The following is a 57,290-nucleotide window of genomic DNA, read 5'->3' as shown; positions in this document are numbered from 1 at the left end:
GCCGGGGACGCATGCGCCGGTTCGTCGACGCGGGGGCCGACCTCGTGGTGGGCCACCACCCCCACGTCGCGCAGGGGTGGGAGCGGTACGGGGGCGCGCTCGTCTGCCACAGCCTCGGGAACTTCTGTTTCGACCGGCAGGCCGACGGGGACAACACTGGGTGGGGGTTGGCCGTCGAGGTGGGGTTCGACGGTGCGACGCCCGTCGGCGCCGACCTCCACCCGGTCGAATCCGTCGACGGCGTCGTTCGCCCGCTGGGTGCGGAGCGCTCGCGCGCCGACCACCTCGCTCACCTCCGCCGCCTCGCGGAACTGACCGGCGACGACCGGTACCGGGGCCTCTGGCAGACGGTGGCGGTCCGCGCGTTCCACGAGCGCTACTCGAACTGGCTGCTGACCGGCGTCGGCGAGAACCTGTCTCGGGCGCGGGCGAACCCGGCCGACCTCGACGCCCAGCGTGCGCTGTGGGACCCTGAGCGGCGGCGGGCGGAACTGCTCACCCTCCTCAACGTGGTGCGCAACGAGTCGCACCGGGCGACGATGACGAGCGCGCTCGCGGTGCTGTCAGGCGACCGACGCGACGAACGCACACCGGCCATTGAGGAGACGGTCGAGGACCTGCTCGCGTGGACGCGGCGGTGACGAGCGACGGGGGTGAGGATTTATGTGTGGCGTGCGCGATTCCAGGACACGAACATGATAGACATCGGTCTCGCGGGACTCGACACCAGCCACGCCGGGGCGTTCGCCGACGCCCTCGCCGGCTTCGACGACATGCGGCTTCGGGCCGTCTGGGACGGCGGCGCCGTCCGGACCCCGGCGTACGTGGACGACTTCTGCGAGGCGTACGACGCGCGCCGCTACGACAGCCTCGACCGCATGGTCGACCGGGTCGACGCCGCGATGGTGCTGACGGTCAACTGGGAGACGCACCGCCCGCTCGCCACCCGGTTTCTGGAGGCGGGCGTCCCGACGCTCGTCGACAAGCCGCTCGCGGGGCGGTGCGACGGCGTCGACGCCATCGCCGAGGCCGCCGACCGGGCGTCGCTGTTCGGCGGGTCGGCGGTGCCGTTCCACCCGGACTTCGACGGCCTGCCGCGGGGTGAGAGCGGCCGGACGGTGTTCGCCGCGGGCTACAACGACTTCTTCTACTACCGCGTCCACCTCACCGACACGCTCCGCCTGCTCGCCGACGCCGACTGGGCCGAGGTTGCGCCGACGGAGAAGCCCGGAACGACGATAGACGTTCGCTTCGAGGGCGACGCGCACGCGACGCTCCGCTTCGACGGTTCGCCCGACCCCGGTACGTTCAGCGTCCTCGACGTCGGTGCGCGGACTCGGACCGTCGACGTCCCGGCCGACGAGGAGGTGCTCGCGGAGATGTACGGCCCGTACCTCGGCGCGTTCCGAGCCGTAATCCGCGGGGAACGGGACGACACCCACCGCCTGCTCGACTCGGGGCGCCTGCTGTTGGCCGTCGAAGCCGCCCTCGCCGAGGGGCGGCCTATCCGGTCCGACGACGACGCGATAGCCGACGTCCACGTCGACGGGGCGGCGTTCCTCGACCAGTACGAGCCGTACTACTGATGCGCTACTGGGGTACCGTTGACTAGCGCGCAGCCGGATTTGCGCCCGTCGAACGCGCCGGCGAGACTCCGGGCCGCGGCGTTTCCGGCGGAGTCGACGGACGCGCGCCCCGTTCCACACACTCTCGCACGTCCCGTACCCCCCGGGCCGTCCGACCGCCTCTCGCGTCGCCATCGCGTTTGGAACACGGAAACACCCGAGCCGACCGCCGGTGGCAGTTACAGTGATATGGCTGTAATTCCCGGGCCGCCCCCGTCTCGCTGCCGGTTCTCCGCGTCCGAGAACGCAGGCTGCGGCCGCTTCGAGCGGCTACGGGCCGGCTGAAGTGAGAGTCAGGCGTTTGGAAAAACCAAACGGTCGTGCGGTCCGTCGTCGAGTTCCGGACGTCCGGACACCTGAGACGGCAGGGAACCGACGGAACCGAAAACTCGTTATGGCGGCCCCCGGAGGTGGTGTGTATGCGACGCGTTCGCTTCCGCGACGAGACTGGTTTAGCCCGCACCGGTGAGTGGACCGACGACGGCGTCGAGACGCCCGACCGGACGTACGACCCGGCCGCGGTCGAGGTGTTGCCGCCGTGTCACCCGACGAAGGTCGTCTGTCAGGCCGGCGGATACATGGACCACCGCGAGGAGTCGGGCTTCGAAGACCGCCCCGAGCGCCCGGAACTGTTCCTGAAGGCACCGAACGCGGTCGTCGGGCACGGCGACGCCATCGAACTGCCGCCCGGGCGCGACGTCGTCGAGTTCGAGGCGGAGTTCGGCGTCGTCATCGGCGAACAGTGCCGCGCGGTCGACGAGGCGGACGCGATGGCGTACGTCGAGGGCTACACCTGCGTCAACGACGTCTCGAACCGCGACGACCAGAACGAGGAGCGTAACTGGGTCCGCGGCAAGGCGTTCGACGGGTCGCTCCCGATGGGACCGGTGGTCGCCACCCCCGACGAGGTGCCCGACGACGCCACACTCACCCTGCGGCACAACGGCGAGGTGAAACAGGAGACCACCACGGACCACATGATATTCTCCGTGCCGGAACTCGTCGCGGACGTCTCCGAACTCATCACGCTCGAACCCGGCGACGTCGTCGCCACTGGCACCCCGTACGGCCCGGACGCGTTGAGCGAGGGGGACACTGTCGAGGTGGAGTTCGAGGGCGTCGGCACGCTGGAGAACCACGTGACGACGCGGTAATCACCCCTCCAGTCCGAGTCGGGCGTACTGGTTCTCGGCCACCTCGTACTCCCGGAGCGTCTCGACCATCGACTCGCGGAGGCGCTCCTCGACGTCGCGGCCCGCGCCGGCGAGGTTCCGCTCCCGTTCGGGTTCGCCTCGGTGTCCATGCCCGTCCGTGCCCCGACCGTCGCCGAGATAGTTTGTCCCGCCGCCTCTCTCGGACCCGTGGGTCGTCCGGCCGCGTCGGTCCGTTCGCGCGACCGTACTACTCGGAGATGGAGTCGACCGACCACTCCGCGACCGGTGTCGCCTCCGCGGGGTCGACGTCCACCGCGTGGCCGAACGGCGCTTCGAGCACGGAGTCGAGCGTCACGCGCCCGTCGCGCACGTCGAGGGTGACGAACCCGTCCTCGTGGCGCGCGAACAGGTCGGGGTGGGCGTCGAGCGTCGCCGCCTGGGTCGCCTCCGAGAACGCGCTCAGGCCGCGGTAGTAGTGGTGGCCGTTCCGCTCGACGTTGTCCACGCCGATGGTCGCGGCGACGGCGAAGTCCTCGGGGAGTTCGACCGGGCCGAGTGTCGTGAGGTCCTCGCCGGTCATCAGGTACTCGCGGTCGCCCGACTCCCGTCGCCGTCGTTCGACGAGACAGCGGTTGGCGATGCCCTTGAAGACGCCCTTGCAGTTCTTGTGGCTCGTGCCGGCGTACCCGCAGTCGAGCGCCCGGCGCGCGCTGTCGAGGGTGTCGTCCGACTCGTCGATGATGACCGGCGGGCGGTCGGTCCACTCGGCGAACGTCTCGGCGGTGGCGTCGCTGAACGCCTCGTCGCGCGGGAGGGGCTGTTCGACGTACAGCAGGTGGTCGAGGAACGCCGCGAGCACGGGGTCCTCGCGCATCGCCTCCCACTGCGTCCGGAAGTCCTCGACGTCGTCGTACTGCTCGTTGGCGTCGAGCGAGAGCGCGTAGTCGTCGAGGCCGCTCCCCTCGACGACGTCGCGGACGGCGCGCAGGCGGTCCGCGTCCCCGCCGTCGGCGGCGAGTTTGATTTTGAAGTGGTTCACCCCCTGCTCGTCGACGTACTCCGAGAGGGTCTGGGGGAGGCCGTCGTCGAGTCGCTCGCCGGCCGGCACGTCCGCGGGGACGAGCGGGTCGCTCAGCCCGACCGTGTGTCGGACCGCCATCTCGCGGGTCGGCTCCGCCGGCAGCAGGTCGGCCGGGTCCGCGTCCGATAGCTCCGGGTGAATCGCGCCCAGGTCGAGACCGAGTTCGCCCGTCCGGACGGCTTCGGGGAACGGGGTCCCGGTCGCTCGGCAGTGGGCGTCGAGAAGCGCCTGTTCGACGAGGCTCACCCCGTAGCTCCACAGCAGGGCCGGGTGCGGCGTGTCCGCGGCCCACTCGCCCACGGCGTCGTGGAGGTCCCGCCAGAGGGCGAACGGCGAGGGCCGCTCGCCGAGCGACTCGGCCCGGTCGCACGCCGCCTCGAACGTCTCGACCATCGCCGCAACGCCCTCCGCCATCCCCATGTCGGGGTCCTTGTAGAACCACATCGGCGCGAGCGCGCCCATGCTCTGCCCGGTCGTCGCCTCGCCGTCGACCGTCGCGTCGAGCGTCAAGAGCACCTGTGGTCCGGCGGTGACGTGGACGTTGCCGAAGTGAAACGACATCCGCCGACGCAGGTTCACGACGCCGAGCGCCGTCCCCGTGACAGTGATCGCCATACCGACTCCTCCGTGGGGGAGGTGATAAACGTCCGCCTCCCGCGGTCGGCTCCCCTCCACCGGCGACACACCGAGTTGAGCCGGGGGAGCCGGAGGGGGATGGTAGCGATTGCCCGCCTCGACTACGGCGACGTCGAGGACCCCCTCCGCCTCTCGACGCAGGCCGGCTGGAACCAGACCGCGGCGGACCGGGAGCGCGTCCTCTCGCCCGGGGGCTGTTTCGGCGGCTACGTCGACGGGGCCCTCGACGCCACCGAGTACGGCGCTCCCCTCTACCGCGACCACGGGCTCGCTCGCCAGCGCGAACTGTCGCGCATGGTCTCGGACGCGACCCCCTGCCTGCTGACCGGCGAGGGCGTTCGCGCCACCGCCAGGTTCGCGTGAGGGTGACCGGCCGCCGCCGAGGGGGGATAGCTTTAATCTCCGCGTCGGCGTGCCCTCGAAGCATGGACGCCTTCGACCGGAACGTCGACGGGTACTACGACGCGTCGGCCCAGCTCCCGCGGTACCTCCGCCGGACGGCCGAGCAGCAGTTCGACGCCGCCGAGAGAGAGCGGGCCGCCCGCGACTCGCGCGCGGCGGTCCGCCGCCGTCGCGACACCGCGCGCGACCTGTTCTTCGGCGCGGTCGGCGGCCTGCCGAACGGCGGCGAGCGCACCCCGCTGAACGCGGAGGCCGTCGGCGGGTTCGACCGCGAGGGGTACGCCGTCGAGCGAGTCGTCTTCGAGAGCCTCCCCGACTTCCACGTCACCGCGAACTGCTACCTCCCGGCCGACAGGGAGGGGACGGCCCCGGGCGTCCTCCTGTTCTGCGGCCACTTGGACGCCGGGAAGGCCGGGGACATCTACCAGCAGGTCTGTATCGACCTCGTGCGGAACGGCTTCGTGGTGCTCGCGGTCGACCCGCTCGGACAGGGGGAGCGCCACCAGTTCTTCGACCCGGCGACCGGGGAGACGCCTCGGCGGAACACGGCCGAACACACCTACCTCGGCCACCAGTGCCAGTACGCGGGGACGAACCCGGCCCGCTACTTCGTCTGGGACTGCGTCCGCGCGTTCGACTACCTCGCGGGTCGCCCGGAGGTCGACCCCGAGCGCGTCGCCGCCACCGGCAACTCGGGGGGCGGGATGCAGACCGGCTACCTGATGCTCGCCGACGACCGCCTCGCCGCCGCCGCGCCCTGCTGTTTCGTCACCACGAAGGAGGACTACATGAAGACCGGGCAGGCGCAGGACGGCGAGCAGATTCTCGCGGGCGCCATCGAGCGGGGACCGCGGTACGACGACTTCGTCGCCACCTTCGCGCCGAGACCCCTGCTCGTCGGCGAGGCGCAGTCGGACTTCCTCTGCGTCGAGGGGGCGACCCGGTCGTACGAGCGAGCGCTCGCGGCGTACGAGCGGTTCGACGCGGCCGACGCCCTCGAACTGACGGTCGCGCCGACCACGCACGGCTTCTCCCCGACGCTCCGTGAGGCGGTGGTCAACTGGTTCCGGGTCCACCTCCGCGACGCCGACCCGACCTTCGAGACGGGCGACCCTGAGACGGAGTCCGCCGAGACGCTCCGTTGTCTCCCCGACGGCGAGGTGAACGCCGCCTACCCCGACGAGCGTCACGTCGTCGACCTCACCCGGGAGTACGTCGCCGCCTACGCGCCCGACCCGCGTCCCGACCCCCACGCGGTCGACCCCGCGTCTCTGCGCCGCGCCGTCCGCGACCGCTTCGACCTCGACCGGGAGGCGCCCCGGCGGTTCCCCCGCGTCATCGCCGGGGAACGGGAGGACGGTCTCGTCCGGGAGAAGGTGTTCTTCCGGAGCGAGGCGGACGTCGTCGTCACCGGCGTCCTCGTCCGCGACTCGGAGGCCGACCCCGACGATCCGGCGGTCGTCCTGCTCCCGCGGGGCACCGCCGACTACCCCGACCGCGCCGACGAGGTCGACACCCTCGCGCGCGAACGGGGTGCGGCGCTCGTCTTCGACCCGCGCGGCGTCGGCGGCGTGCGCGCCCGCGACGTGAACACGCCCCTGGCGAACGGCGGCGAGTACTACGACGTCCACGGAACCGAGTACAAACTCGCCTGCGACGCGCTGATGCTCGGTACGTCACTACTCGCCCTGCGCACGTTCGACGTGACGCGGGCCGCGGGCTACCTGCGCGACCGGTTCGACGCCGCGGGCGTCGCCCTCGTCGGAACCGGACCCGGCGCGGTCCACGCCCTGTTCGCGGCGGTCGCCGACCGCGCCGTCCGGTCGGTCCGCGTCGCGGACGTCCCCTCGTTCCGCGAGCGCGCGACGACCGAGGAGACCCGCATCGACCCCGGTCTGCTCGTCCACGACGTCCTGGACCTCGACCTCCCGCGTCTCGCCGCCGCCCTCGAGGCGCGCGGGACCGACGTCTACCGGTTCGACCCGCCCGTGGACGGACTCGCCTGAACCCACGGGGCGCCCGAGGAGTCGCCGCCACCGTCGACAACAGCGAGGAGGGCCAGTCGCTCGAACAGGCCGGTCACGACGGCGACGCCATCGTCCAGTGGCGGACGGACGTCGTCGAGAACGTCCGGGCGTACAACGACATCTGCTCGGGGGCGCTCCCTCACGACGTCGGACTCGACGGGACCCGGTGGGGCGACGAACTCAGGCAGGGACACGGGGTGACTGACCCTCCGCCCGCGGGCCCTAGCGCGGTCGACGCAACGTTAAAGTCGCGTCTGAGAGGTGGTATCAGCATGCGAGTAGCCTTTATCGGCGCCGGGAAGATGGCGAGCGACCTGATGGCGTGCGTCGACGACTACGACGGCGCGACCATCACGGCGGTCTGTGACGTGGACGAGGACGCGGCCGCCGCCGCGGTCGACCCGCGCGATGCCACGGTGTTCACCGACCACGAGACGCTGTTCGACGAGCACGAGTTCGACGTGGCGTTCCTCGCTATCCCGCCGTTCGCCTACTCGAACCAAGCGACGCTGGCCGCCGAACGAGGGATTCACACGTTCGTCGAGAAACCGGTCGCGCTCCACCCCGACGACGTCCCCGAGGTACGTGCCGCCCTCGACGAGGCGGGCGTCGTCACGGGGTCGGGCTACGTCTTCCGCTACGACCGTATCACCGAACGCGCCCGCGACCTGATAAGCGACCGTGACGTCGCACTCCTCGACGGGCAGTACTGGGGTGGCCTTCCCGGTAGCGAGTGGGGCTACCGGATGGAGTCGTCCGGCGGCGACGTGAACATCCGGACGACGCACGTCCTCGACACGATGCGGTACCTCGCCGGCGACGTGGAGCGCGTCTCCGCGGCGGGGTCGAGCAGCGTCGGCACGCCGGAGGTGGACTACCCGAACGCCGTCGCCGCGACGCTCGAACACGAGACGGGCGTCGTCGGTACCGTCTCGTCGACGGTGGCCGGGTCGTCGTGGACGGTCGAACTCGACGTCGTCGGCGAGGACCTGCAACTCCACCTCGACTACGCCGCGCAGGCACTCTCGGGCGTGGTCGACGGCGAGGCGGTCGAGTTCGACGGGACGTGCGACCGCTACGCCCGGGAGGTGCACGCATTTCTCGACGCGTGCGCGGCCGATGACCCGAGCGCGTATCGGTCCCCCTACGCGGACGCCGCGCGGACGCTCGAGTTGAACTGGGCGGTCATCGACGCCGCGAGCGGCGACGGACGGGTCGAACTCGACTGAGTCGGAGTCGGTCCTCCGTTCAGACGAACCCGACGGCCTCGTTCAGGGAGTTGACGACGATGCCGATGATGGTTAGGTAAGAGCGCGACGCCGACGTCTCGACCATCCCCGTCACCGCCCTCGACCGCTTCCCCGACGACACGGTCGGCGCGGAACGGTAGACGTCGCCGTCGACCGCGGACCGCGCCGGAGCGCACACGTTTATACCTCGTCGCGTCCACCATCCGCGCGATGACAGGAGACGACGGAGCGGCGACGGTGCGGGTCGGCCTGCTCTCGGCCGCGCACGTCCACACCGCCGGGTTCGCGACCATGCTCTCCGGTCGGTCGGACGTCGAGTTCGTCGGCGTCGCGGACGACGACGCGGACCGGGGGCGAACGGTGGCCGACCGACACGGCGTCCCGTATCTCGACACCGACGGCCTGCTGGCGGCCGTGAACGCGGCGCTCGTGTTCTCGACGAACACGACGCACGGCAGGTGGGTCCGGTCGGCCGCCGCCGCGGGCGTCGACGTGCTGTGTGAGAAGCCGCTGGCGACCGAACCCGCGGAGGCGCGCGACCTGACGGAGACGTGCGCGGACGCCGGCGTCCGCCTCGGGATGATGATGCCGCTGCCGTTCAGCGAACCCGCTCGCCGGGCGAAACGCGAGTACGAGGCCGGCGCCCTCGGGGAGTTGCGCGCGGCGACGGGGACGAACCGGGCGAAACTGCGGAACCGCCACGAGACGGGGTGGTCGGCGGACCCCGAACACGCCGGCGGCGGCGCAGTGATGGACCACACCGTCCACGTCGTCGGCCTCGTGCGCTGGATTACCGGGCGGGAGGTCACTTCGGTCCACGCCGAACTCGCGACGATGCACGACGGTCCGGAGACGGAAGACGTGAACGTGCTCTCGATGGAACTCGACGACGGAACTCCGTTCACGCTCGACGGGTCGTGGGACCGCCCCGAGAACTGGGACTACTGGGGGGACGCGACGCTGAACCTCGTCGGCACCGAGGGCGAACTCGACGTCGACTGCTTCGACTACACGCTCACCGGAACGCGTGATGCGGGGGGGGAGCCCGGCATCCACTCCGTCTACTACGGCGAGGCGCCGAACGACCACCTGCTCGACGACTTCCTGTCGGCGGTACGCGAGGGCCGGCCCCCCGAGATTGACGGCGAGGACGGACTCCGCGAGGCCGCCGTCTGCGCCGCGGCCTACGAGTCGGCCGAACGGGGCGAACCGGTCGACGTGACGTTCTGACGGTCGTCCGCTCGCAGATACGTCAGTACCGGACTTCGGTCCGAGCGGGACGGCCCGGCAGCGATGTTTAGGAGCACGCAACGGACGCCGGCCGACGGCCGAGACCGACCGTGGCGCTGTGTCAACTTTCCCCCGTGCGGTCGTCACACCCCGCGGTCAGACCGTACGGCGTGCCGGGTTACACTACCCGGGCGCGGAGGTCGGCGACGCGCCCCCCGTACGCCACCGGGTGGTTCGGCCCCCGGCCACGCCCGCCTCGGTCGGTTCGACGCTCACAGCGACGTCGCGTTTATCTCGATGACGTTCACCGCCCGGCGGAGCATCTCCCCGATCTCGTCGAGTCGGTCCTCGTCCATCCGACTCGTCGGTCCGATGACGCTGATGGCGCCGTACACGCCTCCCGTCTGGTCCTGAATCGGCGCGCCGATGCCGACCAGCCCCCGAATCGACTCCTCGCGATTGTACGCGAACCCCGTCTCCCGTATCTCGTCGAGTTCCGTCCGCAACTCGGCGGGCGCCGTGACCGTGTTCGCCGTCATCGACTTCAGGTCGGTGTGTTCGACGATCTCCTCGATCTCCGAGGCGGGCATGTGCGCGAGGATGGCCTTGCCGACGGCGGTGTGGTGGAGGTCGTTCCGGTAGCCGACGTGGAGTTTCGTCTCGACCGCGTCCTCACCGCGAGCGTTGTACAGACAGACGCCCTGGTGCTGTTCCTCGACGGTGTAGAGCACGAGTTCGCCGGTCTCCTCGGCGAGTTCGTCCACCTCGGTCGCGGCGAGTTCGTATATCTCGTTCTGGCCGCGCACGTGGTGTGCGATGTCGACGAACCGGAGGCCGAGGCGGTACTCGCCGTCGTCCTTCACGACGTAACCGTTCTGCCGGAGCGTCGAGAGGTGACAGTGGACGCTCCCCTTCGTCACCCCGAGTTCGGCGGCGAGTTCCGTCACGCCGACCGAGCCCCGCTCACGCATGACCGCGATGACGTCGAGCGACGTCTGGACCGCTTGGACGGGGTTTCGCGCTTCGTTCGTGCTCACGTTCGGGGTATGGAAAATAACCACATAAACGTTTGGGACGAGTGAACGAGTGGCACTACTCGACGGTGTGCCGGTCGGCGCAACCTATTTGCTCTCTCCTCCAGAAGTAGCGCGAAATGCTCGCGCTGACCAGCGGACGGAAGCGACTGTCGGTCCGGCCGGAGACGAGTGGAGGCGGGGCGGCGTGAAGTTCGGTGTCTTCCTGAACCAGTACTACACGCCGGGTGGGTCGTTCGACGAGTCGGACCTCTTCGAACAGGCCGCGCTGATGGAGTCGGTCGGATTCGACTCGGCGACGCTCGGCGAACGACACGTCCACGAGGAGGGGTTCGTCGACCCGCTCACCACGCTCGCGGCGCTCGCCGTACGGACGGAGTCGCTCGAACTCGGCACCGCCGCGATGCTTCCGGCGCTGTACGACCCCCTCCACCTCGCCGAACAGTTCGCGATGATCGACCGTCTCTCGGACGGACGGGCGGCGTTCGGGGCCGCACTCGGGTACAGAGAGCGCGAACTCGCGGCGTTCGGCGTCGACATGGACGACCGGGTCGGGCCGATGCTCGAGTCGCTGTCGCTGCTCCGCCGCTTCTGGGACGGCCGTCGCGTCACCCACGACGGCGACCACTGGTCGTACGACGACGCGTTCGTGAGTCCGCCGCCCGAGGGTGACCTCCCCGTCTGGATCGGCGGCCACGCCGACATCGCGATCAAGCGCGCGGCCTACCGCGGCGACGCCTGGATCGCGAGCGCCTCCTCGACCACCGCCGACCTCGACCGACAGATAGGCCACTACGAGGACTGCCTCGACGAGTTCGGAATGGACCGCGGGGACAACGACGTCGTCCTCATGCGGGACTGCTTCGTCGCCGACGACGCCGCCGAGGCCCGCGAGACCATCGAACCGCACCTCCTCACCCTGTACGAGTGGTACGCGCGGTGGGGCCAGACGTACGTCGACGAGCACGACGTGGAAGTCGACTACGACGAACTCGACGAGAAGTTCGTCATCGGGTCGCCCGAGGCGTGCATCGAGCAACTCCGGGAGTACGAGGAGCTGGGCGTCGACCACGTCCTGATTCGGTGTCAGTTCCCCGGTCAGCCGCAGGAACCCACCCTCCGGACGCTGGAACGCTTCGGAGAGGAAGTCGTGCCGGCGTTCCAATGACTCGGCGCGTCGGCTACGTCGGTCTCGACCACCACCACCGGGCGCCGTACCTCGCGAGCATCGCCGAACTCCCGGCGGAGGTGACCGCCGCCGCCGCGCCGGGGTCCGCGCCGACCGACGAGGGACCGCTGGCGGACGTGCCCGTCTACGACGACCCCGTCGAGATGCTCGACGAGACTGACGTCGACCTGGCGTGGGTCACGCTCTCGAACCGCGAGACGCCGGCGGTGGTCGAGGCGGCCGTCGAGCGTGGAGTGGACGTGCTCACCGAGAAACCCGTGGGGCGGACCGCCGCCGCCCTCGAACCGGTCGTCGACGCCGCCCGTGGGGCGGACGCCACCGTCGGGGTCGCGTACGCGTGGCGCGGCCACCCCATCTCGAGGCGGTTGCGCGAGTTGGCGGCGTCGGACTTCTTCGGCGACGTCCGCGGGTTCGACCTCCGGTTCGTCGCCTCGACCCTCGCTACGCGCGACACGGACCACTACCTGTTCGACCGCGCCGCGAGCCGCGGCGGCATCGTCCAGTGGCTGGGCGTCCACTGGCTCGACCTGCTCCCGTGGGTCCTCGACGACCCCATCGTCCGCGTGAACGCACGGCTCCGCTCGGAGTCACCGGCGGTCGACGTCGAGGACGGCGCGACGCTCCAGGTGGAGACGGCGTCGGGCGCGACCGGAACCCACACGTGCGGCTACTACCTTCGGGAGGGACGGTACGATACCGCCTTCCACGTGTACGGCGCGGAGGGACGAAGCCGGTGGGACCCCATGGGCGAGACGTTCGGGTTCGAGGGGGAGACGACGCTCGAACTCGACTCCTCGGCCGAGGAGTGGGGGAGTACTCCACACCGAGAGGTCACCCACGAGTACGCTCCCGCGCCGGGGTACGGCGGCCGCTGGGGACTCGACTTCTTCGCGGCGTTCCTCGACGCCTGCGAGGCCGGGACCGCCCCGCCGGCCGGCCTCGACGACGCGCTGACCGTCCTCCGCGTGCTCGACGCCGTGTACGAGTCCGCTGAGTCGGGCGAGTGGGTCCGAGTCGCCGGCCGGTAGCACGGACGCCGTCGAAACGGTCGACGCGCCGGTCTCGGGCGCTCGCGTTCGACGCGAGCCGAGCCACGAACGGAGGTGTTTTCTCCGTGGGGTGAACTCGTCCGCGCATGCAGTTCGGACTGTGCACGATATCGGACCGCGAGGCCGACGTCGAGACCGTCGTCGACCGTGCGGCGGCGGTCGGGTACGACGGCGTCGAGGTGTGGGGCGGAGGTCACGCCGGCGACGAAGAGACGTGCGCGGGAATCCGCGAGTACGCCGCCGACCGCGGGCTCACGGTCCCCGTCTACGGGTCGTACCTCCGCGCCGGGACGGGAGTCGACGCGCCGACGCGCGAGGCGGAACTCGACACCGCCGCTGCACTCGGAGCCGACCTGATTCGCGTCTGGGCGGGCGAACAGGAGTACGGCGACCACGACCCGGCCCACTGGGAGCGCGCCGTCGACGACCTCCGAGCCGTCGCCGACGACGCGGCGGCCCGCGGTCTCGGCGTGACCGTCGAGAAGCACGACGGGTCGCTGACCGTCTCGGAGGCCGGGGCGCGTCGGCTGCTCGACGCGGTCGACCGACCGAACTGCGGTCTCAACTGGCAGCCGCTGTTCGGTATGGCTCCCGACGCCATCGTCGAGGAGGCGCGGCGTCTGGCGCCGCTGTCGAACAACGTCCACGTGCAGGCGGTCGCAGAGCGAGGAGGGGAGACCCGGTGTCCGCTCGCGGACGCGTTCTTCGACGTGGGGGCGGCGCTCGCCCCGTTCGTCGAGCGAGGGTTCGACGGCTTCGTCAACGTCGAGTTCGTCGCCGCCGACCGGCCGTACGAGGAGGCCATCGCCGCCGACCGCCGCCTGCTCCGAGACGAGACGGACCGTCGCTGAGGCGGTTCGGACTACCGGTGAGCGGTGACCGACTCGTCCGGTTCGGACACCAGGGGCGCGTCCTCCGTTTACTATCAATACCCCGTCTGATATCTACTGATAACATATTTATTACTTATCTGCTCCGTCGGACACGAGCGACTCCCACCGAGAACCCCGCTCGAAAGACGACGAGTGGACACCGCTACTCACCCTGCCACTTCTCGTCGTATCCGGCTGGTAGAGACCGGAGCCGACCTCTGATTGACCGCCTCCTCGTTTCCCACTCCCCTGCCCCACGCGCGAATTGGTCTCGGCCGCGGCCGAGGTCGGCTGGACGGTGAGGATACGACTCGGATACCAATCTGATTTCGACCACTTCATCTATTCCGATACGTTGTGAGATGACTCGTCGCTACTTGGCCGTCGAGTCGGGGGGCCGCGTACCGTCACTCGACCGGCTCGAATCGGCTCGCGAGCAGTTCGGCCCACCGCTCGTTCGCGTGCCGCGTTCGACCGGCGATGTGGGGGGTGTGGACGACGTTGTGCCGGCCGAGCAGGGGGTCGTCGAGCGGAACCGGCTCGCCCGGGTTCTCGTCCCAGACGTCGGCCGCGAGCGCGAGTTCGTCCGCCAGGACGCGCTCGCGGAGCGCGGCGGTGTCGACCACACGCGCCCGCGTGGCCAGCACCACGAGACACCCCTCGGGAAGGGCGTCGACCAGTTCGCGGGTTACCATGCCGGTCGTCTCCTCGGTCGGCGGCACGAGCGGGGCGAACACCTCCGCGTCCGCCACGAGCCGGTCGAGGTGGCGTTCGCGGGTCGCTCCGGCGCGGTGGAAGCAGGGCTCGTCCGCGTACGGGTCGTACGCGGCGACGTCCCCGCCGAGTTCGGTCACGAAACTGGCGTACCGGCTGCCGATGTTGCCGGCGCCCACCTGTCGGACGCGCTTTCCGCTGAGCGTGCCGGAGGTGAACCGGGGGTCGTCCCCGAACTGCTCGCCGCGCGCGCCCGGACCGGGCGGTCCGTCCGGCTCGTAGTCCCACGGCGACTGGTCCTCGGTGATTCGAGCGTGGAGCTGTGGAATCCGTCTGAGACCGTCGAGCGTGAGCGCGAGCGCGCACTCGGCGACCGACTGTCCCCAGAACCCCTCGCTCTCGTGGCGGTGGACGGTGACGCCCCGCTTCGCCAGCGCGGTTACGGCGGGTTCGTCGACCCGGTAACCGTCGGTGTAGACGGCGGCCTCCGCGAGCGACTCGAACCGGTCGAGTCGGGAGTCCTCAATCGCGATGCCCAGCGAAACCAGCCGAGTGACGGTCTCCGGGTCGGGGACCACCTCCGAGAGTGGACGGCTGTCGTCCACCGCGACACGGGTGAACTCGACGCCGGACTCGTCCTCCCACAGTTCACGGAGCCGTTCCGCCGCGTACGGCCAGACGCGCTCGAACTCGGGGTGAACGACGATGACGCTTCGCATACTCGCGTACCGCAGACGGGACGCATAAGTCCGACGAGTTCACAAGTCGGTCCTTACGGACGAGACGTGTCCTCCGCTTCCCTCCGCAGGGCACAGCCCGCGTCGAGTGACCACTGGTCCGTTGTCCCACCGTCTCACACACCACGCTCAGGCGGTGGGGAACGACGAGGAGTACCCGACCGGCGCCCTGTCTCGACGAGACACCGAAGCTCGGACTCACCGGATGAGCCGCCGGTCGGCTCTACGGACCGGGACGGAACTGCACGACACCAGTGCGTCGCTGCCACCGTCGACGGGGGGTCGCGGGCTGAAACGGTGAGTGAAACGGGAGCACGCGACCGCGCTGTGACGGCACTGCGGTCGGTGCCGAGACGGCTGAACCAGCGGTGGTGTTCACCGCTCGTGTCCTCTCGGAACCGGCTTGAATCCTCGCTCACCGACGGAGTGACGCCCGTCTCGCGTCGTGTCGGCTATTCCGACGGACCACCATCCACGTTCAGCGTCCGGCACTCACCGCTCTCAACCCCACCTACCCCCGCGTCGTCCCGTACGTCGCAGTACTCGCGGCGCTGATATCGACGGGCGTTCACCTCTCGCTATCACCGGCGGCCGGACGGTTCGACCAGCGTCGGGACGCCCGTCCGTTCTCACGACTCGACTGGGGACGCGGTTGCGGGCTGTTTTTCGGACATAGCGTGCTTCGACGATGGAGACGACCGACGAACCACCGTCGGAGTAGTGGGACGGGAGACGAGTCCGACGCCGCTCCCGCCTCCGAACCGATTCGCGTGACGAGAACGGAGCGCTCCCGGCGGTGCGACCGACGCGGGGACCGGTCGGGCAATTTATTAGCGATGGTGCGAACGGTACACTCGGTTTCAATGGGCGAGCTAACGATAGACAACCTCACCAAAGTGTTCGGCGACGGCGACGAGCAAGTGACGGCGGTCGACAACCTGAACATCGACATTCAGGACGGGGAGTTCCTCGTCCTCGTCGGCCCGTCCGGATGCGGAAAGTCGACGACGCTGCGGTGCGTGGCGGGGCTGGAGACGGTCTCGCGTGGCGACATCGTCCTCGACGGGGAGACGGTGACCGACAAGAAACCCAAGAACCGGAACATGGCGATGGTGTTCCAGAACTACGCGCTCTACCCCCACATGACCGCCGGGGAGAACATGGGGTTCGGACTGAAGATGACCACCGACTTCTCGGAAGCGGAGATAGACGAGCGAGTCACCGACGCGGCCGAGATGATGGGAATCACGAGCCTGCTCGACGACCGTCCGGGCGAACTCTCGGGCGGGCAACAGCAGCGGGTGGCGCTCGGGCGCGCCATCGTCCGTGAGCCGGAGGTGTTCCTGATGGACGAACCGCTGTCGAACCTCGACGCCAAACTCCGGACGACGATGCGCACGGAGCTTCAGGAGTTGCAACAGCGACTCAACATCACCACCATCTACGTCACGCACGACCAGACGGAGGCGATGACCATGGGCGACCGCATCGCCGTCCTGAACGGCGGACGACTCCAGCAGATCGGTACGCCGCTCGAGTGCTACCACGAGCCGTCCAACCGGTTCGTCGCCGGGTTCATCGGGTCGCCGTCGATGAACTTCCTGGAGGTGAGCCGGTCGGGCGCGACGCTCCAGCACGACGCGTTCGACTACCAGCTCTCCCCCGGCACGGCCGAGCAACTTCCGGGCGGGGACGGCGACGTCGTCACGCTGGGCATCCGGCCCGAGGACATCCGGGCCGCGGAACCCGGCGAACAGAACGCCATCGAGGTGACCGTCAACGTCATCGAACCGCTCGGCGACACGAGCTACATCTACTTCGACATCGGCGAGACGGACTGTACCGCCAGCATCCCCGGCGACCTGCTCGTCTCCGAGGGCGACCAGTTCTCCATCGTCTTCCCCGAGAACCGCATCCACCTCTTCGACACCGGCACGGGCGAGGCCATCAAGAACCGCGAGATGGAAGCCGTCTCGCAGGCGGACTACTCGTACACCGGCGAGTCGGCCTGAACCCGGTTCTCGTCGCGGACCGGCCCGTTTCGGCGGCTCTCGACGACTCGCAGACGACGGACGGCGCTGACCGCGTGATCTCTCGTCCGGCTCCCGTCGTCGACCCGAACGACCCGTTCGATACCGGCATCGGTACTGTTTTTCCTCCCCCCGGAGTTCGGCACGTCGACCCCATGCTCGAACTCTGGCTCGCCGTCGCGCTCTCCGCCGCACTCTTGAAGACCGCGTACTCCGTCCTCCAGAAACGGCTCACCTTCGAGTACGACGGGGTCGAACTCAGCTACGTCACGTCGATGCTGGGGTTCGCGTTCATGGCACCGGTCGGGGTGTGGTACCTCCACACCGTCGAGATGGAGTTCACGCCGCCGGTCGTCGGGGCCATCCTCGTCTCCGGGGTCGCCAACATCGGCGCCATCGGGGCGTTCCTCACCGCCCTCGAGTTCGAGGACCTCTCCGTCGTGACGCCGCTGATGCAGTCGACTCCGGTCGCCGTCGCGCTCGCGGAGCCGTTCGTCTTCGCCGTCAGCTTCGAGTACGGCGTCGTCCTCGGGGCCGTCGCGGCGGTCGTCGGGGCGGCCGTCCTCGTGAGCGAGTCGGGGGACCTCTCCGCGCCACTCGACCGCCTCACGGCGCGGCCCGCGCTGCTCGCGCTGAGCGCCGCCCTCCTGTTCGCGGTGACGTCGCTCGCCAACCGATACGCCGTGACGCACGTCCCGCCGCTGTTCTACGCCGCGTCCGTCTACACGCTCATGGCCGTCGGGTTCGGCGTCGTCGGACTCGTCCGCGGACGGCGGGTCCCGACGTCCGAACTGCTCCGCGGTCGCCTCGTCCTGCTGGGGGGGCTGACCGCCGTCCGGACGAGCGTCACCTACGTCGCCTTCTCGCTCGCCATCGCGTCGCGCGTCTCCATCGTCCTGCAGGTCTCCGTCCTCCTCGACGTCCTCGCGGGCGGCCTCCTCTTCGCCGAAGAGGACGTCTCCCGGAAACTCCTCGGTGCGCTGTTCATCGTCGCCGGGGTCGTCCTCACCCTCTGACATCGAGCGTGAGCCGGGACGGTTCGTTCACGTGTGGCGTCCGGACCCGTCGACCGCATCCCTCGAGTGTCGCGGTCTGCCGAGTGCCGAGAACCCGAGCGATACGGTGCCTGTTACCGAATCTCTTCGTTTACAGTCGTATCTGTGTAAATAGATGGACGTGAATCCGGTGAACGGTCACGAGTGGCGGCCATCGAACACGATTCCAGTCGCGGCCGATGGCGACGGAGTCGGGGAGTTACAGCCGAACCCGGCGGACTGTCCGTCCGTTCACGCGCGCTCGGAATCGGGTCTCGAGCGTCGACGTCTGTGGTCACGAGGAGTGAACGAGTCGGGGAGACGCGGAGCGTCGACGACCTGTCGGGACCTGTCGGTCGCGTCGAGAGCAGAGCGAGAAGGGGGGAGTCGAGAGTCTCAGTAGCTCAGTGTGGCCAGGGACGCCACGGCCACGCCAGCGAGAGGACCGTGAGTGCGAGCATCACGAACGGGGCCGTCCGGAGGATGATTCCCGGGTTCATCTCGGTGCGGACGTAGCCGATGTAGTACAGCGCGACCGTGGTGGCTCCGAAGATGATCGCCCCGCCCAGTATCGGCTCGTTGAGTTCCGACATTCCGAGTTGGAGGGCGACGACGGTGAGGAGTCCGAGGGCCGTCACGTGCCTTTCGCCCCCGTGAGCGCGAGGCCTTCGATGAAGGTGCGCTGGGCGAGCAGGTACGCGACGACGACCGGCAACGCCGCCAGAATCGTCGCGGCGAGCACCTGGCCGTAGGCGTTCTGGGTGTAGCGCCCCGTCAGGAACGCCAGTCCGACCTGGAGGACGAACATCGAGTCCTTCCCGGTGGCCACGAGCGGCCAGAGGAACGCGCCCCACGAGAAGATGAACTGGAAGACCGCCAGCGAGGAGAGCGCGGGCTTCGACATGGGGAGCATGATCCTCGTGAATATCTGCAGGTTGCTACACCCGTCCATCCGGGCCGACTCCAGCAGCGAGTCGGGGATGGTGAGGAAGTGCTGGCGCATGTAGAACGCCCCGAACGGGCTAGCGAGGAAAGGAGCGATGATTCCCCAGTACGTGTTCACCCACCCCAGCGCGGATATCTCCACGTACAGCGGCACCATCGTCACCTGAAACGGGATGATGAGGAGCCCGATTATCGACAGGTAGAGCACGCGTTTCCCGACAAACTCGCCCTTCGCCAGCGCGAAGCCGACGAACGAGTCGAGCAGCAGCGTGAGGCCGACGGTGCCGACGGCGACGATGAGCGTGTTGAAGAACCACCGGTCGAGCGGTTGCTCCATCCACACCTGGTAGTAGTTGAGCAGCGTCGGGACCTCCGGGAAGAGGTCCGCGACCGACGAGACGACTGCGATGACGTTGCCCGGCTGTTTGAGCGACGTGACGAGCGCGAACGCGAACGGGAACAGCGCGACGATGCTCGCGGTGATGAGCAGCAGGTGCGCGACCGTTCGCGCGAACCGGTCCTGCTCGCTCCCGGCGCGTCTCGTCGTCTCGTCGCCCATCAGGTCGAGGTCGTCCGATTGGGATTGTTGTGTTGCCATAGGTACTCAGTAGTCGACGTCGTCCTCCAGGTAGTGGTTCTGGATGAGGCTCAGCGCGAACACGACGACGAAGAGGACGACGCCAACCGCGCTGGCGAGCCCCATCCGGAAGTTGCTGAAGCCCATCTGGTAGAAGTAGAACATGATAGAGTACGACGAGCGAACCGGACCGCCGCCGGTCATCACGAACACCTGCGTGAAGAAGCGGAACGAGAAGATCATGGTGATGATGATGATGAGGAACGACGTCGGTCGGAGCAGCGGCAGGGTGATGTACCGGAACTGCTGCCACCTGCTCGCGCCGTCCATCACTGCCGCCTCGTAGAACGTGGCGGGGATGCCCTTCAGCCCGGCGAGGAATATCACCATGTTGAACCCGACGTGCTTCCAGATGCTCATCGCGATGATGGCGGCCAGCGCTGTGGAGCTGTCCTGGAGCCAGTCGGGCGTCGGGAGCCCGACCCACCCCAGGAAGAGGTTCAGCGCGCCGAAGTCGGGGTTGTATATCCACGTCCAGATGAGCGAGACGACGACCCACGAGGTGACGAACGGGAGGAAGATGGCCGTCGAGTAGAATCGTGTCCCCCTGAGGTTCATGTTGAGCAGCAGCGCGAGTCCGAGCGCGATGGGGACGTCGATTAGCAGCAGCGACGACGAGTAGGTCACCGTGTTGATGACCGAGTTGTGGAACGCGGGGTCGCTGGCCAACTCGACGTAGTTGTCGATACCGACGAACGGGTGCGTCGTCGCGAGCGGGCTCCACTCGAAGAAGCTGATTCCGATGGCGGCGACGAACGGGAACAGCAGGAACGCCAGCAGGATGACCACCTTCGGAACGACGATCAGGTACCACCAGCCGCTCTCGTCGTCGGCCTGCTCCCGGTCGAAGAGCGACCTGAACCTGGTCGAGAGCCGGTTGACCGCCCCGTCGTAGTCCCTGGCGGTCATGATACTCCTCTCGCTCGCGCGGGTGTGGACTGTCGCGTCTGTGGGGTGGTCGTCGTCATTACTGGAGCATTCCGTTTATCTCGTCCGCGATGCCGTCGAGGACGGACTGCGGGTCACCTCCGCCCTGCCAGACGCGTTCGATCTCCGTGTGGACCAGCGTGTACATCTCGCCCGCACTCGGGTGGTTCGGGAACGCGACGGTGTTGCCGATCTCCTGGTCGATGGTCGTCGCGTTGGGAGTGTCCTCCAGGAACTGCTGGAAGAAGTCCTTCTCCGTGACGCTCGTCAGCGCGGGCCACCCGCCCGTCCCGACTAGGTACTCCTGCACCCGGTCCGACTGGACGAACTCCAGCCACTTTATCGCCCACTCGGTGTTCCCCTGCTGGGTCGCCAGGAGGAAGTTGCCCGCGGACCACGAGTGACTGGTGTCGGCGCTCGGTCCCTTGGGCATCGGGAGGTACCGCCAGTTGTCCAGCGACTCGTTGATGGTACTGAGCTCCCACGACCCGATGTGTGCGCCCATCGCGACGGTCTCGCTCCGGAAGTCGTCGACCGCGCCCTGGTCGGTGTTCGCCAGACGCATCCGGACGATGTCGTCGTCGATGAGGCCCTTGATGTACTCGGCCGTCTCGACGCCGTTGCTGTTGTTGATGACGGCCTCGCTCGGGTCTGTCGGGTCGTCGACCCAGTTGCCGCCGTTCGCGAGGACGAAGTTGTCGAACCCCTCCCCGCCGTCGACGGAGGCGCCGTACTCGAACTCCTCGTTGAGCGTCGTCGCCCACGACCTGAACTCCTCCCACGTCGGGACGTGCGTCCGTTCGGGGACCTCCAGCCCCGCCTGTTCGAACATGGCGTCGTTGATAGCTACCATCCGGCAGTCGATGTACGTCGGAACCGCGTGGAGCGTCCCGTCGTAGCTCGAGTTCTGCGCTCCGGCGCCGACGTAGTCGTCGGGGCTGAACCCGTGGTCCTCGAGGGGGACCGAGACGCCCTGGCTGGCGAACCGCGGCACCCACAGCACCGACGAGTTCATCACGTCCGGCAGGTCGCCGGCCGACGCCGAGGAGATGACCTTCGAGACGTAATCCTCGAAGGGGAACTGCTGGTAGTCGATGGAGACTCCGTGCTCCTCCTGGAACCACTTGACCGGCTCCGTGTACCGGTCGCCCCAGTCCCAGTAGGTGATGGAGTTGGGCTTGTCGCCGCTTCCGCTTGCGGTTCCACCCGTAGTTCCTCCGCTACCACCACCGTCGCCACCGTCTCCGCCACCGCCGCCGTCTCCGCCACCGCCGCTACTGCAGCCTGCCAGCCCGGCAGTGAGGGCGAGTCCGCTCGATTTCAGGATACTCCGTCGGGATGCAAGGTCGGGTCTGTCCATGGTCGTTGGTACCATTGAGTGAGGCAGGGTGTATCAGTATAGGTGTTTCGCTCGGTCGAACGTTCGGATACGTACTCGAGTGTACAATACTGACGAAGATTGTTCCAGATTACAGCCAAAATTGATGCATCTTTCCGCCCAGTATCGGTTAGACGGCAGGACTCGCGGCTGACGCCGCTCTCCCCGGACCGGAGCAGTCGCCGGCGTGACGGCCGACGGGACGGCCGGAACCCCCTCGTTTTTATCCGCCCGTTTCAACTCGGTGGGTATGGGACTGGAGATACACTACAACGTGTACGGCTGCTTCCGCGACCCGCGGGCGGACATCGACCTCGCGGCGAGGGCCGTGGAAGCGGGGTTCGAGGGCGTCTGGATCGGCGACCACTTCCTCCCCTGGATCGACTCCCGGCCGTACACGCACCACGTCTTCCCGTGGTTCGGTGCGCTGATGAACGAGATTCCGGACGTGCCGGTCGGCACCTCGATCACCTGTCCCATGCTCCGGTACCGGCCTCCCCTGCTGGCGCAGGCGGTCGCCACGCTCGACAACATGTACCCGGGCCGGTTCAACCTGGGCGTCGGCGTCGGGGAGGCGCTCAACGAGGCGCACTTCCTCGAGGAGTACCCCGGCTGGGACGAGCGGGCGGAGATGCTGATAGAGTCGCTGAAGCTGATGGACCGGCTCTGGAACTCGGAGTCGTACGTCCGACACCGAGGACGGCACTTCGAGTACGACCGGCTGAAACTGTACACGCCGCCGAAGGGGGACATCCCGGTCCACTGGGCCGCGTGGGGGCCGAAGTCCTGCCGTTACGCCGGCAAGCACGCGGACCACCTGATAACCGCGGCACCGGCGGACATCATCGCCGACCGCATCGTCCCCAACTACGAGGCGGGTCTGGAGGACGCCGGTCGGTCCCTCTCGGACGTCGACATCACGACGGAGGCGAGCATCAACGTGGGCGACCCCGCCGAACTCGTCGCTCGCGCCCGCGAGGTGGGCGAACACATCCCGACCGAGGAGCGGTACAATCCGGACCCGCGGTCCATCCAGCGCGTCGCGACCACCCAACTCGCCTCGATGTCCGACGAGGAGGTCGCCGACGAGCACTCCATCACCGACGACCCGAACGACGTCATCGACGAACTCCAGGGACTCGAGGACGCCGGCGTCACGCGCGTCCTCGTCGGGACGAACGTCGGCGACCCGGAGGAGACCATCCGGGCGTTCGAGGAGGACGTCTTCCCCTCGTTCGAGTGAGCCGACGATAGCTTTATTCTCCCCCCGGGCAACGCCGGCCCATGCAGATTACTGACGTGGAGGCGTACCCCGTCAACGTCCCGGTCGTCCCGCTGGAGGAAGGGGGGCTCGCCCCGTACGTGACGAACCACGGAGAGGTGACCGACGTGGACCGGATGCTCGTCCGCGTGGAGACCGACGAGGACGTCGTCGGGTGGGGGGAGATGCGGATGTTCCTCTCGCCCGCCGCCACCAAGTCCGTCCTTGAGGACGGCATCGCGCCGTGGGTCGTCGGCCGCTCCCCCTTCGAGGTCGAGGGACTCAGACGACAGATATTCATCGAGTACACGAACGTCGACATGTTCTTCGCGCCCGTCGAGATTGCGTGCTGGGACATCGTCGGCAAGTCGCTCGGGAAGCCGGTGTACGAACTGCTGGGCGGGGCGACCGCGCCGAGTTCGAACGAACGAACGAACACGCCGAGCGACGCGGGGGTCGACCCGGTCGAGGTCGCCTACTGTCTGGGTATCCTCTCGCCCGAGGAGTCCCGGTCGCACGCCGCGAAGGCGCTCGACGAGGGGTTCCCGGTGTTGAAGACGAAAGCCGGTCGGGACTGGCGGACCGACGTCGAGCGCATCAAGGCGATGCACGACGAGGTCGACGGGCAGTTGGACTTCCGGCTGGACCCGAATCAGGGCTGGCGGTTCGACGAGGCGGTCCGGGTCGCCGCCTCGCTGGCCGACGCCGGCGTCTACCTCCAGTACCTCGAACAGCCGATCCGCGTCGACGCCCACGGGACGCTCGCCAAACTCCGCGAGCGGACCCCTCAGCCCGTCGGGCCCAACGAGGACACCTACATCGCGCACAACCTGACGCAGATGATCGCCGAGGACGCACTCGACGTCGCCGTCCTCGACATGACGCCCGCCGGCGGTATCGCCGCCGTGCGGCAACTGGCGGCCGTCGCGGAGGACGCGGGCGTTCCGGCGACGCACCACTGCGCGTTCGACCTGGGAGTTCGGACCGCCGCCATCCTCCACACGGTCAGCGGCGTCCCCGGGTTCGACCTCCCGCCCGACTCCGTCTACTACGCCTGGGAGGACGACGTCCTCGTCGACCCGCTCACCGTCGAGGACGGCGCCATCGGCGTGCCGACCGACCCCGGTCTCGGAATCGAAGTCGACGAGTCCAAGGTGGCCGAGTACGCGGTCGACCTGGACTGAGCCCCGCTCCGTCCCGTCTCTCGACCGGTCGAGCGAGTCGCCGCTCGACCCGGTGACCCAATGGTTCATTACGGGTGCCCCGGTCGTGGGGGTATGGTGTACGACACACTCGGCGAACAGCCGTACTCGTGGGCCGGTCGAACGTACGAGGAAGTCCGAACCGTCGCGGAACAGGACGGGTCCATCCTCATCGTCCCGGTCGGGAGCGTCGAACAGCACGGGCACCACCTCCCCGTGGCGACGGACACCATCCTCGTCGACGCCGTCGCCGACCTCGCCGCGGAGCGCGTCGTCGACTCGGTCCCGCTCCTCGTCACGCCGCCCGTCTGGTCGGGACACTCGCCCCACCACATGTCGTTCGGGGGCACCATCACGCTCGAACCCGACGCGTTCCTCGACGTACTCGCTCAGACCGCGGACTCCGCGCTCGAGAACGGGTTCGACGCCGTCCTCCTGCTCAACGGCCACGGCGGGAACGGCTCGCTCATCAGCAGCGTCACCAGCCGCATCGGGAGAGAGCACCCGGACGTGGAGGTACTCGGGCTGACGTACTTCACGCTCGCCGCGTCGTTCATCGACGAGGTCCGCGAGAGCGACGTCGGCGGGATGGCCCACGGCGGGGAGTTCGAGACGTCGCTCATGCTCCACCTCCGCGAGGAACTGGTCCGGGAGGACCGCCTCGAGGGCACGCCCATGGACGAGCCGTACGAGTGGGGGGGACAGGACTTACTCGACAGCGGCCCGCTCTCCGTCTACCGCCCGTTCGAGGAGTACTCGGAGTCGGGCGCCATCGGCGACCCCGGACTCGCGAGCGCCGAGAAGGGAGCGGAGATATACCGACGGCTCGGCGACGAACTCGAACGACTGCTGACGCAGTGTCACGAGCGGAACCGCTGAGACGGTCGGGGCGCGACCACCGGATGGTATTTATCCCCCGCCGCGAGTGTACCGGTCGTGACTCGACGCGAACTGAGTCCCCCGTCCTCGCCGACTGGCGGTCGAGTAGCGGTGGATAGACGGGCGTTTCTCGCCGGCGTGGGGGCGGTCGCAGGGGTCGGAACGGCCGGTTGCGTGTCCGAGGTGCCCGGACTGGGCAATCCGACCCGCTACCCGCCGCCCGCCGCCGTCGACGCCGTGCCGGCGCTCCGCCCACATCCAGACGTCGAGAACCCCGTCCTGACCGCCGCCGACGTCTCCGACCGGATGTTCGTCGAGTACGTCGCGGACCCGTTCCTGGTCTTCGAGGACGGGACGTACCACCTCTTCTTCGAGGTGTTCTACACGGACAGCCCCCAGCCGCCAGCCACCGCCGACATCGGCCACGCGGTGAGCGACGACGGACTCGACTGGGAGTACGACCGGGTGGTGCTCGACGACCCGTTCCACCTCGCGTACCCGCACGTCTTCCAGTGGGACGGCGAGTGGTACATGACGCCGGACAAGGCGACGTACCAGTACGGCGGGAACCCGGAGTTCCGCATCTACCGCGGGGATCCGTTCCCGACGGACTGGACGCTCGAGACGCGGGCGGTGATAAACGAGCACTTCGGCGACCCGACCCCCGTTCGCACCGACGACGGCTGGTACCTCTTCTCCATCGAGCAGGAGGGAGTCAACGGGACGCGACTCCACTACGCGGACACGCTGCTCGGGGACGAGTGGACCGAACACCCGGCGAGTCCGGTGTTCGAGGAGGCGCGGAACTACCGCCCCGCCGGCCGGCCGGTGCTCCTCGACGGGGACCTCTACCTGTTCGTCCAGGACGTCGAGCGGACCTACGGGGACAAGGTGCGGAGTTTCCGCGTGGAGACGCTGACGCGCGAGGAGTACGCGCACGTCGAGACGGAGCAGTCGCCGGTGGTCGAGGCGACCGGGAGCGGCGGGTGGAACGACGACGGCATGCACCACGTCGACGCCCTGGTGGCGTACAGCGACCGGACGAACGTCGTCGCCGTCGACGGGAAAGACCCCGATGGCCGGTGGAGCATCGGTCTGTACGAACTCGCCACCTCGGAGTCGTAACGCGCTGTCGCCCGACCGCTGACCTATCGTCCCGAGGGACCGAGTGACACGGGGAGCTATATACGATGGGGTCGTCGCCCGTCACGATGAGCGTTGACATCCGACTGGGACTGGTCGGCGCCGGCCAGCGAGGACGGCGGCACGTAGAGGAGTGTTACGACGTCCGCGACTCGACGTACCTCTCCAGCGACGCGGACGACTACCCGGACCGACTGTACGACCGGTACGCGGACTCATTGCCGCCGTGGGTCGAGGACGTCTCCGACCTCCGGCCGGAAGTCGTCGCGGTGATGGACCCCGACGAGACGGAGCGGGAACGGACCGCGGCCATCTGCGAGCGGCACGGGGACGACCCGGACGCGGTGGGGACGCTCGACGAGTTCCTCGCGCGCGAACTCGACGCCGTCGTCGTCGCGTCGCCGCCAGCCCTCCACAAGGAGGCGCTGCTCCCCCTGCTGGACCGCGGGGTCGACGTGCTCTGCGAGAAGGGCATCGTCACGACGCTCGCCGACTACGACGCGGTCATCGACGCCCACGAACGGTCCGAGAGCGTCTTCTACCCGGGATTCAACCTCCGGTCGTCGCCGTACTTCGCCCGACTCAAGGAGTTACTCTCGCGGGGCGTCGTCGGTGACCTCGGGATGATCTCGTGTCAGGAGGCACGGGGGCCGTTCTTCGCGCGGTACGCCTACTCGCAGGAGATGGGGGGCGGCGCGCTGCTCGACAAGAACTCCCACGACTTCGACCTGTTCAACTGGTACGTCGACGCCGACCCGGTCGGCGTGTTCGCCTACGGCGGACAGCACGTCCTCGGGAAGGACAACGACGTGAAGGACCACGCCAGCGTCACCGTCGAGTACGCCGACGGGACCGTCGGGACGCTCGAACTGTGTCTGTTCGCGCCGTTCGGCGAGCGGACCCGGCTCTACGAACTCCGCGGGGACGAGGGGGTGTTGCGGTCGCCCGAGGGGGAGTCGGACACCATCCGACTGTTCGGGCGCGACAGGCGCGACGAGTACGCCGTCACGTCGCCGAAACAGTCCGGTCACGGCGGCGCGGACTACATCCAGATGAAGCGGTTCCTCCGGTGCGTCGAGGGAACCGAGGAACCGCCCGCGACGCTGGTGGACGCGAAGAAGTCCGCGGCCGTCGCGCTCGGGGCCGAGCGCTCCATCGACGACGGGGTGGAGGTCCGCATCACGGACGAGTACGACATCGAACCGGCGTAGTCAGTCCGCCTCTGGACGACCGAGACGGACCGGGACCGACCAACAGGATGATACCGGGATGCGTCGTATCGGTGCTCCGTGCAATTCGGCTGTAACGCCTACTGTTTCCCCTACGACGACATCGACGAGAACGCCGCCGCCGTGGCCGACGCGGGGTACGACGGCATCGAACCGAAACTCGGCCCGGACGCGTTGGCCGACCCGGAGGCGGTCGAACGCGTCCGTGACGCGGCCGACGCCCACGGGCTCGCCGTCCCGAGCGTGACGGGTGCCGACTTCTGGGAGTCGCCGCTGTCGAGCACCGACGAGTCCGTCCGGGACGAGGGGCTCCGACTGGGACGGCGACTCGTGGAGGCCGCCGCGACGCTCGGCGCCGCGACGGTGCTCGTCGTCCCCGGCGTCGTCGACGACGGGACGCCCCCGGACCGCGCCTACGAGAACGCGCTCGACGGCGTCCGCGACCTGGCCGCGACGGCGGCGGACCACGGCGTCACCCTCGGCGTCGAGAACGTGTGGAACGGGATGCTCTACTCGCCGCTCGAACTGCGCGAGTTCGTCGACAGCGCGGCGGAGGCCGGCCCGGTCGGCGCGTACTTCGACGCGGGGAACGTCGCCCGGTTCGGCTCGCCCGCCCAGTGGGCCCGCGTCCTCGGCGACCGCATCGAGGCCGTCCACGTCAAGGGGTACGACGAGGCGGTCGACACGATAGACGGGTTCACCTACCCGCTGGCCGGGACGATAGACTGGCCGGCGGTCGCGGCGGCGCTCGACGACGTGGGGTACGAGGGGTGGGTCTCCCCCGAGGTGCCCCCGTACGACTCCTACCCCGAGCGCACGCTGTCGAACGTCCGCGCCGACCTCGACGTCGTGTTCGGGTCGGGGTGAGCACGGCGACCACGACCCCACCGTCGTGTGAGTCCCGCGGCGGGCCCGAGGCCGCCGTCTCCCGACGAGGGGAACGCTTACTACCTCCCCGTCGGTGCGTCCTCCCGTGCGAATCGGGATTCAGCTCTACACCCTGCGGAACCTGGACGAATCGCTCCCGGAGACGATAGCGCGGGTCGGAGAGACGCCCTTCGAGGGGGTCCAGCTCTCGGGCTTCCAGGGGGAAGCCCCCGAGACGGTCGCCGAGGCGCTCGACGACGCCGGCCTCGACCTGGCCGGCGCCCACGTCGGTCTCGACGCCATCGAAGACGACTACGAGGCGACGCTCTCGACGTACGCCACGGTCGGCTGTGAGGAGTTCGTCGTCCCCTCCTACGACGAGGCGGCGTTCGAGTCCGAGTCGACCGCGCGCGAGGCCGGCCGGCACCTCGCCTCGGTGGCCGACAGACTCGACGACGACGGAGTGTCGCTCCACTACCACAACCACACCTTCGAGTTCACCGACCTCGGCGACGAGACGGCGTTCGACGCCTTCGCCGACGCCGCGGACGGCGTGGGGCTGGAGATAGACACCGGACTCGCCAACCACGGCGGCGCCGACCCCGTCGCCCTCCTCGACCGGTACGGCGACCGGGTGCGGCTCGTCCACATGACCGACAGCCTGGCGGGAGAGACCGACGGGGACACGCGCCACATGGACCTCGGAACCGGCGAGGTCGACCTGCAGGCCTGCGTCGACGCCTGCCCGGACACGGTCGAGTGGGTCCTCTTCGAGCACGGCCTCACGGACGACCCCGTGCGGTCGATGGAGACGGCCGCCGACACGCTCGTCGACCTGCGCGACTCCCGCGCGTAGACGGGCCGACGGGTCTCTGCCTCTATACGGGGTCGAGGTCGCCCGCCTCGATCATCGAAATCAGCGGGTTGTCGTCGACGTCGAGCGGCAGGTCGACGCGCCCGCGCCGGCGCACCGACTCGTAGACGCCGAACAGGAGTTCCGTCCCGACGAGCGCCCGCCGGGCCGACAGGAGCGGCTCCTCTCCCGAGTCGAGACAGTCGACGACGTGCGCGACCCCGTCCTCGAGCGGAGTCCCGTACTCGCAGTCGACGGTCTCCCACCCGCTCCCGTCCGAGCGCACGCGGAGCGGGGCGTCGCCCCAGAAGTCGAGTTCGAGCGCTCCTTCGGTGCCGACGACGCGGTTGAGGACGCCGACGGCGTCCGCGCCGTGCCCGGTCGAGATGAAGCCGTGGACGCCGTTCTCGTACTCCCAGAGCCCGAACGACTGGCCCTCGATGTGGACGCCGTTCCGGTGTCGCTCCTCGCGGTAGTCGACCGCCCCGAGCACCCACTCCGCGGGTTCGTCGCCGGCGAAGTGCGCACAGAGGTCGACCTGGTGCGTCCCCGCCTCGAACAGGTCGCTCCGCGACGCCTCGACGCGCCGCACCTCGCCGATGGCGCCCTCGTCGACCAGCGCCGTCGCCCGCCGCACCGGCTCCGAGAACCGGAGTTGGTGGTCGAACGTGAGTTGGACGCCCCGTTCCTCGCTCTCTCTGGCCATCCGTCTCGCGTCTCCCCACCGGTCCGCCATCGGTTTCTCGCAGTGAACCGCCAGCAGGTCCCCCTCGGTCAGACAGTCGAGGACGATGTCGGCGTGCGTCGGAATCGGGGTCGTGACGCTCACGACGTCCAGGTCCACCTCCCGGAGCATCTCGCGGTGGTCCGCGTAGGCGTTCGCCGACTCGACCCCGAACGCGTCGGCGAACCGCTCCGCGTTCTCGGCCACGATGTCGGCGCACGCGACCAGTTCGCAGTCGTCGAGCGCCGCGTACGCCTCGCCGTGACGGTACCCCATCGCCATGCCGGTCTCGTCGTCTCCTCCGCGCTGTGCGCCCGTGCCGATGACTCCGACGGCGTACTCGGACATGCGTCGCGTTGTCACACCGAGCAGGGGCACCTAAGTATAGTGGAAGAGGCGTCCTCGACCGCTCGCCCGGGGGGGAGACCCGCCCCGACCATCCGAAACGCTTTGAGGCACCACGTCGACCACCCGGGCACATGCTACAGATGGGTCTCATCGGAGCGGGCGGCATGGCCGGCGTCTACGCGGACCGAGTGAGCGACCTGGAGGGCGTCGCAGTGACCGGCGTCGCCTCGCCCACCACGGCGGAGACGTTCGTCGAGGAGCACGTCCCGTCGGCGACGGCGTACGCCGACGCGGACGCGCTCTGTGCGGCGGACGACACGGACGCGGTCGCCGTCCTGACGCCGACGGACACCCACCCCGAACTCGTCGAGACCGCGGCCGACCACGGCGTCGACGTCCTGTGCGAGAAGCCGCTCGCGCGGACGCTCGACGGCGCGCGCGCCATCGCCGACGCCGTCGACGAGGCCGGCATCACGTTCATGACGGCCCACGTCGTCCGCTTCTTCCCGGAGTACGCGACGGCGAAAGAGCGGGTCGACGCCGGCGACGTCGGCGACCCCGGCGTGGTCCGCACCCGGCGGGCGTTCGGCTTCGCCGGCGACCGGGGCTGGTTCGACGACGTCGACCGGAGCGGGGGGGCGCTGCTCGACCTCGCGGTCCACGACTTCGACTACCTGCGCTGGGTGTTCGGCGAGGTCGAACGGGTCTTCACGCGCAGTACTGACTGGGAGGGTGAGGGACGCAGCGAGGTCTCGCTCACCACGCTCCGGTTCGAGAGCGGCGTCGTCGGCCACGTGGAGGTGTACACGGTCGAGGTGCCGAGCGTCCCGTTCACGACGAGCTTCGAGATATCCGGCACGGAGGGCCTGCTCGAGTTCGACCTCGACGACGTCCGTCCGATCACGCGGTACGACGCCGACGAGGTCCACGTCCCGCGGGACCCGGTCGCGCACGACATGCCGCTCCGGCGCGACGGTTACCACCGGCAGATTCGGCGGTTCGTCGACCGTGTCGAGTCCGGCGAGGAGCCCTCCATCGGTGTCGACGAGGGGACCGCCTCGATGCGGCTGTCGCTCGCGGCACTCGAGTCGGCCGAGCGCGGGGTGCCCGTCGCGCCCGAGGAGGTGGGTCGATGACCGTCTCGCTGGGGCTCCTGTCGGTCGCACACAGCCACGCCGACTCGTACGCGTCCGTCGCCGGAAACGTCGCCGACGCCGAGGTGGTCGCGGTGGCCGACTCCGACGACGAGCGGGGTCGCGCGTTCGCCGACCGCCACGGCGTCGACTACGGGTCGGCCGAGGCGGTACTCGACCGGGTCGACGCCGCGGTCGTCTGTGCCGAGAACGCGAGGCACGACGAGTGGGTCGAGCGGGCGGCCGAGGCGGGCGTCGACGTGCTCTGCGAGAAGCCGCTGACCACGACGCCCGACCGGGCGGACGCGCTCGTCGAGACCTGCGCGGACGCCGGCGTCACGCTCGGCGTCGCCATGCCCGTCCGGTTCGCCGAACCCGTCCGACAGGCGAAGGCCGCGGTGGACGCCGGCGAGGTCGGCGAGGTGAAGGCGTTCGTCGGGACCAACCTCCTCAAGCGGATGGCCGACAGCTGGTTCACGGACCCGGAGCTGAGCGGCGGCGGCGCGATGATGGACCACTCGGTCCACGTCGTCGACCTCGTCCGGTGGTTCGCCGACCGGGAGGTGACGGAGGTGTACGCCGAACCCGGCATCGACTACACGGACTCCCCGGTCGAGGACGTCGACGTGCTCTCGCTGTCGCTGGAGGACGACATCCCCGTCACGCACGACGGGTCGTGGCGACAGCCGGAGGAGTGGGACTTCTGGGGCGACGTCACGCTCCGGGTCATCGGCACCGAGGGCGTCGTCGAAGTCGACTGCTTCGACCAGACGCTCGAGTACACCCACGACGGGGGGGACGACCCGGGCGTCGACTCGCTCTACTGGGGGTCGAACATGGACGAGGGGCTGATACGCGACTTCGTCGCCGCCGTCCGGGACGACCGGGAACCGGCCGTCCCGGGCTGGGAGGGCGCCAACGAGGTCCGCGTGGTCGCGGCCGCCTACGAGTCGGTCGAGACCGGCCGACCGGTTCCCGTCGACTACTGAGCATCGGGGGGTCGGACCGACGGCTCCCTACCCTCGTTCCACGAACCGGCCGGCTGCTTACCGGGTGCGTCCGTGTGAGAAAGGTACATAGCCGAGAGATGGCTGTACGACGTATGGACGAACCGGAGCGAACGGACGGCGTCGCCGCGGGACGCGGGGACCGACTCGAAGGCGCGCCGGACGGGGAGGGGACGCGATGAAGGGTCGGGAAGCGTTCGAGGCGCGCGTCGCCTACCCGCGACTCGGCAAGTGGATACTGGTCGGGGTCGCGCTCTTCCTCCTCAGCGGCCTGGGCGCTTCCGTGGCGGGGGGCAACCCGGCGCTCACCCTGCTGGCGCTCCTGTGTCGGTACCTCGGCGCGTCGCTCGCCGTCGTTGGGCTGTTCTTCTACCTCCTCTACTGGTCGGTGGACTACGCACCCGACCACGTCCGGCGCTTGCGCACCTGACCGGACCGCGTCGTCTCCCCACCGGTCGTGACTCGACGCGAAGGACGTGGAGCCGGAGCCGCCCGACCGATATAAGGTCCCCGCCGGCGGACCGGTACCGTGAACGAGTACCGAATCGAACGCGTCGACGGTCCGGTCCCGCTCGACGGCGACCCGACGGCGGGGCCGTGGGCGGAGGCTGCCGCGGTACGAATCGACCACCACCCGTGGGAGGGGCAGGAGTCCGCCGACGGGTCGACCGTCGTCGACGCGCACCCCATCGAGGCGACGGCGCGCGTGCTGTCCGACGGACGCGCCCTCCACCTCCAGTACGAGGTCACCGACGGCCACCAGCAGGCGACCACGACCGACCTGAACGGCGCGGTCTGGACCGACAGCTGTGTGGAACTGTTCGTCGACCCCGCACCCGACGCCCAGAGCGGGTACCTCAACCTGGAGACGAACTGCGTCGGCCAGTTCCTCATGGGGTTCGGTCCCGACCGCGAGACGCGTCGTCTCGTCCCGCCGGAACTCGCGGCCGACGTCCGGGTGGTGACATCCGTCCCTGGCCCGCGGAAGGCCCCCGACCCCGGAACCGACGAGCGGTGGTGGCTGGCCGCCGCGCTCCCGTTCGAGACCCTCGAGACGTTCGCCGGCGTCGCCTTCGACCGCTCGCCGGGGACTGACTGGCGGGGGAACCTCCACTGCTGCCGCGAGGGCGCGGCCCCCTCGTACGCGATGTGGGAACCGGTCGACGCGCCGAGGCCCGACTTCCACCGCCCGGAGCAGTTCGGTCTGCTGCGCTTCGCGTGACTCCTCGCCCGCACCGCCAGCGAGCGTGTTCGTGAACAGTTAACTCCCCCCGTGGTGACGGCCAGCCATGGCGTCGACCCGACTCGCCGTTATCGGAGCAGGACACAGAGCCACGCACCTCGTCGAGCAGATATACGCCGTTCGCGACCGGGAGTACCAGTTCGCCGCCGACGACGGCTGGTCCATCGTCGGCGAGGCGGCGTACGAGGCGCACGCGCCCGACCCGCCGTCGTGGGCCGACGGAATCGGCGACCTCACGCCGGCGGTGACGGCCGTCTTCGACCCGGACGAGACGGCCCGCGAGGCGATGGGTCGGCGCTGCGCCGACGCGGGCGACGACCCGGCGCTCTACGCCTCGTTCGACGCGCTTCTCGACGAGGGGTCGTTCGACGCGGCGGTCGTCGGGTCGCCAAACTTCGCCCACTTCGAGCAGGCCACCGCGCTCCTCGAACGCGGGGTCGACACGTTCTGTGAGAAACCCATCGGGCTCACGCTGGCGGAACACGACGACCTCGTCGAGGCGGACGAGGCGTCGGACGCGCTGTTCTACGTCGGGTTCAACCTGCGCGCACACCCGCTGTACGCGAAGATCGCCGAACTCGTCCACGGGGGAGCCATCGGCGAGGTGGGGATGGTCACGAGCCACAACGTCCGCGTCCCGTTCCCCCCCGGGTTCCGGTACGAGGCGGAACGCTCCGGCGGGACGCTCCTCGAGAAGAACTGTCACGACTTCGACCTCTACAACTGGTACGTCGACGCCGACCCGGTTCGGGTCGCCGCACTCGGCGGGCAACGGGTCCTCTCGGATGGGACCGACATCCTCGACCACGCCACCGTCATCGTCGGGTACGACAACGGCGTCAAGGCGACGCTCGAACTCTCGCTGTTCTCGCCGTTCACGCAGGAGCGACACCGGACCTACTTCGTGCGCGGAGACGACGGCGTCATCCAGACGCCGGCGGAACAGGACGCCATCGACGTGTTCAACCGAACCACGGCGAACCGGATTCGGACGCGGGCGCACATTCCCGACGCCGACGAGAGCGGCCACGGTGGCGCCGACTACCGCCAGATGATTCGGTTCCTCCGCTACCTCGACGGAGACGCCACCAGACCGGCCTCGCCGACCGACGCGAAGAAGGCCGCCGCGGTGGCCATCGCGGCACAGGAGTCCATCGAACACGGCCCGTTCTACCGCATCGACGAGCGGTACGACGTCGCCCCTGAGTTCCCGGAGTGAGCGCCGCGTTCGGGTCTCTCCCTCTCCGCCTCGCCCCGTCCGAGCGCCTCCCGCCTCACGAGCGGGCGAGATACAGCACCTCGAGAACCAGCGGCGGGACGACCGTGACCCCGACGTACCAGAGGGCGCTCCCGAGGAGCGTGACGTCCGTCATGAACCCCGGCCGCTTCCAGTCGTACCCCCGGAGGGGGAGGACGACGCCTGCGACCGCCATCCAGAGCAGGGCGACGGCGACCCCGCTGTAGAGGACCATCTCCGAGGACGTGACCCCGAACAGGGCGAGGCCGACGGCGTAGACCACCGAGTGAACGGTCCCGACCGCGAGGGCGGCGAGGGCGTAGTTGAGCCACCACTCGTCCACCGGGCCGAGCCTGAACAGCGGCGTGAGTCTGTCGAGGAGCAGGAACGGTGCCCACACCACCGCGACGTACCCGCCTGCTAGCACACCCAGAACGAGCACCGAAACCACGGAGACGACGACGTCGAGCGCTGCCATTCGGCGAGGGTTACCCGAGTCGGCTGAAATAGCTGGTGGTCCGCGGGACCGGGAGACCCGGAGTCCGGTGTCTAGTCGAGGTGGTCGACGAGGTCCGTGTCGAGCGCTCCGAACGTCGGCTCGTCGGTCATCCACCCCCGCTGGTGAAGTCCGGGAACGCGACCGACTCGCTCCCCAGTTCGACCGACTGCTCGGAGAGCGGCGAGATGGCCATCCACGTCGCCGCGTCGTACACGTCGATGGGGGGTCGCTCCCCCCGACGCACGCTCAGCACGTAGTCGCGCATCACGAGGTGGTCGAGACCCCCGTGGCCGGCTCTCAGTCCCGACTCCGTGTACGCGTCCCAGACGGGGTGTTCGTACGCCTCCTGGTACGCGTCGAACGGCTCCCAGTCGTGTGCGGGGCTCTCCCCCTCGACGTGGACGGACGACTCCACCTCGATTCCGCCGTCTTCGTGGTCGATTCGCTCGGCGGTCCGCCGCCAGAGTCCGTTCGTCCCCTGCACGTGGTACATGTTGGTGTACGGTCGCGGGAGGCTAACGTCGTGGTCGACGACCACCGTCTCCCCGTTCGCACACTTCACCACCGTGGTGACCACGTCCCCGATGGCCCAGTCGACGTCGCGGCTCGGGTGGTCCGGGTCGAGGTTCTTCTCGGCCCAGTCGCCGAGTCCGCGCGACTTCGACGCGGTGGACGTGAGGCTCACGAACCGATTTCCGCGGTTGACGTCCAAGCACATCGCCATGGGCCCGACGCCGTGGGTCGGGTAGAGGTCGCCGTTGCGCTTCTCGTTGTGCACGCCCCGGTAGTTCCGCTCGTCGTCCCGGTCGAGCGCCGTCCCGTTGCCGACGTTTATCTGCTTACGGAGGTCGTGGCCGTACCCGCACCGGCAGTGGACGAGTTCGCCGAAGACCCCCTGCCGGACCATGTTCAGGACGGCCATGCAGTCGCGGTAGTAACAGCAGTTCTCTAACAGCATGCAGTGGCCCTCCGACTCCTCGGCGGCCCGCACGAGGTCCCAGCACTCCTCGACGCTGCTGGCCGGGCCGACTTCGAGACCGACGAACTTCCCGGACTCCAGCGCCGAAATCGCCATCGGGATGTGGTGCTCCCACGGGGTGGCGATGACGACGCCGTCGAGGTCCTCCCTGTCTACGAGTCGGTCGTGGTCGCGGTAGCCGTCCGGTTCGGGGCGACCCGACTCGACGACGTCTTCCCGCGCCCGCTGCCGGTGGCGCTCCTGGGCGTCACAGACGGCCGGCACGTCCACGTCGCTCATCTCTAGACACAGGTCGAGGAGGTGCGCCCCGCGGCCGCCGACGCCTGTGAACCCGATTCGGACCGTCCGACCCTCCGGACTCTCGGTCATGATCTTCGCTCCGTCTCCGACTCACGGCGGGCGGGCATCAAGATTTGGTAAGCGGTGACGGGCGTCGAGACCGAGGAGCGCGCCGCGGTGGAGCGTGCGTGACGCGCGTCCCCGCGTCTCTCCTCCCCGCTCTCAGGGAGCGACCGACCCGCCGGCCGCGTCCGAGCGGTAGACGGCGTCCATCACCCGCTGGACGGCGAGCGCCTGGTCCAGCCGTCCCACCTCGGGGGGGCGGCCGGCCGCGACGGCGGCGGCGAACGCCTCGTCCTCGGGGGCGAGCCAGTCCTCCTCGGCGGTCGACACCGGTTCCGGCCCCCCGCCCCCGTCGGGGTACACGGCGAGTTCCTGCGTCCCGATGTCGAGGACGGCTCCGCCCTCAGTGCCGCGGACGACGAGTTCGCGGGTCGCCGGCCCGTTCGACACCCAGGCGGCTTCCAGTTCGACGGTCGCATCGTCGGTACACCGGAGCAACGCCGAGGCGGAGTCCTCGACGCGTTCGCCCGCGACCCGACCCCCCTCCGCGCCGCGGGTGCAGCCGAGGACGGCCTCGACGTCGCGGAACTCGAGCGCGGCCAGCGCGAGGTCGAGGACGTGCACCCCGATGTCGACGAGTGCCCCGCCCCCGGCCAGGTCGGGGTCGAGGAACCAGCCGCTCCCCGGTCGGTCGTGTCGGCGGACGTACCGGGCTTCCACCTGTGTGACCTCGCCGAGCGCGCCGCGGTCGCGGAGGTCGAACAGTTCGCGCACCGCGTCGTAGTACCGCATCACGAACCCGGCGGTGCAGAAGGCGTCGCTCTCGGCCGCGGCCACCGCGATGCGTTCGGCGCTCTCGACGCTGTGCGCCAGCGGTTTCTCGACGAGCGCGTGTACGCCCTCCTCCAGCGCCGTCACGGCGACCTGTTCGTGGAGCGCGTTCGGCACCGTCAGGACGACGCCGTCGAGGTCGGTCTCGTACATCGCCGCGTGGTCGGCGTAGGTCGGGGCGTCGAACCGGTCCGCGAACTCGGTCCGGGCCTCGTCGACGACGTCCGCACCGGCCGCTATCTCCGCGCCGGCCGCCGCGAGGCGTTCGGCGTGGTTCACTCCCATCGTCCCGAGTCCGACGACTCCGATGCGTGCTCCCATTCACTCGGTCGACGGTCCTCCGTTCGAAAACGGTTTCGCTGAGCGAAACACGTGCCGGGAAGCGGAGTGTCTCTGTGCCACCGCACGCGTGGCGGTCGTCGCCTCCCCGGGTCGAGTCGGCGGAACGAATCCCGGTTACCGACCGTCGCTCGCTCGAGACGGCCCACGGCGAGTCGTCGGTCGCTGGCGAGTTTGGTACGGACTCCCATGAGTTAAGAGCGCGCCGGGCGGTAACACTCCCACCCATGCGAATCGCAGTCGCGACGGTCAGCCACGAGACGAACACGTTCGCCGACGGACGCACGACCCTCGACGACTTCGCGTTCGCCGCGGGCGACGACCTGCTGGACTCGTTCGGGGCCGCCCGGTCGCTCGACGGAATCGTGGAGGTGCTCCGAACGGCACCCGAAGACGTGTCCGCCGTTCCGCTCGTCGGTGCGGCCACCATCCCCGGCCCGACCGTCACCGACGACGCGTTCGCGACGATTCGCCGCGAACTGCTCGACCACCTCGACGGGGAGCGCGTCGACGGCCTCTGTCTCGACCTCCACGGCTCGATGTACGTCGAGAACCAGCCGGACCCCGAGGGCGCGTTGCTCGCGTCGATTCGGGACGTGGTCGGCCCCACCGTACCTATCACCGCGGCGCTCGACATGCACGCGACGGTCACCGAGACGATGGTCGACCACCTCGACGGCGTCGCCGGGTACCGGACCGCGCCGCACACGGACACCGTCGAGACCGGCGAGCGGGCCGCCCACCTCCTGCTTTCGAGTCTCCGCGGGGAGGTCGACCTCGCACTCGGGTGGCGGCGACTCCCACTCCTGCTCGCGGGGGAGCGCTCGGAGACCGACGCCGAGCCGATGCGCTCGCTCGTCGAACGGCTAGAGGACGCCGACGAACGGGAGGACGTCCTCGACGCGAACTACTTCCTCGGGTTCCCGTGGGCCGACTCGCCCCACGGCGGCTGTCACGCGCTCGTGACCGGGGACGCGTCGGCCGGAGAGGACGTCTCGGGAGTGGCGACCGACCTCGCGGGCGCCTTCTGGGACGCACGCGAGACGTTCGACTTCACGACCGAGGCACACCGGCCGAGCGACGCGCTCGACGCGGCCGCCGCGGAGACGGACCGGCCGGTCGTCGTGGCAGACACGGGCGACATCCCCGGCGCGGGCGGGAGCGAGGACGTGACCGACCTGCTCTCGCTCGTCCTCGAGCGAGACGACCTCGGAACGCCCGTGGTGGCCGTGTTCGCCGACCCCGAAGCGCTGGCGGCGTGCGAGCGGGCGGGCGACGGCGGGTCGGTCGAGGTGGCCCTCGGTCGGTCGGCGTCCGCCGGCGACCCCCTCCCGGTCGAGGGCGTGGTCGGCGCGCTCCACGAGGCAGAGGGCGTGAAGACGGCGCGAATCGACGCCGCCGGCGCCGCCGTCGTCGTCTCGGACGCGCGGACGAACCTCCACCGCGACCCGTCGTTCCTCGAGGAACTCGGCGCCGACCCGGCCGCTCGGAGGCTCGTCGTCCTGAAGAGCGGCTACCTGAGCCCCGCGTGGAAGGCGGTCGCCGCGCGCCGGTTGTTCGCGCTCACGCCGGGCGACACGAACCAACTCCTCTCGGAACTCCCGTACGAGAACGTCCCACGTCCGATACACCCGCTCGACGAGACGGCGGAGTGGTCGCCGTGAGCGTAGTGTAGTTCCCGCGTACCGACTCACTCGTCGACGGAACGCGGACCGGCGCGAAATAGATTAAATATATATAGTGGTAAGTAACTGTAATACAAACTTCTCAGATTCGACGGCGATTACGGTGGTATTTCGGCCGGACGACTGGCCAGAGGGGCTTTTCACATCGCGGAGCACACCGAATTTCGGTGAAGTGACACCCGAGATACGCCGAATCCGGACGACTGAGGCGACCAGTCGTGCCCTAATATTCGGTCCTGTCTACGGGCAGGAAGTCTCTTCACCATCACATTGCAACTAGCTGTCGGGTGGGTCCGGTCTGCCGAGCGGTTGACTGACGAGCGAAATGAACGACTACCGAGAGAGTTGAACTTCACCGATAATACTCGGGTGAGTGTTACTATCGAACCGACGCCTCGACCCGCTCGGTGGATGCCGGTGGCGACGGCGGGGTGACGACACCCGTCCGACGTACCGTGGATGCGGCGACCGGTGTTCCTGTCCGCGAGGAGCGACCGACTCCGAACCGCTGGACGGACCGGTCGGACCGGACTCGCCGGATTCCGCTCGCGGGCGAGCGAATGAACTAACTCGCGTGCCTCTCGTCGTCCCAGTATGGTGCGGAATCCGATTGGTGCGAACGAGGGGCCGGGCGTCGAGGAGGTGCTCTCGAGTCTGGACGATCGGACCTGTCGCCAACTCGTCCGGACGCTGGACGAGCCCATGACGGTGAGTGAACTCGCCGAGAAGGCGGGCGTCCCGCTCTCGACGACGTACCGGAAACTCGACCTGCTCGACGAGGCGTCGCTCCTCGAGACGCAGACGAGGCTCCGGGAGGACGGTCACCACCAGATGCTCTACCGGGTGGCGTTCGAGGAGGTCTCGTTGCGCCTGACCCCCAGCCGCGAGTTCGACGTCTCGATCGTACGCGTGCCGGAAGACCCCGACGAACGACTCGCCAGTATGTGGTCGGAACTCCGCCGAGAGACATGAGTACGAGCTCGTACCTTCCGACGGTGGTGGTGGCGCTCAAGACTATCACACTCGCGCTCGGCGGGTTGATCACGTGGTTCGCGTACAGGGCGTACCGACGAACCGCCGCGAACCCGCTCCGTCTGCTCGCGGTCGGGTTCGCGACCGTGACGCTCGGTTCGCTGCTCGCGGGCGCGGCCCACCAGGCGTTCGGGCTCGATTCGGGGCTCGTCTTGTCCATCGAGAGCGCGCTCACGGCGGTGGGATTCGGGGTCATCCTCTACTCCCTGTACGCCGACTGATATCGGTACAGAATCGGGAGAGCGCTGTCCGTTCTCGGGACGGGAGAACCATCGTCGGTTATATACTTCCCTCTCTCCTCTATCTATCTGAAGGTGAGTAAAATGGCTACCAACGCTCCCAACACGTTCGAGAGCCGCGTCGGCAACCTGACCATCGGCGGTCGGGCACACAGTCTCAGCGCGTGGTTCGTCCTCTCGCTCCGTCTCGTCATCGGCTTCGCGTTCCTCTACTCGGGGCTCGACAAGGTCCTCGGCGGCTTCGGCGCCGCGGGCTACCTGACCAACGTCGCGGCGGCGAACGGCAACCCGCTCGCGGGGATGTTCCTCTGGATGGGTCAGACACCCTGGTTCGTCGCGTTCGTCGACGTCGCCGTCCCGTGGGGTGAACTCGCCATCGGACTCGGCCTCATGGTCGGTCTCCTGACCCGCCTGGCCGCGTTCTTCGGGGCGTTCATGATGCTGTTGTTCTACTTCGGCAACTGGGACCTCGCGCACGGGGTCATCAACAGCGACTTCATGTACATGCTGGTGTTCCTCTCCGTGGCGGCGTTCGGCGCCGGCCGCATCCTCGGCCTCGACGCGTACGTCGAGAGCTACGAAGTCGACGGCGTCCCGCTCGTGGAGAAGTACCCGATCCTCGACTACGTCCTCGGGTAAGTCGGCACCCTTTTTCGGTTCACGATTTCACAGCCAGGTGAGCGACCTGGCTGGTGTACGGCAGACGAAAGAGAGCACGGCACGGTCCCGACTTCTGTTCTCGTAGCGGCCGTCCTCGTTGCGAGCGGCGGCTGTCCTACCCTCGTGTGCCGAGGGACAGTCACCGGCGAAGGGGACCGGGAGTCCACGCGACGGACCACTTCGCGCCTATCTTCCGACCGGCGAGCGAAGACGGGGGACGAGTCGCCGAGCGCACTGCTCACGTGGACTGGCGGTGCTCATCGTCGCCGACTTCGTCCGTCGACGGCCGGGGTCCCCCCGCCATCGAGCGGAGGTAGGTCGCGGCCAACAGTGCGGACACGACGATCGGAACGAAGGTGAAGGCGGCGGCGACAGGACTGACGGTGACGCTCTCACCAGCCATGTACACGAGTGTCATAGCCCCGATCGGGGCTGCGAGCGTCGCACCGAGCACCAGGACGACGCCGGCGAAGACGTACCCCCAGGTGCGTTCTCGGAACAGCCACGCCGCGGCGAGGAAGATCGACGGCACGACGACGCCGAGGTCGACGACGTGGCTCGCCATCGCCTGCGGTCCGGACTCTTCGACGAGGGTGGGCGTGGTCCCGCTGAGCAGAGGCGGGACGACGTCCGACAGCCAGAGCACCGCCAGCCCGACGCCGACGACCGCCAGCGCCCCGGCGTACAGCGAGGTGTCGAGACGCCCCTCGAGCGACCGACGGACGGCGTCGGCGTCGGTCGTCACCGTCCCGCCGACGAACGTGAACAGCGAGAGACCGAACAGCGCGACGTACACGAGGAACAGTTCGTTGAACGGGACCTGGACGGCGACCGAGACCCAGATGTAGGTCATGTACGCCAGGCCGCCGAGCCAGACGACTCGGCCGCGTAGCGAACCCCGTATCGCGGACCGGAGACCGAGCGACAGGACGGGAACTCCGACCGCGAGAATCGTGAGGTCCTGTACCCGATACGCCTCGACCAGTCCGGGAGCCGCCCGGTAGTGACCCGGGCGGACAAGTCCGACGAGCGACGAAACGGCTGTCAGAACGAGGACGGCGACGGTCGCCGCGACGTGCCATCGGCGGAGGTGGCCGACCATCGTGTTCATCGGGCGGAAGTACGCTCGCCGTGACGTTAACTACCGGTGGTGGTTTCGCCCGCCCGTGGAGCGTCTGGTTCGTCGCTCTCTGTTCGTCGTCACCCGCGGCCGACTCGAATACGAGGGAGCCACCGGTGGATGTCGGACTAGGCGGCGGGAGTCAGTCGGGACCGGAGTGGCTGGACGACGAGGGTTCGTCTGTCGGTTCCGTCGAGGCGTGTCGAGGTGTCGTCCCACGTCGGAGGGAGGTCGGTCGATAGCGACCTACGGTCGACCACCGACGTCCGACGCGTCCGGAATCTCTCCGCGAGCGAGTTTCTCACGGCCGTAGACGGCGACGATTGCGAGGACGACGAGGACGTACACGCCGACGTGGACGGCGGTGACGACGCCGACGGCCCCCTCGTCGATGACGCCTTCGACGAGGATTCTGTCGGCGGCCAGCGGGATGACCACGTCCGCGGTGTTCGCCATCGCGTGGAGAGCCATCGCGAGCAGGACGCTCCCCGTGCTGTTGTACAGCCACGCGAGGATGACCGAGAGCGTCATGATACCGCCGAACCACCCGATCTGGTTGACGAGCGGGAAGCCCGAATGGGGCGCGACCGGGATGACGAAGTAGGGCAGGTGCCAGAGCGCCCAGACGACGCCGATGACGAGACTGGCCCCTAACGCGCCGTAGCGCTCGTTGAGCCGGGGCTGTGCGAACCCCCGCCACCCCGGTTCCTCGTTCAACCCGCCGCTGAGAACCAGCGCGAACAGGAACAGTCCGACGAGCAACAGCGGCGAGGGGGGTGCCCGACCGATGTCGACCGGCCCACCCACGGCGAGAATGCCGAGCGTAATCAGCACGGCGGCAGCCAGCGGCAGTCCGAGCGCGACGACCCACCACCGCCAGCCGACGCGCCAGTCGGTGATCTGTGCCGCCCACGCACCGACGTCGTCCCCGCGCAACCACGTGACTGCGGCGGCGCTCACTGGCGGTCCGAAACTCCCGAGATACATCAGCACCGCGGCGCTCCAACTCGGCTCCATGAACACGGTGGGCGCCGAGATCGTCCACGTGTAGACGAACGCGCCTACGAAGAACGCCGCGACCGGGTAGTCGTCGACGAGAGGCAGACGGCTCGCAGCCATGCGCGGCAGTACTCGAACGAGTGACAAAAAACGTCGGTTCATCGGACACCGTTCCCGTGGCCAGCCGACTCGCTGCGGAGTTCGGGAACGTGGAAGCCGACGCCATCGCCGCGCCGGTCACCTCTGTCACCTGCAGGCGTCGGACCGGTACGCCGACCGAGTGCGGGCGTTCGTGAGGGGTCGCCGGGACGCTCGGTCGGGAAGCGACCCCTGAACTCCGAACCCCCCGTTATCGCTCGGTCGGCTCCTTCTCCTCTGTCGGTGGTACGGGTTTCCCGTCTCCGGTCAGGTGCATGACCACCGGGATTCCGAGCGGCGACAGCAGGAGCAGGAGTCCGCTGGCCGCACCCGCGAGCAGACCCGGGTCGGTCCCGCCGAACATGTCGTCCGGTTCACCGTCGTCGACGACGACGACGCCCCGCATTCCCAGCGAGGCGTGTGGTTCACAGCCGTACTTCACCACTCCCTCTCTGGTGAACGTCCGAGCGAACTCGGTACCCCGTTCGCTCGTCAGTTCGCTCCGGAACGACCCGTCGAGCGCGGCGACGTTGTGGGTACCACCCGTCCCTCTCCACTTCCAGACGACCGTCGTACCGGGGTCGACACGGACCGCCGCTGGTCCGAATCCGAACGCGCCGCCGTTGCCGTCGACGCCGACGTCGACGACGACTTCCGACTCGCCTCGCTCGTCTACGACCTCGGTGTAGTTGTCCGTCCGCGTGAGCCACCCGTCGAAGGTTCGGCCCCGAGTCTCCGTCTCTTCCTCGGTTCCGAGCGAGGCGGCGACGTCACCCACGAGCAGCGCGCCCTTCATCCCCATCGGCTTGTGGGGGGCACACGCGTACCGGACGATTCCCGACTCGCTCGGAGCGTGCGTGAACGTCGCCCCGGCGTCGCTGTGGTACTCGGACTCGAACGCCCCGCTCTCGGCGACGACGTTGTGTGACCCGCCGTCGCCGGTCCACGCCCAGGTCACCGTCGTCCCGGGGTCGACCCGAACGGCCGCGGGGCTGAAGCCGAACGACCCGCCGTTCCCCTCCGCGCCGACGGCGACCGTCACTTCGGTCCGACCGCGTTCGTCGACTATCTCCGAGGCGTTGTCGGTGTTCGAGAACCACGACGAGAGGTCGACCGTCGTGTCGTCGCCGGCCGTCTCCTGAGCGGCGACACGCGGCGCGAGTACACCAGCGCCGACCGCCGCACCCGCAGTCGCCTTCACGAACGTCCGCCGGGATGTAGATGTCGTCTCCATGCTCTCTCCTCCGAATCAGGCCTCGTACCCCGCGTAGCCCATGACCTTATGGAAGATGTCCGTCTGCATCGCCTCCGTGTAGACGATTCCGGTGAGCATCCCACCGGGGTAGGAGGTTCCGTTACGGACGTGGTTGACCTTGTGGCAGTGCATCAGGTAGATGCCCGGATCCGCGTCGGCCTGCATCTCGAGCGTGTACCGCTCGGCGGGGGCGACGTTGATCACGTCCTCCTCGTGCCGCGCCGCCTCGGGAATCACGCCGCCGTCCTTCTCGACCACCGTGAAGCGGTGGTTGTGGAAGTGGAGCGGGTGGCTCATGAACCCGGCATTCACGAAGTGGACTCGCATCGTGTCGCCCGACTCGACTATCATCGGCGACCCCTCTTCGGGGTGAAGGGTGTACGGCGCCGAGCGGCCGTTGACGGTGAACACGTCAGGTCGACGGTCGGTGATGTCGTAGGTGGCGTCTTCGCCGCCGTACTGCCGCGAGAGGCGGGTGTCCCACTCCCTGACCGTCATGAAGTACTCCTTGTCGGCCTCCTCGTAGCCCTCGGGGTCGACCCGGAGGATACCGTACATCCCCATCTCCATGTGCCACGGCGTGTTGTAGTGGCAGTGGTAGAGGTGGGTGCCGGGCTGGTTCGCCGTGTACGTGTAGGTGTGCGACTCGCCCGGGTCGGCCTGCACGCCGGTCGTCGTCGGGACGCCGTCGTTCTCCCACGTCTTGCGGAGGCCGTGGACGTGGAACGTGTGTGGCATCGACATCGCGGTGTTGTCGAGCGTGAGTTCGATTTCTTGGCCCTCGGTCACCCGGAGGACGGGGCCGGGGACGCTCGGCGCGCCGTCGTTCGCCTTGAACGCCCAGACGACGGGGAGGTTGATCGGCCCGCCCATCGTCTCGTGCGGGTGGACGTCGTGGCGGGCTCTGACCGCGCTAATCGTCACTTTCCCGTCGAGTGCGTCGAGGTCGACCACCTCCGGTTTGCTCGTGAGAGGAAGCTGTTCTGAAGCCTGCGCGAGGGCTTCGTTCGGCCGCGTGTCGGCCGGAGCCGTACACCCGCTGAGCGAGAGGGCGCCGACGCCGCCGGTCGCCGCGAGGAACCGTCGTCGCGAGATACCCGTTCCAGGTGCGCCGATCTGTGTACTCATACTACAGGTACAACCCCGGGCGGAACTCGTATATAAACGGGTTGTGATTCTATAGATCAGAGAACGGAGTTTAGAGGGCTACTGGGGGCGATATATGGCAGTTTTAGGTACGCTAGGTGATTCTGATCAGCTGAGGGTGTCTTCGTCCCACCAACTACGAGTCCCAACGCGAAACGTATCTATACCGAGTTCGCCCAGAGGTCCTTCGGCTGGACCGTTTCCCGACCGTCATCAGTTGGCGCGGGAAGAACCGGTCGCCGAGGAACGCCTCACCGGCCAATTTCGCTGACTGACACGACGGCGTCCGTAATCAGGAGGAATCCGAGGAGCGAGAGATCGGGTATCGTCGACTCGAGTACCGGGAACTGCCACAGGGCGGCCGTGCGCGGGCCCACTGACGAAACGCGGTTCTCTCAGTCACCCCCGACCAACTGGCGTACCCGGCTACTCAGCCCGGAAGCGCCTCCGACCCCTCGTTTCGTCATGATGGTGATGTTCTCCGCTCGCCGACCGATCTCTTCCGGGATGGCTCCGAAGACTATCTGTCGAAGACGACTCTGCCGCGTCGCGCCGACGATCGTGATATCGTAATCCTCGCTCTCCCGGAGCAGTCGCTCCGTTACGTCGTCTCCTTCCAGGATTTTCGTTTCGACGTTGGACTGTCCGGTCGCACTCGCCGTCTCCTCTATCGCCTCACGGGCGTCGTCGTCACTGTTGTCGCCGGTCGGATCAACAACTTGAACAACCGTACAGGTCGCCTCCTCCGAGCGGGCGATGGCACCGGCGAGTTCGCCCGCGAGTTGAGCGTGGGGACCGCCAGCCGTCGGGATCAGGATCGACTCTACGTCCTCTCCAGCGTTCGCTCCGATCCGTTCGACGAACACGTCGGCATCGGCCTCTCGGACCACGTCGTCGACGGTACTCCCGATCACGACGTCGTGACGGCGTTTACCGCCGCCCCAGCCCATCAGGACGCCGTCGCAGTCGTGTTGGTCGACGGTGCGGAGGATGATCTCCTCGGGTTCGTGGCCGACGCGGACGAGACCGTGGACGGGGACGTCGGTGTCGCGTGCGTGCGCGATCGCCTCGTTGACGACCGCCTCCTCTTCGTCGACGAACTCCTCGGCGCGGTCGAGTGGCGTCTGTTCGGGAATGGTGACGCCGCTCATCACGAGCAGTTCCGCCTCGCGGTCCTCGGCGATATCGATCGCCGTCCGCATCAGTTGGTCGACGTTCTCCGTGCGGGCGATCGGGACGAGGATCTGCTCGTCACGTTCGCGATCACCGACTGGGGTGCGGGTCGTGAGCGTCGGTGCCGCTCTCTCGTGGTCCGTTTCCCCCTCCTCGCGGTTGTATCGCATGTAGCCGAACCAGAAGAGGACCCCGACCGCCTCCGCGATCAGGCCGACAATCAGCGCCGTGAACTCGACCTGCGTGACGAGGATGACGTTCGCGAGGATAGCGATGGCGGGTATCACGGGGACGAACGGTACCTCGAAGTTCCGGTCGAGGTCCGGATCCTTCCGACGCGACTGGATGAGCGCGACGTTGACGAAGATGAGTCCCGCCAGCAGCATGAAGTCCGCGAAGTGCGCGATCGCGTGAAAGCCGAGGTGGATCCCGAACAGCGTTGACCCGCTCTCGCTCTCGGGAGCCGTGCCGAAGACGACGCTGAAGACGACGATGTAGAAGACGATCAGCCCCCCGGTAAATAGCACCGACGCGTACGGTGTGTTGAACCGTTCGCTCAGGTCGCCGAACACCGACGGCAGATGACCGCGTCGACTCATCGCGAGTTTGACGCGCGACCCCGCGAGGATCGTGGCGTTCGCCGCCGAGATCATCGACAGCAGCGCGCCGACGATGATGACGTAGAAGCCGATGTTGCCGAGGTAGTACTGGGAGGCGTACGCCATCGCCACCTCGCCGTTCGTGCTGACGAACTCCCGTGCCCCCTCGACGCCGCCGAGTCCCACCTGCTCGGCGAGTCGTGTGAGGAACGTCTGGTCGTTGATCGCGAAGACGATCACGAGGACGACCAGCGCGTACACCACCGTGACGAACCCCATCGAGATGAAGATGGCTCGGGGGATGTTGTGGCCGGGTTCCTCGATCTCCTCGGCGTTGGTCGCGATCGCCTCGAAGCCGAAGAACGTGATGAACACGAGCGTCGTCGTCACCCCCAACTGCCCGAACTGAGTGATGTTGTTCGCGAGCGAGGTCCGGACGGTCGACGCGTCGAACGCCTGTAACCCGCCGAAGAGGAACAGCGCAATGAGCGCCACCTTCAGCGCGGTCACGACGATCTGGAACATCCCCGTCTCCTCGGTCCCCTTGAGGTTGACCACGACCAACAGGCCGAGGATGACGAGCCCCGACAACCAGTACGGGATCGCCTCCGGGATATTGAGAGCGGGGTACATGAAGCGTCGGAACCAGCTAGAGAACGAGGCGAGATAGAACGCCGCGGACGCCGGATAGCCGAGGATGATCGACCAGCCGACGATGTACGTGAGATCGCTGTCGAAGACGTTCGCGACGTACGCGTACCCGCCCCCACTCTCCGGATAGAGCGAGGAGAACTCGGCGTACGCGAGGGCGGTGAACCCGGCGACAACTCCCGCGAGGAGGAAGGAGACGACCGCCGCCGCACCGACGTTGCTGACCGCGAGCCCCGAGAGGACGAAGATCCCGGCCGCGATCATCGTTCCGACTCCTAATGCGATCGCTCCGACGAGCCCGATATCTCGGTCGAGCTCGTTTCCGACAGAACCGTCGCTCTCACTCATTACTGCACGTTCGCCGTGCGCGCCGGTAAAAGACTAGGACCCACTATACATCGATACTATTTACCCGATTCAGATACCCGCGTTCCTTCGCTGATTCGAACCGAGGCACTCGGCGGGATAGCGTTCAGTGGACGACGTCTCCACCGAACTTTTCGAGGACTTCGTTCGAGAGACCAGTTCGAAACAGGAGGCTCACGATGTCGCCCTGTTCGAACAGCGTGTCCCCCTTCGGTGAGACGGTCGAATCGCCCCGTTCGATGGCGACCACGAGCACGTCAGCCGAAAGGATTCCCTCCTCGGCGGCCTCGCCGATCGTCAGTCCGACAACCGGCGCATCCTCGAGGAGACGGAGGTCGGTCAACTCCGCGTCGCCGCCGAGCGCCATGAAGTCCTTGCCCGAGTAGTCGCGTTCCCCTTCGGGACCGTACGGATGGTAGGGGTGGAACTCTTCGGCCTCCAGCAGTCCCTCCTTCTCGATCTCGATCCCCAGTTCGGTCAGCGCCTTCCCGATCCGGCTGATATCCTGCGTATTACCTCCTACCGCGACGACATGGAGGTTCTCTCGCCCGGTCATCGCTCGGCGGACGTTCACGACGCCGGGGACGTCGAGCGCCTCGCGCGCGAGCCGCTCCCGCTCCGCGTTCGGCGCGTTACAGATATAGAGCCGGCTGAGCAGGTTCTCGGCCGCCTCGTAATCGATATCCGCGTGATACCCTTCGATGACCCCGTTGTCTTCGAGGTTCTGGATCCGGTTACCGATCGTTCCCGACGAGACGTCCACCTCTTCGGCGATCTCTTGAGCGGTGGTGTTGCGTGCGTCCCGTGCCAAGTGATAGAGGATGCGTTTGTCGATCTTATCAAGCCGATAACTCATACGGGAGTCTTGGGGAACCAGCGGGGAATAGGTTCTGTCTTCCACTCCGCTCTGACGAGTGGACGAGTTACTCGGTACTCGTCGAACGGGACGATGGGAGTGACTGCGATTTCAGGAGGTATCGATACGCCGAGAAGACCGCGGATTGAACACGTCCACCCAACCCGGTCTGACTCGCGTAGACGACCGTCGGAATCCGGCGCGTCGTCGACTGGTCGATGACCCTATCCGCGACCCCACCGAAGATATACCGACTAAACACACGGTTCCGTGACGCGCCGACGAGAAGCGACCCGCCGACGTCGACGGCGACGTCCGCGAGCGCTACGGCGATATCGTCGGATTCGAGTCGGTGGACTTCGACTGCCTCCTGTTCGTCGAACCGGTCGAGCGTGTGCACGACGTCCTCGCCCGTCCCTTCCTCGCCGGTCGGGGTGACGTTGACGACGTGAACGGTAGTGCCCTGCGCTGCGAGGGTGGTCGCCAGTTCGACGAGGTCCTCGTGGTGGGGGCCGCCGCCCGCACCGATCGTCACCGTCGAGAGGTCGACCGCCTCGTCGATCGCGTTGAGGAACAGCACGTCGCACGGCGACTGGTATTCGACCTTCTCCGTGATGTCGCGGCGTTCCTCGGGGTACCCCATCAGGATTCGGTCGACCGACTCGTTTCTGGCCGTCGTGAGGACGTCGAAAGCGACGTCCCGGCAGATGTGGCCCTCGACGACCACGGTCGCGTCGAGGTCGGCCTGTACCCCGCCGAGTTCTTCCGAGATGCGGTCCGCACGCCGTTGGGCGGTGTCGACGAGCGCAGCGCTCTCGGTCTGTTCGGGTATCTCGGTCACGTTGAGTAAGCGGACCACCGGATCGTCACCGTACAGTTGACCGATCGCGGCCGCGAATCGGGCGTACCGGCCCGCCCGGTCGGGTCGCCCGACGGGGACGAGAATCTGGTAGCGGTCGTCGGAGATCGTCTCGTCTTCGGCGACCGCGGTCGCTCCGTCGCTGACGGGGACACCCGCGGTCCCGCTCCGCTCGCTCTCGCCGTGCGTTTCGGAGGTCGCGGCGACCTGTCTCGCTTCGACCGTCTCCGTGACGAGTTCCTCGCGGTCGGGGGCACCCCCCCATGCGAGGTAGCTTGCGACCAGTACGGCCTCGACGACGACGGCGATGACGATACCGACGGGCGGGAGATTCGAGATGAGCGCGATGTTCGCGAGAACCCCGACCGCGGGTACCCACGGCGAGGCGGGCACGGAGAACGGGCGGTCGATGTCGGGGAACTTCCGCCGGTTGACGATCAGCGCGACGTTGACCACCGCCAGCGGCGCGAGCAGGTTCATGTTCGCGAAGCCGGTCAGTGCGTTGAGTCCCAGGTTCGTCAGCGTCACGCCACCGACGACGGGAAGCGTAATCGTCAGGTCGGCGGCGACCGGCCCGCCTTCCGCAGGGAACAACCCGACGAACACCGCGATCAGGGCGACGATCGTCCCGATAGCGGTCACGATGCTCCAGAACGGTGTCCGATACTCCTGGTGAATCCGGGAGAACGACCGCGGTGCCTGTCCCCGGTTCCCCATCAGGCTGCCGATGCTCGACGCGGCGAGGATCGAGGCGTTCGACGCCGACACCATCGAGAAGATCGCGCCCGCGACGATCAGTGGTTGCCCCCACGCACCCAGTGCCGAGAAGGACCCCGCGACCTGCCCCATCGCGGTCTCGCCTGCCTGCAACACCGAGTCCTCGACCGGCGCGTTCACCATCGCGACGATGACGAACGTGTAGAGGACGGTGACGGTGCCGATCGACGCCGCGATTGCGAGCGGAACGACTCTGCGAGGCTCGATGATTTCGCCCGCACTCGCCGCGATCGCCGAGAAGCCGAAGAACGTGATGAACGCGACCGCGGCTATCTCGACGATCCCGGCGAGTTCGAACTGGAAGGAGGCGGTGAACGTTCCGACCGACTGAGTCGGGCCGACAGAGGCGACGGCGCCGCCGATGAACGCGAACAGGACGGCCACCTTCGCTCCCGTCACGAGCACTTGGAACGTCCCGCTCTCCTCGGTCCCCTGCGCGTTGAGTGCGCCGAGAATCAACGCTGTAAGGATTCCCCAGACCCCGCCGGGAAGGTGGACCTCGCCCATCCCGAGCAAATCCAACGCGGGCGCGAGGACGAACTCCGAGACCCAGTGGTCCATCGTGCCGAGGTAGAAGGCGGTCGTGGCGCAGTAGCCCACAAAGAGCGACGCGCCGACTCCGAACAACAGGAAGTCGTTGTCGAACGTGCGCGACGAGAACAGGTAGCCACCACCGTTCTCGGAGTAAATCGAGGCGAACTCGGAGTAACTCGCGGCGGTCACGCCCGCGATGACCGCCGCGATGACGAACGCGATGACGGCACTGGAACCGATCTCGTACACCGCGCGCCCCGACAACGAGAAGATGCCGGCTGCGATCATCGTCCCCAGCCCGATCGCGAACGCGACCTTGAAATCGAGCGTCCGGGTCTTCTCTACCATACTAAACCCCCGGACCCTCTCTCCACGCCGAGGAAGGGTTCTCTGCTTCGGTTCGTTTCCACTCCAGCAGGCGACCCGCCGCGTTGATCGTCACGAGGAGAGCGAGTAGCTCAGCAAGTAAAAAAGCACAGATATACAGACGCTAAAAAATCCAAAATTTCTCCATTCAACTCCATTCATCACATCACGTCGGGTCTCGCGTCGAGGTGAAGCCACTTCGTCGGCGAGATATCCGGTCGATAGGGTAGTCCAGTTGAACGGACACCTCATTCCCTGACTGCCACCCTCATGAGGGGGAACCGGTCGGTGGTCTTCGGTCCTTCAGAGGAACCCGCTGTCGATTCCAATGAGAAGTGGACCGCTGGTATACCGGAGTACGCCGCGCCGAAGCCGAACCCACAGAACGCCAACAGTGTCACTACCCAATCGTGGGTGGTCCGAACCCCGTCCACGACTGCGAGGAGGATTAGACCCAGCCAAGGGGCAGACGAGACTCCCGCCCGCGAACGCGAGCGACAGTAAGTACAGATCGCGTGTCGCGGAGAGGAACGGATACGACGGGTGCCAGAGGTTCAAGAGATGAGAAGACTCCCTCCCCCTACGTATAGAAACAGTATCGCACCGAGTACGTGAAGCAACGGACGAGACACACGCAGGCTCGTTCCCCCGGCCCACTCGAGGCCCTCCGCCGCACGGATGTACGGCAAACGGGAGGGCTCAGGGGGTTGCATGGACCCTTCCGATCAGACGTGAGGACCACATATCTCGGCGAGGCGAAACGAATCGCTCGTCTATCCGAGTCGTACAACCCCATCGACCCGGCGAACGCCGCCCAGGTTCGAAGTGCTGCGAGCAGTAGGACAGTTGACGGAGCGAGGCTATCCGGGGGTGACCGATCTGGTTCCGCCTGTCTGTCGGCCCCCTGACCGCCCAATCCGGACTCACACTCGGCTGTATTAGATTCAGTAGAATGAATCTAGAGACTAGTTTCAGACGATAGAAATATAATCGAATATTTTGTATTTCCCGGTCACGATGGAGGATTCTACGTCCAACGAGGGCCGTGACCCACCGACTCAAGTGCCTTGACAGCATCCGGGCGCGAGAGATTCTCTCCTCTCGTCTCAACGTCGCTTCATCGAGGGGAGTAGGTGTCGTCTGGGTGGCCTGTCTCTTGGTCGTCGTTCGGCATGGGGTAGGGGTTCAGATAGCCGGCTTCGAAAACGCTTCCCGAGCCCTCCAGCCAGTATCCCGCTGATGAAATATAAGCACCGTCAATGGGAAGTATTACAACTTTGCGCTACTCAATTCGATTCGATGGAATTGCTCATCGTCGGGGCAGGTAGTGTTGGATCGAACATCGCCCGCGACCTCGCGGAGACACACGAACTCACCGTCGTCGATCGGGAACCCGAGCGGGTTGAAACACTGAGTACACAGGTCGATGTGGCCGGCCACGTCGGTGACGGCCGCTCCCGTTCGAGACTTCGCGAGGCTGGACTCGACCAGGCAGATATGATCATTGCGTGCACGGACAACGATGCCACGAACGTGATGGTCTGTAACGCTGCCAAACGGGCGACGGATGCACACACGATCGCGCGGGTGAAAGCGACCGGACTGCTTCAAGCGTGGCAGTCGTCGGACGAGGGGTTCGGGGTCGACACGATGGTGTGTCTCGATCTTCTCGCCGCCCGAACGCTCGTCCAGACACTCACTCTCCCCGGCGCCGATGCGGTCGACACGTTCGCGGACGACCGGGCCGAAACCGCCGAGATCCACATCGGTGAGGACACACCGGTAGCGGGGCGCACCGTTGCGGAGGCCGACCAGTACCCGTCGCTCACGTTCGCCGCTATCGTCCGCGACGAGGAGGTCATCATCCCCACGGGAGAGACGGTCATCGAAGCAGGCGACTCGCTCGTCGTTATCGGGAGTCCGTCCGCAGTCACCCGATTCGGGCGAGATATCTCCGACCGCCCGGCGCCCACGTCGAACGACGACATCCTCGTACTCGGCGGCGACACCCTCGGCTATCAGGTCGCCCAACTGTTTGAAGAACGTGACCTCCCCGTCCACCTCGTCGAACACGACACGGAACGGGCGGAATGGCTCGCAGAGCGGTTACAGAAGTCGAGGGTCGTCGAGGCCGACGCCACCAACCTGGAAGACTTCGGCATTGACCGTCTCCCTGACGCCGACTTCGTTGTGAGCGCACTTGACGACGATACCAACTACCTCATGATGCAACTCTCCCACGAACTCGGGACCGCGCGGACCGCGACCACCGTCGACAGTCCCGACCTCCTCGACCTGTTCGAAGAGAGCGAGACCGACCTCGTCGTCCACCCCGAGGACATCATCGCCGGCGAGATACTGGAAGTCGTCTACCGACACCGCGCCGAGTCGGTCTCCGTACTCGAACACGACAACGCCGAGGTGCTCGAGATAGTCGTCGATCGAGAGAGCGTTCTCGCCGGTGACTCGTTAAGTGACGTGGCCCAGCACCTGCCCGATGGATTCGTCGTCGGGGCGGTCATTCGGGGGGGTACCCTCCGAACGCCCCGCGGGGGAACGATCATCCAGACCGGCGATCGCGTAATCTCGTTCGTTGACGCTGACGTGGCCGAAGAGGTCGCTGAACGCGTTTGAGATGAGGACGCGACCAGCCTACTCATCACGAGCGCGCCCCAGAACGCCGCGAGTCGAATCGAGGCACCGACTAGCAATCCGAGGCCGATGACTACCTCTCTCCACGGGACCGCGCCGTTCACGAAGTCGACGAACCACGGCGTGGTTCCCATCGCAACGAACGGGTCCGCGGCCGGACCGGCCTTGTTCGGGACCGCCCCCGTAGATAGCCCCCCGCGCTGAACCTTCCGGAGAGCACTGTATCCAGCCCACTCTGGAAGAACGCGAGTCCCATCACCAATCGAAGTGCCAAGATGAACCAGACACTCACCGTGTGCGACTTCCCCCGTGCCGTGAAGCCCCGATGGTACTCCCCAGCTGTACTTCTTGCGATGCCAGGTTGTAAGAGGATTCACGAGTAGCTGCAAAGTGGTAATCTGTCGAAAAATTAGGAGTCGATAGAAGCGGCCCTGCGATCGAGCACGTGGTTTTAGTGAGCGGTTCTATGGGATCGTCGGTTCGGAGTCGTTCGGGAGCGGGTCAGCGTTCGATCCGAATATCGTGCAGTGTTGTGATGAGTGTCCCGTCCGGTTTCGACTGGAGGTACAGCCGGTATCTCCCGGGCGTCGGGAACTGCGCGCCGAATTCGACTCGTCCGCTGTCGGGGCTCGTCTCCTCGGGATGGACGTGCAGATAGGCGAGATCGCCCTCGCGGAGTGCAACGAGATGGCCGAGTGCGCCCAAGTACGGATCCAGACGGGACACGGCCTCGCCGTCACGCCTGATTTCGAACGCTAACTCAACGGACTCGCCAGCGAGAACCTCGTCAGCCAGGAGTTCGACGTCGTATCCTTCAGTCGAATCCTGCTGTGACGTATCTGGGCGTGGCGCAACCGCCATCTCCCCTGAGGCGAAGAGGTCGAATCCGAGCGTCGTCGGTCGCCCGTCGACGACGAGGTCAACGAACGCCCGGTAGACGCCGGGGTCGGGGAGGGTGAACGCCTCGACGCGCCACGTTCCATCGCCGGCAAGCGTTGGATGGAGATGCTGGAATCGAGTCAGGTCGCGCCGGACGACGATCAGGTGGCCACGCTGTCCGTGCGCCTCGTCGAACTCGGCCACGACATCGCCATTCGACGCGACAATCTGGAAGCTCCAGTCGACCGGGTCACCGGGAGTGAAGCGCGTGTCCGTCGGGACGAAGCGGAGTCCATCTGCGTCGACCGAGAGTCCGCCCAGCGTAGCATGTCCACTGGGCCCGTACCCCTCAGGCGGACCGTGGCCCCCGTGGTCGGAGTGATTCTCCATAGCGTAGAGATGGTCTGGTACGGATTTACCGATTGCTCCGATCTGGTGTCGCGAACCGGCTTCTCTACCGGGCAGTGGAGCAGCTTCCGGTTCACAATCGGGAGATCGACCCGTTAGTGTCAATTACGACGTCGGCGTGGTAGCCTCGGATTCGAGCCGCTCTTTGAAGAATCCGAGTTCCCTGTCGGTGTGGTCGTAGAGCTTCGCCTTCGCGTCGAGGACGGTCGCGAACACCCACTTTAGGAAACGACCACGACGGTTGTTCGGGAAGTCCAGCCCGACGGCGTGTGACATCCGGGTTCCAGCCTCGGTCCCTTCGAGCCGAATGGTGCCGCCGTCGGGGATTCGAACGGTGACGAGGCCGCGAAGGAGAGGATAGTACGCTGTCTCCGTTCAGCCGCCACGTTGGGATACTCGGTGTAGGGGGAACCGACCGTGCAGGTCGGCGTACATGCCGGTGACCTCTTCGCGCTGGTGGAACGTCGCACCCTCGCGCGGGCGGTTATCAACAGGCGTGTCGTATTCGAGTCCGTAGTGTTCCTCGGGGTTCGAACCCCGTCCAGTGGACTATATCGGTCATGTACTCCCAAGTCTCGGCAGGGGTGGCATCGATGACGATTTCGGCATTGTCGGTTCCGTACATTGGAAGACCTCCATTCGTCACCCACCGAACGAAGACGTTGTACAGCCACGCGAAGGGGTACACGACGACGCTGATGACGGCCGCCTCGATTCACGCCAGCCACAGTCCCGACGACCGTCGGCTGGAAGAACGTGTGCCACTGCTGCATCATCTCGACCCCACCCTCGTAGACGCCGGTGGCTCCGAACACGCCGAGCAGGAGCA

Annotated in this window: 51 protein-coding genes (2 of these 51 cut by a window edge); 30 read left to right on the top strand and 21 right to left on the bottom strand. The window is 67.7% G+C overall.

The window, feature by feature from the left end:
- The 3 genes from AC6RUA_RS17685 to AC6RUA_RS17675 all read left to right on the top strand — a co-directional run.
- Window positions 1-641, top strand: the 3' portion of a protein-coding gene (locus tag AC6RUA_RS17685) for a CapA family protein (RefSeq protein ID WP_499815662.1). It extends 607 nt beyond the left edge of the window; the window shows 641 of its 1,248 coding nt (coding positions 608-1,248); its start codon lies beyond the left edge, outside the window; the stop codon is at window positions 639-641.
- A 54-nt stretch (window positions 642-695) separates the two neighbouring features.
- Window positions 696-1,586 carry a Gfo/Idh/MocA family protein gene (locus tag AC6RUA_RS17680; RefSeq protein WP_499815661.1) on the top strand — a complete coding sequence of 297 codons (891 nt, stop codon included), beginning with the start codon at window positions 696-698 and terminating at the stop codon, window positions 1,584-1,586.
- Between the two features lie 458 nt (window positions 1,587-2,044).
- Complete coding sequence (locus AC6RUA_RS17675) at window positions 2,045-2,779, top strand: fumarylacetoacetate hydrolase family protein (protein WP_499815660.1); 735 nt, start codon at window positions 2,045-2,047, stop codon at window positions 2,777-2,779.
- A 247-nt stretch (window positions 2,780-3,026) separates the two neighbouring features.
- Here the strand turns inward: AC6RUA_RS17675 and AC6RUA_RS17670 are convergent, their stop codons facing one another.
- Window positions 3,027-4,475, bottom strand: coding sequence for an enolase C-terminal domain-like protein (locus AC6RUA_RS17670; RefSeq protein WP_499815659.1), 1,449 nt, complete (start codon window positions 4,473-4,475; stop codon window positions 3,027-3,029).
- A 21-nt stretch (window positions 4,476-4,496) separates the two neighbouring features.
- On the opposite strand from AC6RUA_RS17670, the gene AC6RUA_RS17665 reads away from it, so the two are divergent.
- The 3 genes from AC6RUA_RS17665 (at window position 4,497) to AC6RUA_RS17655 (ending at window position 8,154) form a co-directional block, all read left to right on the top strand.
- On the top strand, window positions 4,497-4,859 hold the full coding sequence (locus AC6RUA_RS17665) for a hypothetical protein (protein ID WP_499815658.1): 363 nt from the start codon (window positions 4,497-4,499) through the stop codon (window positions 4,857-4,859).
- Window positions 4,860-4,921: 62 nt separating this feature from the next.
- Window positions 4,922-6,904: an acetylxylan esterase gene (locus AC6RUA_RS17660; RefSeq protein ID WP_499815657.1), complete on the top strand. Its 1,983-nt coding sequence runs from the start codon at window positions 4,922-4,924 to the stop codon at window positions 6,902-6,904.
- A 293-nt stretch (window positions 6,905-7,197) separates the two neighbouring features.
- A complete protein-coding gene (locus tag AC6RUA_RS17655; RefSeq protein ID WP_499815656.1) occupies window positions 7,198-8,154 on the top strand; it encodes a Gfo/Idh/MocA family protein in 957 nt (318 codons plus the stop codon).
- Between the two features lie 19 nt (window positions 8,155-8,173).
- Here AC6RUA_RS17655 and AC6RUA_RS17650 read toward each other — a convergent pair whose 3' ends face one another.
- Complete coding sequence (locus AC6RUA_RS17650; RefSeq protein WP_499815655.1) at window positions 8,174-8,353, bottom strand: hypothetical protein; 180 nt, start codon at window positions 8,351-8,353, stop codon at window positions 8,174-8,176.
- 32 nt (window positions 8,354-8,385) lie between these two features.
- Between AC6RUA_RS17650 and AC6RUA_RS17645 the strand changes: the two genes are divergently transcribed.
- The gene (locus AC6RUA_RS17645) at window positions 8,386-9,405 is read left to right on the top strand and encodes a Gfo/Idh/MocA family protein (protein ID WP_499815654.1); all 1,020 of its coding nucleotides are present in this window, start codon (window positions 8,386-8,388) and stop codon (window positions 9,403-9,405) included.
- 272 nt (window positions 9,406-9,677) lie between these two features.
- Here AC6RUA_RS17645 and AC6RUA_RS17640 read toward each other — a convergent pair whose 3' ends face one another.
- Entirely contained in the window at window positions 9,678-10,442 is a 765-nt protein-coding gene (locus tag AC6RUA_RS17640) for an IclR family transcriptional regulator (RefSeq protein WP_499815653.1), read from the bottom strand.
- A 184-nt stretch (window positions 10,443-10,626) separates the two neighbouring features.
- Between AC6RUA_RS17640 and AC6RUA_RS17635 the strand changes: the two genes are divergently transcribed.
- The 3 genes from AC6RUA_RS17635 (at window position 10,627) to AC6RUA_RS17625 (ending at window position 13,528) form a co-directional block, all read left to right on the top strand.
- Window positions 10,627-11,607 carry an LLM class flavin-dependent oxidoreductase gene (locus AC6RUA_RS17635; protein ID WP_499815652.1) on the top strand — a complete coding sequence of 327 codons (981 nt, stop codon included), beginning with the start codon at window positions 10,627-10,629 and terminating at the stop codon, window positions 11,605-11,607.
- A complete protein-coding gene (locus tag AC6RUA_RS17630) occupies window positions 11,604-12,656 on the top strand; it encodes a Gfo/Idh/MocA family protein (RefSeq protein ID WP_499815651.1) in 1,053 nt (350 codons plus the stop codon). The genes AC6RUA_RS17635 and AC6RUA_RS17630 overlap by 4 nt, the downstream gene beginning before the upstream one ends.
- A 107-nt stretch (window positions 12,657-12,763) precedes the next feature.
- Window positions 12,764-13,528: a sugar phosphate isomerase/epimerase family protein gene (locus tag AC6RUA_RS17625; RefSeq protein ID WP_499815650.1), complete on the top strand. Its 765-nt coding sequence runs from the start codon at window positions 12,764-12,766 to the stop codon at window positions 13,526-13,528.
- Between the two features lie 428 nt (window positions 13,529-13,956).
- Here the strand turns inward: AC6RUA_RS17625 and AC6RUA_RS17620 are convergent, their stop codons facing one another.
- Window positions 13,957-14,982 (bottom strand): NAD(P)-dependent oxidoreductase, encoded by a 1,026-nt coding sequence (locus AC6RUA_RS17620; RefSeq protein ID WP_499815649.1) that lies wholly within the window; start codon window positions 14,980-14,982, stop codon window positions 13,957-13,959.
- Window positions 14,983-15,863: 881 nt separating this feature from the next.
- Between AC6RUA_RS17620 and AC6RUA_RS17615 the strand changes: the two genes are divergently transcribed.
- A complete protein-coding gene (locus AC6RUA_RS17615; protein ID WP_499815648.1) occupies window positions 15,864-17,012 on the top strand; it encodes an ABC transporter ATP-binding protein in 1,149 nt (382 codons plus the stop codon).
- A gap of 173 nt (window positions 17,013-17,185) precedes the next feature.
- Window positions 17,186-18,046, top strand: coding sequence for an EamA family transporter (locus tag AC6RUA_RS17610; RefSeq protein WP_499815647.1), 861 nt, complete (start codon window positions 17,186-17,188; stop codon window positions 18,044-18,046).
- 422 nt (window positions 18,047-18,468) lie between these two features.
- On the opposite strand, the gene AC6RUA_RS17605 is transcribed toward AC6RUA_RS17610, so the two are convergent.
- From AC6RUA_RS17605 to AC6RUA_RS17590, 4 genes are read right to left on the bottom strand one after another with little or no spacing between them, the layout of a single operon-like run.
- Window positions 18,469-18,702 carry a hypothetical protein gene (locus tag AC6RUA_RS17605; RefSeq protein ID WP_499815646.1) on the bottom strand — a complete coding sequence of 78 codons (234 nt, stop codon included), beginning with the start codon at window positions 18,700-18,702 and terminating at the stop codon, window positions 18,469-18,471.
- On the bottom strand, window positions 18,699-19,607 hold the full coding sequence (locus AC6RUA_RS17600; RefSeq protein WP_499815645.1) for a carbohydrate ABC transporter permease: 909 nt from the start codon (window positions 19,605-19,607) through the stop codon (window positions 18,699-18,701). Before AC6RUA_RS17600 ends, AC6RUA_RS17605 begins: the two co-directional genes overlap by 4 nt.
- A 6-nt stretch (window positions 19,608-19,613) precedes the next feature.
- Entirely contained in the window at window positions 19,614-20,555 is a 942-nt protein-coding gene (locus AC6RUA_RS17595; protein ID WP_499815644.1) for a carbohydrate ABC transporter permease, read from the bottom strand.
- A 58-nt stretch (window positions 20,556-20,613) separates the two neighbouring features.
- Entirely contained in the window at window positions 20,614-21,933 is a 1,320-nt protein-coding gene (locus tag AC6RUA_RS17590; protein ID WP_499815643.1) for an ABC transporter substrate-binding protein, read from the bottom strand.
- A gap of 268 nt (window positions 21,934-22,201) precedes the next feature.
- On the opposite strand from AC6RUA_RS17590, the gene AC6RUA_RS17585 reads away from it, so the two are divergent.
- The 7 genes from AC6RUA_RS17585 to AC6RUA_RS17555 all read left to right on the top strand — a co-directional run bounded on the left by AC6RUA_RS17585 (window position 22,202) and on the right by AC6RUA_RS17555 (window position 29,388).
- Window positions 22,202-23,194 carry an LLM class flavin-dependent oxidoreductase gene (locus tag AC6RUA_RS17585; protein ID WP_499815642.1) on the top strand — a complete coding sequence of 331 codons (993 nt, stop codon included), beginning with the start codon at window positions 22,202-22,204 and terminating at the stop codon, window positions 23,192-23,194.
- Between the two features lie 41 nt (window positions 23,195-23,235).
- Complete coding sequence (locus AC6RUA_RS17580) at window positions 23,236-24,396, top strand: mandelate racemase/muconate lactonizing enzyme family protein (RefSeq protein ID WP_499815641.1); 1,161 nt, start codon at window positions 23,236-23,238, stop codon at window positions 24,394-24,396.
- Between the two features lie 93 nt (window positions 24,397-24,489).
- Window positions 24,490-25,293, top strand: coding sequence for a creatininase family protein (locus AC6RUA_RS17575; RefSeq protein WP_499815640.1), 804 nt, complete (start codon window positions 24,490-24,492; stop codon window positions 25,291-25,293).
- Window positions 25,294-25,467: 174 nt separating this feature from the next.
- Entirely contained in the window at window positions 25,468-26,418 is a 951-nt protein-coding gene (locus AC6RUA_RS17570) for a glucosamine inositolphosphorylceramide transferase family protein (RefSeq protein ID WP_499815639.1), read from the top strand.
- A gap of 86 nt (window positions 26,419-26,504) precedes the next feature.
- Entirely contained in the window at window positions 26,505-27,647 is a 1,143-nt protein-coding gene (locus AC6RUA_RS17565) for a Gfo/Idh/MocA family protein (protein WP_499815638.1), read from the top strand.
- 78 nt (window positions 27,648-27,725) lie between these two features.
- Window positions 27,726-28,532, top strand: a complete 807-nt coding sequence (locus AC6RUA_RS17560; protein WP_499815637.1) for a sugar phosphate isomerase/epimerase family protein — start codon at window positions 27,726-27,728, stop codon at window positions 28,530-28,532.
- A gap of 106 nt (window positions 28,533-28,638) precedes the next feature.
- Window positions 28,639-29,388, top strand: a complete 750-nt coding sequence (locus tag AC6RUA_RS17555; RefSeq protein WP_499815636.1) for a sugar phosphate isomerase/epimerase family protein — start codon at window positions 28,639-28,641, stop codon at window positions 29,386-29,388.
- A 22-nt stretch (window positions 29,389-29,410) separates the two neighbouring features.
- Here AC6RUA_RS17555 and AC6RUA_RS17550 read toward each other — a convergent pair whose 3' ends face one another.
- On the bottom strand, window positions 29,411-30,457 hold the full coding sequence (locus tag AC6RUA_RS17550; RefSeq protein ID WP_499815635.1) for a Gfo/Idh/MocA family protein: 1,047 nt from the start codon (window positions 30,455-30,457) through the stop codon (window positions 29,411-29,413).
- 131 nt (window positions 30,458-30,588) lie between these two features.
- Between AC6RUA_RS17550 and AC6RUA_RS17545 the strand changes: the two genes are divergently transcribed.
- The 5 genes from AC6RUA_RS17545 to AC6RUA_RS17525 all read left to right on the top strand — a co-directional run bounded on the left by AC6RUA_RS17545 (window position 30,589) and on the right by AC6RUA_RS17525 (window position 35,059).
- The gene (locus AC6RUA_RS17545) at window positions 30,589-31,593 is read left to right on the top strand and encodes a Gfo/Idh/MocA family protein (RefSeq protein ID WP_499815634.1); all 1,005 of its coding nucleotides are present in this window, start codon (window positions 30,589-30,591) and stop codon (window positions 31,591-31,593) included.
- Complete coding sequence (locus AC6RUA_RS17540) at window positions 31,590-32,579, top strand: Gfo/Idh/MocA family protein (RefSeq protein WP_499815633.1); 990 nt, start codon at window positions 31,590-31,592, stop codon at window positions 32,577-32,579. Before AC6RUA_RS17545 ends, AC6RUA_RS17540 begins: the two co-directional genes overlap by 4 nt.
- Before the next feature lie 196 nt (window positions 32,580-32,775).
- Complete coding sequence (locus AC6RUA_RS17535; protein ID WP_499815632.1) at window positions 32,776-33,027, top strand: hypothetical protein; 252 nt, start codon at window positions 32,776-32,778, stop codon at window positions 33,025-33,027.
- A 99-nt stretch (window positions 33,028-33,126) separates the two neighbouring features.
- Entirely contained in the window at window positions 33,127-33,819 is a 693-nt protein-coding gene (locus AC6RUA_RS17530) for a carbohydrate-binding family 9-like protein (RefSeq protein WP_499815631.1), read from the top strand.
- A gap of 67 nt (window positions 33,820-33,886) precedes the next feature.
- Window positions 33,887-35,059 (top strand): Gfo/Idh/MocA family protein, encoded by a 1,173-nt coding sequence (locus AC6RUA_RS17525; RefSeq protein WP_499815630.1) that lies wholly within the window; start codon window positions 33,887-33,889, stop codon window positions 35,057-35,059.
- A gap of 55 nt (window positions 35,060-35,114) precedes the next feature.
- On the opposite strand, the gene AC6RUA_RS17520 is transcribed toward AC6RUA_RS17525, so the two are convergent.
- The 3 genes from AC6RUA_RS17520 to AC6RUA_RS17510 form a co-directional block, all read right to left on the bottom strand.
- A complete protein-coding gene (locus tag AC6RUA_RS17520) occupies window positions 35,115-35,555 on the bottom strand; it encodes a DUF8162 family protein (protein ID WP_499815629.1) in 441 nt (146 codons plus the stop codon).
- Window positions 35,556-35,682: 127 nt separating this feature from the next.
- The gene (locus tag AC6RUA_RS17515) at window positions 35,683-36,924 is read right to left on the bottom strand and encodes a Gfo/Idh/MocA family protein (protein WP_499815628.1); all 1,242 of its coding nucleotides are present in this window, start codon (window positions 36,922-36,924) and stop codon (window positions 35,683-35,685) included.
- 132 nt (window positions 36,925-37,056) lie between these two features.
- Window positions 37,057-38,049: a Gfo/Idh/MocA family protein gene (locus tag AC6RUA_RS17510; RefSeq protein ID WP_499815627.1), complete on the bottom strand. Its 993-nt coding sequence runs from the start codon at window positions 38,047-38,049 to the stop codon at window positions 37,057-37,059.
- A gap of 245 nt (window positions 38,050-38,294) precedes the next feature.
- Between AC6RUA_RS17510 and AC6RUA_RS17505 the strand changes: the two genes are divergently transcribed.
- The 4 genes from AC6RUA_RS17505 to AC6RUA_RS17490 all read left to right on the top strand — a co-directional run bounded on the left by AC6RUA_RS17505 (window position 38,295) and on the right by AC6RUA_RS17490 (window position 41,662).
- A complete protein-coding gene (locus AC6RUA_RS17505) occupies window positions 38,295-39,731 on the top strand; it encodes a M81 family metallopeptidase (protein ID WP_499815626.1) in 1,437 nt (478 codons plus the stop codon).
- Between the two features lie 615 nt (window positions 39,732-40,346).
- A complete protein-coding gene (locus AC6RUA_RS17500) occupies window positions 40,347-40,724 on the top strand; it encodes a helix-turn-helix domain-containing protein (RefSeq protein ID WP_499815625.1) in 378 nt (125 codons plus the stop codon).
- On the top strand, window positions 40,721-41,005 hold the full coding sequence (locus tag AC6RUA_RS17495) for a DUF7521 family protein (protein ID WP_499815624.1): 285 nt from the start codon (window positions 40,721-40,723) through the stop codon (window positions 41,003-41,005). Before AC6RUA_RS17500 ends, AC6RUA_RS17495 begins: the two co-directional genes overlap by 4 nt.
- 102 nt (window positions 41,006-41,107) lie before the next feature.
- Window positions 41,108-41,662, top strand: coding sequence for a DoxX family protein (locus AC6RUA_RS17490; protein ID WP_499815623.1), 555 nt, complete (start codon window positions 41,108-41,110; stop codon window positions 41,660-41,662).
- 259 nt (window positions 41,663-41,921) lie between these two features.
- Here the strand turns inward: AC6RUA_RS17490 and AC6RUA_RS17485 are convergent, their stop codons facing one another.
- The 7 genes from AC6RUA_RS17485 to AC6RUA_RS17455 all read right to left on the bottom strand — a co-directional run bounded on the left by AC6RUA_RS17485 (window position 41,922) and on the right by AC6RUA_RS17455 (window position 52,504).
- A complete protein-coding gene (locus AC6RUA_RS17485) occupies window positions 41,922-42,794 on the bottom strand; it encodes a hypothetical protein (RefSeq protein ID WP_499815622.1) in 873 nt (290 codons plus the stop codon).
- A 255-nt stretch (window positions 42,795-43,049) separates the two neighbouring features.
- Complete coding sequence (locus AC6RUA_RS17480; protein ID WP_499815621.1) at window positions 43,050-43,922, bottom strand: CPBP family intramembrane glutamic endopeptidase; 873 nt, start codon at window positions 43,920-43,922, stop codon at window positions 43,050-43,052.
- Window positions 43,923-44,151: 229 nt separating this feature from the next.
- The gene (locus AC6RUA_RS17475; RefSeq protein ID WP_499815620.1) at window positions 44,152-45,174 is read right to left on the bottom strand and encodes a halocyanin domain-containing protein; all 1,023 of its coding nucleotides are present in this window, start codon (window positions 45,172-45,174) and stop codon (window positions 44,152-44,154) included.
- A 15-nt stretch (window positions 45,175-45,189) separates the two neighbouring features.
- A complete protein-coding gene (locus AC6RUA_RS17470; RefSeq protein ID WP_499815619.1) occupies window positions 45,190-46,323 on the bottom strand; it encodes a multicopper oxidase domain-containing protein in 1,134 nt (377 codons plus the stop codon).
- A 413-nt stretch (window positions 46,324-46,736) separates the two neighbouring features.
- Entirely contained in the window at window positions 46,737-49,028 is a 2,292-nt protein-coding gene (locus AC6RUA_RS17465) for an amino acid permease (RefSeq protein WP_499815618.1), read from the bottom strand.
- A 208-nt stretch (window positions 49,029-49,236) separates the two neighbouring features.
- Window positions 49,237-49,986: an Lrp/AsnC family transcriptional regulator gene (locus AC6RUA_RS17460; protein WP_499815617.1), complete on the bottom strand. Its 750-nt coding sequence runs from the start codon at window positions 49,984-49,986 to the stop codon at window positions 49,237-49,239.
- A 67-nt stretch (window positions 49,987-50,053) separates the two neighbouring features.
- Window positions 50,054-52,504 carry an amino acid permease gene (locus tag AC6RUA_RS17455; protein WP_499815616.1) on the bottom strand — a complete coding sequence of 817 codons (2,451 nt, stop codon included), beginning with the start codon at window positions 52,502-52,504 and terminating at the stop codon, window positions 50,054-50,056.
- A 1,257-nt stretch (window positions 52,505-53,761) separates the two neighbouring features.
- On the opposite strand from AC6RUA_RS17455, the gene trkA reads away from it, so the two are divergent.
- Complete coding sequence (trkA, locus tag AC6RUA_RS17450) at window positions 53,762-55,156, top strand: Trk system potassium transporter TrkA (RefSeq protein ID WP_499815615.1); 1,395 nt, start codon at window positions 53,762-53,764, stop codon at window positions 55,154-55,156.
- Window positions 55,157-55,675: 519 nt separating this feature from the next.
- Here trkA and AC6RUA_RS17445 read toward each other — a convergent pair.
- Complete coding sequence (locus tag AC6RUA_RS17445) at window positions 55,676-56,443, bottom strand: DUF8832 domain-containing protein (RefSeq protein WP_499815614.1); 768 nt, start codon at window positions 56,441-56,443, stop codon at window positions 55,676-55,678.
- A 123-nt stretch (window positions 56,444-56,566) separates the two neighbouring features.
- Window positions 56,567-56,737 carry a hypothetical protein gene (locus AC6RUA_RS17440; RefSeq protein ID WP_499815613.1) on the bottom strand — a complete coding sequence of 57 codons (171 nt, stop codon included), beginning with the start codon at window positions 56,735-56,737 and terminating at the stop codon, window positions 56,567-56,569.
- Window positions 56,738-57,021: 284 nt separating this feature from the next.
- Here AC6RUA_RS17440 and AC6RUA_RS17435 point away from each other — a divergent pair, with 284 nt between their 5' ends.
- Window positions 57,022-57,290, top strand: the 5' portion of a protein-coding gene (locus AC6RUA_RS17435; protein WP_499815612.1) for a hypothetical protein. 133 nt of this gene lie beyond the right edge of the window; the window shows 269 of its 402 coding nt (coding positions 1-269); its start codon is at window positions 57,022-57,024; the stop codon falls past the right edge of the window.

The organism is Halorarum sp. SLYT50 (genome assembly GCF_059821265.1).
The sequence above is the reverse complement of the archived record's forward strand: the minus strand, read 5'-3'. Positions and strand labels throughout refer to the sequence as shown.

Coding starts and splice junctions, on each gene's coding strand:
- AC6RUA_RS17680 (WP_499815661.1), top strand. CDS start 696: ATGATAGACATCGGTCTCGCGGGACTCGACACCAGCCACGCCGGGGCG.
- AC6RUA_RS17675 (WP_499815660.1), top strand. CDS start 2,045: ATGCGACGCGTTCGCTTCCGCGACGAGACTGGTTTAGCCCGCACCGGT.
- AC6RUA_RS17670 (WP_499815659.1), bottom strand. CDS start 4,475: ATGGCGATCACTGTCACGGGGACGGCGCTCGGCGTCGTGAACCTGCGT.
- AC6RUA_RS17660 (WP_499815657.1), top strand. CDS start 4,922: ATGGACGCCTTCGACCGGAACGTCGACGGGTACTACGACGCGTCGGCC.
- AC6RUA_RS17655 (WP_499815656.1), top strand. CDS start 7,198: ATGCGAGTAGCCTTTATCGGCGCCGGGAAGATGGCGAGCGACCTGATG.
- AC6RUA_RS17645 (WP_499815654.1), top strand. CDS start 8,386: ATGACAGGAGACGACGGAGCGGCGACGGTGCGGGTCGGCCTGCTCTCG.
- AC6RUA_RS17630 (WP_499815651.1), top strand. CDS start 11,604: ATGACTCGGCGCGTCGGCTACGTCGGTCTCGACCACCACCACCGGGCG.
- AC6RUA_RS17625 (WP_499815650.1), top strand. CDS start 12,764: ATGCAGTTCGGACTGTGCACGATATCGGACCGCGAGGCCGACGTCGAG.
- AC6RUA_RS17620 (WP_499815649.1), bottom strand. CDS start 14,982: ATGCGAAGCGTCATCGTCGTTCACCCCGAGTTCGAGCGCGTCTGGCCG.
- AC6RUA_RS17615 (WP_499815648.1), top strand. CDS start 15,864: ATGGGCGAGCTAACGATAGACAACCTCACCAAAGTGTTCGGCGACGGC.
- AC6RUA_RS17610 (WP_499815647.1), top strand. CDS start 17,186: ATGCTCGAACTCTGGCTCGCCGTCGCGCTCTCCGCCGCACTCTTGAAG.
- AC6RUA_RS17600 (WP_499815645.1), bottom strand. CDS start 19,607: ATGGCAACACAACAATCCCAATCGGACGACCTCGACCTGATGGGCGAC.
- AC6RUA_RS17595 (WP_499815644.1), bottom strand. CDS start 20,555: ATGACCGCCAGGGACTACGACGGGGCGGTCAACCGGCTCTCGACCAGG.
- AC6RUA_RS17590 (WP_499815643.1), bottom strand. CDS start 21,933: ATGGACAGACCCGACCTTGCATCCCGACGGAGTATCCTGAAATCGAGC.
- AC6RUA_RS17585 (WP_499815642.1), top strand. CDS start 22,202: ATGGGACTGGAGATACACTACAACGTGTACGGCTGCTTCCGCGACCCG.
- AC6RUA_RS17580 (WP_499815641.1), top strand. CDS start 23,236: ATGCAGATTACTGACGTGGAGGCGTACCCCGTCAACGTCCCGGTCGTC.
- AC6RUA_RS17575 (WP_499815640.1), top strand. CDS start 24,490: ATGGTGTACGACACACTCGGCGAACAGCCGTACTCGTGGGCCGGTCGA.
- AC6RUA_RS17565 (WP_499815638.1), top strand. CDS start 26,505: ATGAGCGTTGACATCCGACTGGGACTGGTCGGCGCCGGCCAGCGAGGA.
- AC6RUA_RS17550 (WP_499815635.1), bottom strand. CDS start 30,457: ATGTCCGAGTACGCCGTCGGAGTCATCGGCACGGGCGCACAGCGCGGA.
- AC6RUA_RS17545 (WP_499815634.1), top strand. CDS start 30,589: ATGCTACAGATGGGTCTCATCGGAGCGGGCGGCATGGCCGGCGTCTAC.
- AC6RUA_RS17540 (WP_499815633.1), top strand. CDS start 31,590: ATGACCGTCTCGCTGGGGCTCCTGTCGGTCGCACACAGCCACGCCGAC.
- AC6RUA_RS17535 (WP_499815632.1), top strand. CDS start 32,776: ATGAAGGGTCGGGAAGCGTTCGAGGCGCGCGTCGCCTACCCGCGACTC.
- AC6RUA_RS17525 (WP_499815630.1), top strand. CDS start 33,887: ATGGCGTCGACCCGACTCGCCGTTATCGGAGCAGGACACAGAGCCACG.
- AC6RUA_RS17520 (WP_499815629.1), bottom strand. CDS start 35,555: ATGGCAGCGCTCGACGTCGTCGTCTCCGTGGTTTCGGTGCTCGTTCTG.
- AC6RUA_RS17515 (WP_499815628.1), bottom strand. CDS start 36,924: ATGACCGAGAGTCCGGAGGGTCGGACGGTCCGAATCGGGTTCACAGGC.
- AC6RUA_RS17510 (WP_499815627.1), bottom strand. CDS start 38,049: ATGGGAGCACGCATCGGAGTCGTCGGACTCGGGACGATGGGAGTGAAC.
- AC6RUA_RS17505 (WP_499815626.1), top strand. CDS start 38,295: ATGCGAATCGCAGTCGCGACGGTCAGCCACGAGACGAACACGTTCGCC.
- AC6RUA_RS17500 (WP_499815625.1), top strand. CDS start 40,347: ATGGTGCGGAATCCGATTGGTGCGAACGAGGGGCCGGGCGTCGAGGAG.
- AC6RUA_RS17495 (WP_499815624.1), top strand. CDS start 40,721: ATGAGTACGAGCTCGTACCTTCCGACGGTGGTGGTGGCGCTCAAGACT.
- AC6RUA_RS17490 (WP_499815623.1), top strand. CDS start 41,108: ATGGCTACCAACGCTCCCAACACGTTCGAGAGCCGCGTCGGCAACCTG.
- AC6RUA_RS17485 (WP_499815622.1), bottom strand. CDS start 42,794: ATGAACACGATGGTCGGCCACCTCCGCCGATGGCACGTCGCGGCGACC.
- AC6RUA_RS17480 (WP_499815621.1), bottom strand. CDS start 43,922: ATGGCTGCGAGCCGTCTGCCTCTCGTCGACGACTACCCGGTCGCGGCG.
- AC6RUA_RS17475 (WP_499815620.1), bottom strand. CDS start 45,174: ATGGAGACGACATCTACATCCCGGCGGACGTTCGTGAAGGCGACTGCG.
- AC6RUA_RS17470 (WP_499815619.1), bottom strand. CDS start 46,323: ATGAGTACACAGATCGGCGCACCTGGAACGGGTATCTCGCGACGACGG.
- AC6RUA_RS17465 (WP_499815618.1), bottom strand. CDS start 49,028: ATGATCGCGGCCGGGATCTTCGTCCTCTCGGGGCTCGCGGTCAGCAAC.
- AC6RUA_RS17460 (WP_499815617.1), bottom strand. CDS start 49,986: ATGAGTTATCGGCTTGATAAGATCGACAAACGCATCCTCTATCACTTG.
- AC6RUA_RS17455 (WP_499815616.1), bottom strand. CDS start 52,504: ATGGTAGAGAAGACCCGGACGCTCGATTTCAAGGTCGCGTTCGCGATC.
- trkA (WP_499815615.1), top strand. CDS start 53,762: ATGAAATATAAGCACCGTCAATGGGAAGTATTACAACTTTGCGCTACT.
- AC6RUA_RS17445 (WP_499815614.1), bottom strand. CDS start 56,443: ATGGAGAATCACTCCGACCACGGGGGCCACGGTCCGCCTGAGGGGTAC.
- AC6RUA_RS17440 (WP_499815613.1), bottom strand. CDS start 56,737: ATGTCACACGCCGTCGGGCTGGACTTCCCGAACAACCGTCGTGGTCGT.